This window comes from Okeania sp. SIO2C2, assembly GCF_010692625.1.
GTDB lineage: Bacteria > Cyanobacteriota > Cyanobacteriia > Cyanobacteriales > Microcoleaceae > Okeania > Okeania hirsuta.
In genome coordinates this window covers 1-42,886 of the sequence record NZ_JAAHGM010000059.1, presented here as the reverse complement: position 1 = coordinate 42,886, position 42,886 = coordinate 1, and the positions used below count along the sequence as shown (strand labels likewise).

Annotated in this window: 28 protein-coding genes and 4 pseudogenes; 18 read left to right on the top strand and 14 right to left on the bottom strand. The window is 39.0% G+C overall.

Features of this window, described 5'->3' with window-relative positions:
- From F6K18_RS36965 to F6K18_RS29275, 4 genes and pseudogenes are all read left to right on the top strand, one after another.
- Positions 1–104 (top strand): zinc ribbon domain-containing protein (locus F6K18_RS36965; RefSeq protein ID WP_353735207.1); only part of this gene is annotated, 104 nt, incomplete at its 5' end.
- A gap of 195 nt (positions 105–299) precedes the next feature.
- Positions 300–647, top strand: a complete 348-nt coding sequence (locus tag F6K18_RS29285) for a hypothetical protein (RefSeq protein ID WP_287526107.1) — start codon at positions 300–302, stop codon at positions 645–647.
- Positions 635–925: pseudogene (locus F6K18_RS29280) on the top strand (type II toxin-antitoxin system RelE/ParE family toxin). The gene F6K18_RS29285 and the pseudogene F6K18_RS29280 overlap by 13 nt, the downstream one beginning before the upstream one ends.
- A 9-nt stretch (positions 926–934) precedes the next feature.
- Positions 935–1,234 carry a hypothetical protein gene (locus tag F6K18_RS29275; RefSeq protein WP_287526105.1) on the top strand — a complete coding sequence of 100 codons (300 nt, stop codon included), beginning with the start codon at positions 935–937 and terminating at the stop codon, positions 1,232–1,234.
- A 786-nt stretch (positions 1,235–2,020) separates the two neighbouring features.
- On the opposite strand, the gene F6K18_RS29270 is transcribed toward F6K18_RS29275, so the two are convergent.
- The 3 genes from F6K18_RS29270 to F6K18_RS29260 are packed head-to-tail and all read right to left on the bottom strand — an operon-like array spanning position 2,021 to position 4,369.
- Positions 2,021–3,079 carry an FG-GAP repeat protein gene (locus F6K18_RS29270; protein WP_287526103.1) on the bottom strand — a complete coding sequence of 353 codons (1,059 nt, stop codon included), beginning with the start codon at positions 3,077–3,079 and terminating at the stop codon, positions 2,021–2,023.
- Entirely contained in the window at positions 3,076–3,930 is an 855-nt protein-coding gene (locus tag F6K18_RS29265; RefSeq protein ID WP_287526100.1) for a TIGR02921 family PEP-CTERM protein, read from the bottom strand. The genes F6K18_RS29270 and F6K18_RS29265 overlap by 4 nt, the downstream gene beginning before the upstream one ends.
- A 55-nt stretch (positions 3,931–3,985) precedes the next feature.
- Positions 3,986–4,369 carry a hypothetical protein gene (locus F6K18_RS29260; RefSeq protein ID WP_287526097.1) on the bottom strand — a complete coding sequence of 128 codons (384 nt, stop codon included), beginning with the start codon at positions 4,367–4,369 and terminating at the stop codon, positions 3,986–3,988.
- 606 nt (positions 4,370–4,975) lie between these two features.
- On the opposite strand from F6K18_RS29260, the gene F6K18_RS29255 reads away from it, so the two are divergent.
- From F6K18_RS29255 to F6K18_RS29215, 9 genes and pseudogenes are all read left to right on the top strand, one after another.
- Positions 4,976–5,311, top strand: coding sequence for a hypothetical protein (locus tag F6K18_RS29255; protein WP_287526095.1), 336 nt, complete (start codon positions 4,976–4,978; stop codon positions 5,309–5,311).
- A 62-nt stretch (positions 5,312–5,373) separates the two neighbouring features.
- Positions 5,374–6,150: a hypothetical protein gene (locus tag F6K18_RS29250; protein ID WP_287526093.1), complete on the top strand. Its 777-nt coding sequence runs from the start codon at positions 5,374–5,376 to the stop codon at positions 6,148–6,150.
- A 212-nt stretch (positions 6,151–6,362) separates the two neighbouring features.
- On the top strand, positions 6,363–6,635 hold the full coding sequence (locus F6K18_RS29245; RefSeq protein WP_287526090.1) for a hypothetical protein: 273 nt from the start codon (positions 6,363–6,365) through the stop codon (positions 6,633–6,635).
- A 110-nt stretch (positions 6,636–6,745) separates the two neighbouring features.
- Positions 6,746–7,279, top strand: coding sequence for an N-acetyltransferase (locus F6K18_RS29240; protein WP_287526089.1), 534 nt, complete (start codon positions 6,746–6,748; stop codon positions 7,277–7,279).
- Between the two features lie 150 nt (positions 7,280–7,429).
- Positions 7,430–8,285 (top strand): annotated as a pseudogene (locus F6K18_RS29235) (Uma2 family endonuclease).
- 281 nt (positions 8,286–8,566) lie between these two features.
- A complete protein-coding gene (locus tag F6K18_RS29230) occupies positions 8,567–8,890 on the top strand; it encodes a CU044_2847 family protein (RefSeq protein ID WP_287526086.1) in 324 nt (107 codons plus the stop codon).
- Positions 8,883–9,899 carry an SUMF1/EgtB/PvdO family nonheme iron enzyme gene (locus F6K18_RS29225; protein ID WP_287526083.1) on the top strand — a complete coding sequence of 339 codons (1,017 nt, stop codon included), beginning with the start codon at positions 8,883–8,885 and terminating at the stop codon, positions 9,897–9,899. The genes F6K18_RS29230 and F6K18_RS29225 overlap by 8 nt, the downstream gene beginning before the upstream one ends.
- Positions 9,900–9,950: 51 nt before the next feature.
- Positions 9,951–10,460, top strand: a pseudogene (locus tag F6K18_RS29220) (formylglycine-generating enzyme family protein); the annotation flags it as partial.
- Between the two features lie 296 nt (positions 10,461–10,756).
- A complete protein-coding gene (locus F6K18_RS29215; protein ID WP_287526080.1) occupies positions 10,757–10,882 on the top strand; it encodes a hypothetical protein in 126 nt (41 codons plus the stop codon).
- Between the two features lie 592 nt (positions 10,883–11,474).
- On the opposite strand, the gene F6K18_RS29210 is transcribed toward F6K18_RS29215, so the two are convergent.
- The 3 genes from F6K18_RS29210 to F6K18_RS29200 form a co-directional block, all read right to left on the bottom strand.
- On the bottom strand, positions 11,475–13,079 hold the full coding sequence (locus F6K18_RS29210) for a nickel-dependent hydrogenase large subunit (protein ID WP_287526078.1): 1,605 nt from the start codon (positions 13,077–13,079) through the stop codon (positions 11,475–11,477).
- A 259-nt stretch (positions 13,080–13,338) separates the two neighbouring features.
- A complete protein-coding gene (locus F6K18_RS29205) occupies positions 13,339–14,301 on the bottom strand; it encodes a hydrogenase small subunit (protein WP_287526076.1) in 963 nt (320 codons plus the stop codon).
- Between the two features lie 1,604 nt (positions 14,302–15,905).
- On the bottom strand, positions 15,906–16,082 hold the full coding sequence (locus F6K18_RS29200; RefSeq protein ID WP_375341366.1) for a hypothetical protein: 177 nt from the start codon (positions 16,080–16,082) through the stop codon (positions 15,906–15,908).
- A 200-nt stretch (positions 16,083–16,282) separates the two neighbouring features.
- Here F6K18_RS29200 and F6K18_RS29195 point away from each other — a divergent pair, with 200 nt between their 5' ends.
- On the top strand, positions 16,283–19,312 hold the full coding sequence (locus tag F6K18_RS29195; protein ID WP_287526074.1) for a plasmid replication protein, CyRepA1 family: 3,030 nt from the start codon (positions 16,283–16,285) through the stop codon (positions 19,310–19,312).
- A gap of 827 nt (positions 19,313–20,139) precedes the next feature.
- Here the strand turns inward: F6K18_RS29195 and F6K18_RS29190 are convergent.
- Positions 20,140–22,305: a transglycosylase SLT domain-containing protein gene (locus tag F6K18_RS29190; protein WP_287526073.1), complete on the bottom strand. Its 2,166-nt coding sequence runs from the start codon at positions 22,303–22,305 to the stop codon at positions 20,140–20,142.
- A gap of 1,121 nt (positions 22,306–23,426) precedes the next feature.
- Here F6K18_RS29190 and F6K18_RS29185 point away from each other — a divergent pair.
- From F6K18_RS29185 to F6K18_RS29175, 3 genes are all read left to right on the top strand, one after another.
- Complete coding sequence (locus F6K18_RS29185) at positions 23,427–24,899, top strand: leucyl aminopeptidase (protein ID WP_287526072.1); 1,473 nt, start codon at positions 23,427–23,429, stop codon at positions 24,897–24,899.
- On the top strand, positions 24,884–25,117 hold the full coding sequence (locus tag F6K18_RS29180; RefSeq protein ID WP_287526071.1) for a hypothetical protein: 234 nt from the start codon (positions 24,884–24,886) through the stop codon (positions 25,115–25,117). Before F6K18_RS29185 ends, F6K18_RS29180 begins: the two co-directional genes overlap by 16 nt.
- Before the next feature lie 816 nt (positions 25,118–25,933).
- Complete coding sequence (locus F6K18_RS29175; protein ID WP_287526069.1) at positions 25,934–34,657, top strand: DUF4347 domain-containing protein; 8,724 nt, start codon at positions 25,934–25,936, stop codon at positions 34,655–34,657.
- Positions 34,658–35,709: 1,052 nt separating this feature from the next.
- Here F6K18_RS29175 and F6K18_RS29170 read toward each other — a convergent pair.
- The 7 genes from F6K18_RS29170 to F6K18_RS29140 form a co-directional block, all read right to left on the bottom strand.
- Positions 35,710–35,844 (bottom strand): hypothetical protein, encoded by a 135-nt coding sequence (locus F6K18_RS29170; RefSeq protein WP_287526066.1) that lies wholly within the window; start codon positions 35,842–35,844, stop codon positions 35,710–35,712.
- 40 nt (positions 35,845–35,884) lie between these two features.
- On the bottom strand, positions 35,885–37,117 hold the full coding sequence (locus F6K18_RS29165) for a flotillin family protein (protein WP_287526064.1): 1,233 nt from the start codon (positions 37,115–37,117) through the stop codon (positions 35,885–35,887).
- Positions 37,118–37,530: 413 nt separating this feature from the next.
- Positions 37,531–38,934 carry a flotillin family protein gene (locus F6K18_RS29160; RefSeq protein ID WP_287526062.1) on the bottom strand — a complete coding sequence of 468 codons (1,404 nt, stop codon included), beginning with the start codon at positions 38,932–38,934 and terminating at the stop codon, positions 37,531–37,533.
- A gap of 183 nt (positions 38,935–39,117) precedes the next feature.
- On the bottom strand, positions 39,118–39,462 hold the full coding sequence (locus tag F6K18_RS29155) for an NfeD-like protein (RefSeq protein WP_287526060.1): 345 nt from the start codon (positions 39,460–39,462) through the stop codon (positions 39,118–39,120).
- Between the two features lie 96 nt (positions 39,463–39,558).
- Positions 39,559–40,167, bottom strand: a complete 609-nt coding sequence (locus F6K18_RS29150) for an NfeD-like protein (protein WP_124143883.1) — start codon at positions 40,165–40,167, stop codon at positions 39,559–39,561.
- A gap of 1,114 nt (positions 40,168–41,281) precedes the next feature.
- Positions 41,282–42,280: a phytanoyl-CoA dioxygenase family protein gene (locus F6K18_RS29145; RefSeq protein ID WP_287526057.1), complete on the bottom strand. Its 999-nt coding sequence runs from the start codon at positions 42,278–42,280 to the stop codon at positions 41,282–41,284.
- Positions 42,281–42,299: 19 nt separating this feature from the next.
- Entirely contained in the window at positions 42,300–42,647 is a 348-nt protein-coding gene (locus F6K18_RS29140; protein WP_287526056.1) for an SDR family NAD(P)-dependent oxidoreductase, read from the bottom strand.
- Positions 42,648–42,702: 55 nt separating this feature from the next.
- Here F6K18_RS29140 and F6K18_RS29135 point away from each other — a divergent pair.
- Positions 42,703–42,886: pseudogene (locus F6K18_RS29135) on the top strand (RNA-guided endonuclease TnpB family protein); the annotation flags it as partial.

Here is a 42,886-nt window from a genome sequence, read left to right as displayed (position 1 = left end):
GGACTTATGACTGCCCTGACTGTGGCTTGTCAATAGATAGAGATTTAAACGCCAGTATAAATTTGAGAAATGCGGTCGGCTCGGTCGTGAATGCCTGTGGATGAGTAACCGCCGACGGTCTCAGTAGTTTGCGTAGCATTCCGCAGGAAAGCAGGAAGTAAACATCAAATTGTCACGTTATGTGACTGTTTGTATCGGTTTTATAGAGCAGTATAATGGTAGAACTAGCAAAATAAATCCAACTGTACCTTATTAATTCATGCTATAACAACTAAAAACTGACAACTAAAAAAACGGTTATGACAGCAAATAATCTCAGACAGAAAATATTAGAACGCCTGGAGCTACTATCGGGAGAGCAAGTAAAAAATCTGCTCCGAAAATGGCTAGTAAATTCATCTGGTAATTTAGAATATTTTGAGGAATTACTGATAAATGAATCCGATAAAAAAACAGAAGAATTACTAGATTATGGAGAGATAGATTCAACGTTAAATTTTATCTCTTTGACGGAAGAAGAAATGGTTCAGCAAAGTAAATTAGCTCTTGAGGATTATCGTCGTCAAGGGTTTTCAGTTGCCCATAGTCGGGTGCGCGAATGGGCCGATAGTTTAGGGACTGATGCAGAAAAACCATGCCCGAGATAGTTTGGACAGACAGAGCTGTTGAAGACCTCAACCGTCATTATGAATTTCTGAAGACAAACAATGCTGATGCTGCTACAAAGGCAGTACGAGAAATTGTTTCTGCTGGGGAAAGTTTACAGGAAAATCCCCGCCGTGGTACGCCTATAGGTGAGGTTTGAGGGTTGCGCAAGCTTTTGGTTTCTTTTGGTAAGTACGGTTATGTCATTCATTACACTATTCTTGAAGATGATGTTGTTATTTTGCGCGTTTACCACGGACGAGAAAATAGACCTCGCTAGTTTGGTGGTTTGGGTTGGTTAATGGATAGTTTGGTTGGGGAGCGATCGCTATTTCAGTTATCAGTTATCAGTTATCAGTTGCCATTGATGGTTTGCTTGGGGAGCGATCGCTGTTTGGGAAGTTTTGAACTTGATAAAAGTAGGTTGGGTAGAACGACAGTGTTAGCGGAGCTTCCCGAAGGGAAACCCAACAACACCTTTACGTTTTCCGTTTATGTTGGGTTACCCTTACGGGAAGCAAGCTACGTTACCTCAACCCAACCTACAAATACTGGTATAGTAAGGTCTAGTTGTTTTTGTAGTTGGTAACGTTCTTTTAAGATTTGTCCTGGAGTTAACATAATAAGTTAAAAGTTAAAAGTAATCTCAATATTATCGAGTCATAATACCGTAGTTCATTATTGTAGCGCCATGATACAGGTAAAATAGTGCCAAACTTGTAGTGTGTCGGTCCAGTAGGGTGCGTTAGACAGCTATAACCTAGACTGTACAAGGTATTTAACAATCTGTCGCAGGGGACCATTTTAGATGTGTCAATCTAGTAGTGGTCTGACACGTCTAAACTGAGAATTTACCGGATAATTAAGGTAAAATGCCTCTCCTTTAAAGGAGAAAAAAGCGGTCGAGAGATGGCGAGGTCTCCCGCTCTTGACAAAGCTGCAGAGCAATTCAAGTCGCTGAGCGTTTCGCTGCGCGACATGAAAAACGCGCGTTGTGCGGAACGCTAAACGCCATATCCAATCTCCCCTTGAGAAGAAAAAAATTTTCCTTAAGCGTCAATCCTATTCGTTTTCAAGGAGAGGTAATTGTTAATTATTAATAATTAATAATTAATCGTTGAAAGATAGCGTACTGAGGAAATAATAAAAATTAATGGACATAATGTTATCTCTCTATAATTACTCGGACATAATATTATCTTGATCTCCGGGTCTCCTATTTCCTAGTTCAATGAGAAATATCAGATACATAGATATAGTGTTTTCATCACTAATTATCCGGACATGGTATAACTAGAATTCTCAAAAAAAATCAAGCAAAGAATTCAGCCTCTGGATCTTTGCTTGATAAATTAGCTATGATAAATTTTTATTGTTATTTTTTCTGCTGCTTCTTTCGGGATAAGGCGGCGATCGCTACTGTTCCTGCTATTCCTAAGAGCGATGATGGCTCTGGTGTTGGTTGAGGGTTGATGGTAAATAAGTATGCTGAACCACTTGAGTCTCCGTTGTCATCATCTTCTAATGCACCAATCAGGGCGAGGTTATCCCTTAGAGCTACTGACCCTCCAAAGAAGTCGAATTCAGAACCGTCGGGTGCGGTAAATTTCTGGAGCAAACTGCCAGTAGTAGTGTCAAATAGGTAGGCTGAACCACTGTCTTCTCCGTTGTCATCATCTCCTGATGCACCAATCAGAGCGAGGTTATCCCTTAGAGCTACTGACCCTCCAAAGAAGTCTGATTCAGAACCGTCAGCTGCGGTAATTTTCTGGAGCAAACTGCCAGTAGTAGTGTCAAATAGGTAGGCTGAACCACTGTTGCTTCCGTTGTCATCGTCTCCTAGGGCACCAATCAGGGCAAGGTTATCCCTTAGAGCTACTGAGAATCCAAAGAAGTCAAATTCAGAACCGTCAGCTGCGGTAAATTTCTGGAGCAAACTGCCAGTAGTAGTGTCAAATAGGTAGGCTGAACCACTGCTTCTTCCGTTGTCATCGTCTCCTGTGGCACCAATCAGGGCAAGGTTATCCCTTAGAGCTACTGACCTTCCAAACAAGTCAAATGGAGAACCGTCTGGTGCGGTAAATTTCTGGAGCAAACTGCCAGTAGTAGTGTCAAATAGGTAGGCTGAACCAGTATTGATTCCGTTGTCATCGTCTGCTAGGGCACCAATCAGGGCGAGGTGATCGCTTAGAGCTACTGAGTCTCCAAACAAGTCTGATTCAGAACCGTCTGGTGCGGTAAATTTCTGGAGCAAACTGCCAGTAGTAGTGTCAAATAGGTAGGCTGAACCACTGTCTGCTCCGTTGTCATCATCTCTCAAGGCACCAATCAGGGCAAGGTGATCGCTTAGAGCTACTGAGTCTCCAAAGAAGTCAAATGGAGAACCGTCTGGTGCGGTAAGTTTCAGTTCAAAAGCGTTAGCAGGAGCTGTCAAAGCAAATCGCTTTCATTTCTGACTGGTAAATCTAACATCTGAAAAGCTACAACTTGCGGTTGTTTCTGAAATGAAACAAACAGAATCATCCAGGCAGTTATTACCCCAATAATTCCCTGAAATGTACGTTGATGACCATATTGATTAGCAAATATTCTGAGTATTCTTTGTCCAGAATGAACGTATAAACTTGCTAATACTGAGGGCATAAACACAAATAAACTTGTTGTTAAAGCCAACACAAATAAAGATAAAAGTAATGTAAATACATAGCCAGGAGCGTAAGTTAACTCAGAAATAATTCCTTGAAGCCAGTAAAATGAGAAAAATTCTCGTACTAACATTACAGATACTGGCACGGCATAAAATAGTAGTAATACTCCCACATATAAACCAGTTAATAACATCAGGCTGTGGGCAAACATTTGTAGCCACGATACTAACTTATTTCGATTAGCATAACCATATAACATTTCCAGAGCAAAAGCGATAATGCTAATGAAGATTGTGGCTAAAATTAAAGTACTAGCTTGAGTAAGTTCTCGCAGTACAAAAAAACGTAATAAACAGAGTAAAAATAAAGGAGCTTCAACTCCATAAAATAAACGGAATAATTGCAGAGGTTGTTTCCGAAAAAGCCATCCACCAATGATAGTAAAAATAGTAGGAATTGCCACTATTCCAATGAAAGTAATTAAAAATTGACCGGGAATTAAACCAGAGAAAGTATCTTCAATTAAAGACCATCCAATAGTTGGCAAAATCCAGAAATATACAGCTCCCAAAAATGTCACATTCCAGACCAAAAAGATACTGTAAAAAGTCAGATTCAGAAATTTTTTAATTTTCATAAAATTTACTCCTACAAATTATTTAGCGATCGCCTATTTTCTCTAAAAATTCAATCTATCCATTGCTTTCAGGATCTATCCCCGCTTCTCGCAATAATTGTTCTAAGCGTTTGGCGCGCTCTTGAGCAATTTCCTTCTCTTGACGCTCTTGTTGAAGTTCTTGTTCAGCAACAGTGGCGCGATGTTCTGCAACCTCTAGTTGTTGTTGAACTTCAATATAATCTGTAAACGGTTGGTCATCAGGATGGTACAAAATTAGTGTTTCTGTTGTTAACTCAAACCTAATTCCTAACCTAGGCGAAACAAAGCCATTTATTTGATCAATTCTTTCTAGGAAAAGTTCTGAACGTAACCATCCCGTTAAACTATTTTTTTGTGGGTCATATAAATAATATTCTTCTACTCCATAGCGGTCATAAAATAATAATTTACGCTCCATGACGATCTTTTTCCGATAATGAGTTATACAGTTTTTTCATTTGTTGCTCTACTTTTTCAGAATAAGGATTCATAGAATTAATATAATTAGAAGTTAAAATTGTATGACAATCAGCCTATCATTACTGAGTCTATTTTTGGATCTTATTTAATTCTCATTCCTTAAGTCTCCAAACAAAATTCGGATTAGAAATGCTCACTTTACTACTGCTTACAACGCTCTAATGAATCAAAAACAGTCTCATAATTTTAATTCTGATTCTAGCAAGTAGAATAATGTAGGTTGGGTTGAACGAGTGAAACCCAACAAATTCTTATACCATTTTAATAAAGTTTTGAGCCGATAAAATCTTACTTTTAACTTTTGACTTCCGTGAAACGGTACTACTTGTGTTGGGTTGAGGGGCACCCTCAACCCAACCTACGAGCAAAAAAAACTCACTGCCATAACACCAAGCATCTAAAATGTCATTTTATGTCTACGCTTTCGTTAATTTACCCAAATCATCCCTAGCATTGCCAAATAGCATTTATTACTATAATCATCAATTTTTTAAAACTTCTCTTTTTCAACCCTTTATCCCTACTTACTAATCCATTACAAAGTTTGAAATCTCTTGGTAATAGTGGAGGAGAAATAGTAGACAATTTATCTGGAGGACTAGGAGAAATAGTAGACAATTTATCTGGAGGACTAGGAGAAATAGTAGACAATTTATCTGGAGGACTAGGAGAAATAGTAGACAATTTATCTGGAGGAATAGGAGAAGTTACAGATAATTTATCTGAAGGACTAGGAGAAGTTACAGGTAATTTACTTGGTAGTAAGCAAAACAAAAAGACAAAAAATCAGAAGACAAAACCCCTGGGAAAGTCAAAAAAAAACCAGAATCAGATCCACCACCGTTACAACCAGACTCCTCGGAATTACCAACCAATATAGTAGAACAATTCCAACTGCCAGACGAAGCATCCCCATCAGGTCTCCCATTACCCCCAGAGTCCTTGGAACCCCCCACCGATATAGAAAAAGAAGACCCAGACGAAGTTTCCCCCTCAGAACTTCCAGACACATTAGACGTAGTCTATAAAAATACTAAAGGATTAATCTATATTCAAGATTTGTACTCTAAAGGCAAAGCAAGTAATCTCTATACCCTAGATATAGAATCAGGAAAAACAGTCTTAATTGGTTCTATGGGTATGCATATAGTTGATATTGCTTTTTGTGGAAATATACTCTATGGTATTCGGTGGCGCCACCAAAAAACAACAGATTTAGTCAGAATAAATCCCACTACTGCCAAAACTACAATTATTGGTAAATTAGGTAATAGTAAAGTAGCTAGTTTAGCTTTTTCTCAACATAGAAAAACTCTTTATGCCATGGGTCCTCAAACATTATTAAGAGTAAATGTAAAGACTGGTGCAGGAAGAGTTATTAGGTCTTATAAATCTTATTATCCTTTTTATTGTGGTGGTTTAGCTTTTGATAGTAAAGGCAGAGCATATTCAGATTTTGGTAATAATAATAATCGGCAAAGATACCTGATGCGACTTAATCATAATGGTACTCCTATTGCTGTTGGTGGTGCTAGTGGAATTAAAAATTCTGGTAGTCTAGATTTTTACGGCGATCGATTATTTGCAATATTTAATGGTCAATTTGTTAAGTACGATTTAATTACTGGTAAAGCAAGGTTGGTAACTTATACAGAACATAATGTTCCTTGGGCTGGAATGAGTGTTAAATTGCATCCTAGTATAAATAAAATGTCTTGAATTTGAGTTAGAGAATGAAAGAAAGTCATCAATTTCTGCCTAAAATAAGTTTTTAAAATTGTATAAGCTACCTATCTCTATCATTATTTACCTTTTTTGATTCAATATTTATTTCTTCTTCTTTATTCCTGATTCCTTTGTGATATATTAAATTAAATAACTAAAATGTTAAAATTTTAGGATTTAGATGTTTATTTGAGAGGTATTGAGTGATGAGGGATCTTAGTAATGTTCCGATACATTTGCTGAATCACGAACATTATCATCAAATGTTAGTTCGTGATGGTCAACGTCGTTTTAAAGAGTGGCGTACAGAATATCTCAGATATCGGCAAGAGTTTCTCAAGGATCAACGACGTCGAATTCGGGAACTAGAAAATTTGCGTGAGTCTATTGATCAATATCATAAACGTCGTTTCCGGGAGTCTCGGAGAGAATTTTTGCGTTATCAGAATAAGTTTCTGAATGAGATGCGTCGTTATTAGGTTGATATTGTTCCACTCCAAATTAATCTTGTGGGGTGGAAATTTCTTTTCCTCTGCGTTTCAATTGGTGTAGTTGTTACATATAGATTGAACATAGTATTAATAAATTAATGATTATACGAGAAGCTTTAGATTCAGATTTAGATGATGTACTATCTGTCGAACGTGCTGCGTTTGGTTCAGACGAATGTGTTGAAATTGTGCAAAAGCTTCTTGGGGACGATAGCGCTCAACCTATTGTTTCTCTGATTGCTTTCCAAGAAGATAGAGCAGTAGGACATATTTTTTTTAGTAAAGCTACTCTGGAACCAAATGCTCCTTTATCAATTTCAATTCTAGGTCCTCTTGCTGTTGTGCCGAATGCTCAAAGACAAGGTATTGGTGGTAAACTTATTAAAAAGGGATTAGATATTTTATCGGAATCTGGAGTAGACCTGGTTTTTGTTCTTGGTCATCCCACATATTATCCCCGTTTCGGATTTAAACCAGCAGGTAATCTTGGGTTTGAACCTCAATATCCCATACCCGAAAAAAATGCCGATGCTTGGATGGTTCAAGAATTGCGTCCGGGAATGATTGGAAATTTCAGTGGAAAAATTATCTGTGCAGATAGTTTGGATGACCCAAAATACTGGCGGGAATAAGATTAACGAAGTCAGAAGTCAGTAGGGGCGAATGGCATTTGCGCTCCGCAAAGCTCCGAATGGCGCCCTCACTAGATTTAGTGTCCGTGCGTAAGTCCAGATCAAATCTGGTAGCATTGGTATTAAGAACAACTAAAGGTAGGATTAGTTATGAGTGAAACAAAAGTAAAAGTAGAACTGCCGCCACCTTTTCCAGACCATACTCAATTACCAGATGAAGACTGAACCTTTGTGAAAAATTTCCAGGAGCATCCCCAAAGTATTCTGTTAACTGATTCCATAGGACCAATTTTACAACAGCGACACCCGGATGGAAATTATGCTATTGGGCAAGACTGTGGCATCTATATGGCGGGAAACGGAACCTCCAGAAAAAGGAGCAGAAGCACCATATTGGTTTTATATTCCTGATGTACCACCATTACTAAATGGTGAGTTTCGTCGTTCCTATTGTTTGTGGCGAGAATATATTGCCCCTCTTATTGCTCTGGAACTTTCCAGTGGTGATGGTTCAGAAGAATTAGACAAAACTCCTTTATCGGTTTCTGCTGAAGGAGAAATCACAAAACCAGGTAAATTTTGGGTTTACGAACGCATCATTAGAATTTCCTACTACGGAGTATATATTATCAAAAACAATCAATTACAAATGTATTGTTTTGGTAATGGTGGTTATAAAAAAATGTCTCCTAACGAACGGGGGCACTATTTCATTGAACCTCTGGGAGTAGAATTAGGGATATGGCACGGTTCCTATCAAAATCAAACTCTATCTTGGTTACGTTGGTGGGACAAAGATGGCAATTTGTTGTTAACAGGAGCAGAAAGGGCAGAAATAGAAAAAGCTCGTGCAGAAAAGGCCGAACAAGCACGGATCAATGCTGTTTCTCAACTCTTAGCAACAGGAATGGACGTGGCACAAGTAGCACAAATTCTTAGTTTCACTGTTGAGGAAGTGAGACAAATTGCGGAAGTCAGAAGTCATGAGTCAGAAGTCAGAAGTTAAGTTCTTTAGGTTAATAATTAAAGTTTGGGCGATCGCTCTATTTTGAGGGTGAGTTGCCACCAAGTTAAATTTTCCTGTTCCTAGAAATTATCCTGAAAATTAGAGTAATGTAGAATCCTGCTGAAAAGTTGTCATTGTGATGATAGGAAGCAATCTCGCACAACCCCTGAGATTGCTTCCTTCCACGGAGTAACCGTCGCAATGACTTGGAATAACAAATCATCCGGATTTAATATGATGTCCTGGAATGGAATAGCAGTTAAATTTACCAATAATTATATATGGCCACCAGATTAATTGAATTAGAAGATGGTATTTTAGTTGAGGCAGAAGTCCCAGAGAATGAAGCCAAACCTATTTCTACTAATGTTATTAAAGAAGTTAAATCTAGTTTTGCTAAGGTTAAACCTATATTAATTAGTATTAGTCGTCCTATTGCTGAAGCTTGGCAAGAAATAAATAAGGATATGGAAATTGAACAAGCTGAGGTGGAAGTGGGTTTTAATTTTGAGGGGGAGGGTAATCTTTATATTACTAAAGCAAAGGCTGGTACGAATTTAAAGGTTAAGTTGGTTCTGAAACCTAAAAAGTCAGAGAATGAGTAACTTAGAAGAATCTATTGTTTTAATTACCAGTGCTAGTGACAACTCTTTCAAAGCGGATGTTATTGGCACTGGATTTGCTTTTTATCGAGAAGATAATTATACTTATTTGCTAACCTGCGCTCATGTTGTTGAGGATGTGGGTGGTGAGGAAAATGTTTTGGTAAATAGTATTCGGGCAAAAGTTTTAGCAACGGGAGATGTTAAGGGTTTTGATTTAGCCGTGTTGGGAGTTGAAAAGCTGAATGTGCCACTTTTCCAGCTCATAAGTTTATCTGAAACAAAAAATCGAAAGTTTCAGACAGCAGGTCATTTTCTCTATGGTGAAGAGAAAAAAATCTTGCTGGAAACTGTTGGTGGAACTTTTGGGAAAAAGCGCCTTGCTCGTCAAAATGATGAGAGGGTGGCAGTTTGGAATTTGTTGGTTGATGAAGGCGAGCGGCTCCGTAAAGGTTATAGTGGCTCACCTGTTGTTGACTGTGAAACTGGTTATGTGTTGGGCGTAGCTACCAATATGGAGAAAGATGGAGCGGAGGGGTTAGCTATTTCGGTAGAAGCTTTGCAGAAAATTTGGCCTCAAATTCCTCTTGCTATTTCTTGTTTTTACCGAGAAAAATTTGATGTGATAACGGTAAACAACAAAGGTGAAGAAATTGAGCGTCGTTCCTATGAAGCAGCATTTTTTACTGAAGATTTGGGTAATGGTGTGATGTTAGAAATGGTGTCTATTCCTGGGGGTACTTTTCTTATGGGTTCGCCGGAAAATGAAGCCAGATGGAATGATAGAGAAAGTCCTCAACATCAAGTTAATCTCCTACCTTTTTATATGAGCAAATACCCTATTACTCAAAATCAGTATCAAGCCATTATGGGAAAAAACCCTTCTTACTTTAAAGGAGGAAACCGCCCAGTAGAAAAGGTGTCATATCAAATCCGTTTAATTCGGTATAAAAACATTCTTGATCTTCACCATTACCAAATCTTCATAAATTTTTTCCCTCCTAACTCCTGACTCCTGACTCCTACTTCAAAAGATTTTATACCGATGCTACCGGATTTGATATCATGGTACGATGCTGTAGAATTTTGTCAAAAGCTATCCCAGAAAACTGGAAAAAACTACAGACTGCCTAGTGAGAGTCAGTGGGAATATGCTTGTCGCGCTGGTACAACTACACCGTTTCATTTTGGAGAAACAATAACGTCTGAGTTAGTTAACTATGACGGTAATTATGTTTATAGCAATGCTCCCAAAGGAAAATATCGCAAAGAAACAACAGACGTAAGAAGTTTTCCTAGTAATCCTTTTGGTTTACATGATATGCACGGGAATGTCTGGGAGTGGTGTCAGGATGTTTGGCATGATAACTACAAAGATGCGCCTACCGATGGTAGTGCTTGGGAAAGTGAGGGAGAGAGTGATATAAGATTGCTCCGTGGCGGTAGCTGGAACGATGATTCTACGAATTGCAGGTGTGCCAAGCGTTTGAATCTCAATGCCGACTACCACAGCCAACGTTGGGGTTTTCGGATTGTCTCGTCTGTCTCGGTCGTTTCTGTTTCTCGTTCCTAGGATTCTTCCCCTCTGCTCTTTTCCCCTTTTTCCCTTGGCTCTTTTTTTCTCTTTCCTTTGAGTGAGTGGCGCGTTAGCGCGTCGAAATTTTTTTTAGATTCCCTTACTGTCATTTGGTTAAAGAAACTAAGAGACATTTTCAGAAAAGAGAGAGGTAGAGAGTAAGGGGAAATAATTGAGTCAGGACTTAGGCAGAACCACCATATCTAGTAGGGGCTTTCTGGCATTCGCCCTTGCTATATGTAGAGTCTCTGCGTAAGTCCTGATCAAATCTGGTTTATTGGTAAAATTGAATATTGTCAGGGTTTGGAGACCAAACCCCTACCAAACTAATCAATAAAAGACAAATGAGCGATCGCCAACTTCTAGAAAGAATTACTATCAACCCTACTGCGGAAACTGCTGTAACTATTGTCCAATAGATTAGATAAATAGACATCTCCAGAAAAGAGGGAACAGGGAACAGGGAAGAATAATTGATGATTTATGGATAATAATTGATTTTAATGAGTGATTTTTGGAGATGTCTAATAGAACATCAATATAGGATATAAACAGGCTTAAACCTTTGCCTGTCAAGGCTTTCAGCTAATTAACTATTGGCCAACAAATGAATAGAATATCAACTAAAGGCTTTCAGCTAATTAACTGTTGGCCAACAAATGAATAGAATATCAACCTATAGTTACACTTCGTTAATGCACCGCAAATCTAGGATGTTTCGGTCGGTTACGCTGACGCTTTTCATGTCGGCGACAGCCGAAACCAACCCTACTGGACCATTTCAACTAAAATAGTGCATTAGGGAGTAGGGGAGTAGGGGAACCCACCCCCTAACCCCTCCCAGGAGGGGAAGATTGTTGTTGGGTTTCGTCCCTCAACCCAACCTACATCTATTGCAACATTTAAGATGAAACAGTTCACTACTACTGTAAAAAAGCTAGGGACGCTCGCATTTTTGTTATGCAACGTCCCTTTTTAGCTGACTGCTGATAGCTGACTGCTGACTGCTAATTACGAAGTCCGAAACCTTGCTAACTCTTCCCCAGTCTTCGCATCGTGAGCGTGAACAGTACACACCAAACAAGAATCAAAAGACCGAGCAACATGACCGACTTCCACAGGGTCATTCACATCAGCAATAGGAATACCTACCAACGCCTCCTCAATAGGTCCGCGCACCCCTTGACCATCACGGGGTCCCACATTCCAAGTAGTAGGCGCAATAACCTGATAATTCTTAATCTTGCCGCCTTCTATTTCTACCCAATGACAGAGGGAACCACGACTAGCGTTAGTGGCACCCCAACCACGACCATCCTTTTCTTCAGGCTTAATATACCAAGGATCACGCAACTTAAACTCCCGCAAACAACGTTCTGTTTCACGGTACAACTTAGTTAATTCATGCATTCTGGCAAACACGCGCAAATGTACGCTCGGTCCGCCCATTTTCTTGAACATATCCAAAACTAAACCGTCTTTCTGCTGCCAACTTTCCCCATGGTCGCCACCTGAGATCAATTCCCGCGCTAAAGCACCAACTTCCATCCGACCTAAGTCTTGGTGAGATACAGCAGTTGACCAAGAATAAGCACCGTCAAAGTCAATATCATTATTAGGAACAGGTACGGTAGTCCGGTCAAAAGGATGTACATCTCCATCACCCTCGTTATACCAAGCGTGAGCAGTATTCTCCCGCGTCAAAGTATGCTCCATCAATTGATGAATATCTGTAGTGCTATCGTAGACACCACTTTTCATAATCATAGCAGCGTTCCGACCTTCAATAGTCGGACGTTGATATTTGTCTTCGTGAGGCAAATATCCCCAACTCATATATTTACCAACACCCGCACCAATTTTATCTAAACCAATATTCAGACCCATGCGCCAATAGAAACCCAGGTCTGAACTAGCGTGAGCGGGATTTTCATCCAACCATTCCATGAAATCATCATAAGTTTGAATCTGTTCAAACCTGTCAATGGAACAACCTAACCATATTGGTTCTAACCAGTTAGTGCGGAAATATTCCAACATTGCCCAGGCGCGGGTAACATCGGTGAGAGTGGGAGCGCACATGACGCCACCGGGAACCATGAAACTAGAGTGAGGCCATTGACCGCCGAATAGAGCGTATATTTCTACAGGTTTTGCTGCAACGGTAATACCTGGTTCGTAGGATGTACCTGTAAATGCTGCGAAACGTTTGCAAGCTTCCTCGTAGAATGGGCTATTTTGATATTTTTTGTTTGTTAGGTCGATCGCGTATAACCCATAAAAGTAACGTGGATGACTTTGGAGAGTTTCTACAAGTTGACCGAGGTTACGAGCAAGGATAGCGTTACGAGGTACTTCTGTTTGCCAAGCTGTATCTAATGCCCAGGAAGCACAGGTGAGGTGAGAAGCACCGCAAATTCCACAAATTCTGGGGGTGACAATGAGACCAGCTTTAGGGTCTTTACCTTTGAGGATGACTTCAAAACCCCGGAACATTTGTGCTTGAGTCCAAGCGTTGGTTACATATCCGTCTTGAATGTCAACTCTTACATCTAGGTCGCCTTCAACACGCCCCACGGGGGAAATGTCTAATGTTTGTACTTTAGTTTGAACCATTTTTTTAGTTATCAGTTATCAGTAGCTATAGCTTGTGTAGGTTGGGTTAAGCGACAGCGCAACCCAACAACAATATCTAAGTAGCTAGGTATAATTAAATGTCTGAAGCGAAGAGAATGTATGTTTGCACACAATGACCTAGAAAAGCTATTCTAGTTATTGTAATTACTTTGTTCTTCGCAATGACAGAGGGTTTTATTATGTTGGGTTGATCCTAACGGATAAGCTGGCGCTAACGTTTCCTCAACCCAACCTACTTTTAAACTGTAAAGAAATCTTCTTCTGCCCAAGCGGGAGTTGAATCTTTAGCAACGATACTTAGCAGAGCATAGTCTTTACGGTTTACTCCCGTAGGTAATTCTTTGGGAACTCCCATGACTGTTTGAGTATTGAATACTGTTCCCGGTGCGAGGTCATGGAATGGAAATTCTGGTTCTGTACAACCTAAACATGGCATTCCTGCACGAGTCTTAGACGAAACTCGGTTCCACAAAATACGGTTACAGGAAGAGTGAGTCATCGGTCCGCGACAACCTAAGTCATAGAATAGACATCCTTGACGCTGCCCGAAATCTGAAGTTGAAGCTTTATAAGCAAAGTGAACGTTGCGAGTACAACCTGTTTGAGTAAAGCTTTTGAAAAATGTTTCGGGGCGGTGAAATTCGTCTAAGGTAATGTCATCAAGTCTGCCAGTAGCAACCGCTACTAATATTTGGGAAATCCAATCTGGGTGCGCGGGGCAACCGGGAATATTGATAACAGGATATCCAGCTTTACTTTTGAAGTCTTCTCCTAAAAATCCGCCTTTTTTCCGTTTGAGAAATTGCAAACCTTCTGATTCACTGGGGTTTGGTGACATTGCAGGAATACCGCCATAAGTAGCGCAGTCTCCCACTGCTACGACGAAACCTGCAACTTCGGATAATTCTTTAACCCAATCTTTCATCGGGCGATCGGCAAAACGGTTCCATTCTCCCGTACCATTGGGTGCGTTAATTATACTTCCTTCGTATACTAATATATCTAAATGTATTTTTCCCGAAATACAATCTTTTAATAATTGTTGGACGTTTGTACCAAGTTCAAATCCTAAAGAAGGATGCCAAAGTACATTAATGCCAAAGTCTGTGATTAGGTCACAAATATTTGGTTCTTCAGCATTGAGAAATGATATGGTATTGCCAGAACAGGCTCCACCTTGAAGCCACAGTAGATTGATCATTCTCCCCGATTCTCCTCTCTTTTGTCTGAGGTTGAAATGGGATTTACGATTAGGACTTGTCGCACCCTAATTCAACCTTTATGGAATTATAAAGGGGATATAATGACAATTTTCCATTTCTTTACGAAATTCTTTATTATTGATTAATTGTTAGTTTAACTAATTTTTATTTGGTTGCTTTTGATACTTTATTTTCAAAGTTTTATTGCTATGGAAGAAGGCAGAAATAAGAAGAAAGAAGGAAAAATCTTGCGTTGTCTGAGTTTTAAATTTTTGATATGTCAAATACAATCATGGCGACTGCTATAAGAAAATCGGCATTGCTGAATTAAGGTATGAAAGTAAGTTTATCGGTAATAGGGAATAGGGAACAGGGAACAGGGAACAGTTAATATTAACAAGTAGTTCAAACAATCCCAAATTATCAAATCATACCTAGAATCAGCAACGCCAGAAAATCTTGAGAAAAACTAAAATTAAGTTGTCCTAGATTTTCTGAAATTTTCTACATATCAGGAATATTTAGCATCCCAGACTTTAACTCCGTTCTTAGAAATATATCTTCTTTCAATATTCGACCCCTAAATTCGATTACTAAATGCTAAACTTCTTGAAAGTTATACCAAATTTAAAAAAGGTAGTTACATCTTAATTTGTGATTTATTGCTACAATTAAAAATTGTATATATCCATAAAATGTCAAAATAAAGCATTTTTTCCTCTTTTTTATCCAGTTTTTCTTTCTCTGTTGCCTTCCGGAGCTGTTGCCTGTTGCCCGTGTTGAGACTGTAGTAATTTTCTATGAAATTGGTATGATCTAACGCTTAGAAATATCTTTGTGTTACATTGTCATAAGCATCACACATTATTTTGTAATGCTCAAGTATACTCATGCCCAATATATCTACCCATTAGTCCTGGAAAATATCAGGAAATGCTTAGTTGAAATAAATAGACATCTGGTAAAAATCCAAAATAAAATCAATTATCATACATAAATTATCAATTCTTTCTCCCTACTGCCTACTGCCTACTGCCTACTGCCTCTTTTCTGGAGATGTCTAATAGGCGATCGCTATGAATTGACAGTGCTGAGAAAAAATCGGGGAGTTATATCAAATCCGCTAGGGTTCGGTATAAAAAAATGTTTCATCTTCGCTAACGTCGCAAATATTTCTAAATTCTCTTTCCTCCTGACTCCTGAGGACTGATATCAAATCCGGTTGAACACTTATTAGAGTTGTTGGGGGGAGTAGGGGAGTAGGGGAGATTGAATGCTTGAAGTATAGTTATAAACATATACTATATAACCGGATTCTATATGACTCCTAATTAACTATCTAATTAGGGTTTGCTGATTAAATATCGCGCTTATTGACTGATATTGGTTTGAGCAATTTTAGATCTGGAAAAAGTGCGAGGTTTTAAGTGGTAATGGTTCAAAAATTCAGGATTTTGGTCAAGAGTTGGGCAGAACCATCTTGGGAAAATTCTTACTCCTACCTCCTCCAAATTCCCCGTTCCTCCTGTCTCCTGTCTTCCCCTCCTGGGAGGGGTTGGGGGTGGGTTGTCTCCTGTCTCCTACCTTCACCCATAAGACTTTTTCAGCAAGCCCTAATTATACCAATGCTACCGGATTTGATATTATTCTCTTCGGGAGTTTCAAACACAGGATAAAGATTTTGCAGTTTGACTCTAGTATCGTCAGTAGAGAAATGCCAAATGACCTTACTAGCAGTTTGATTACGCTCTTGACTCCATACTTCTAACTTTTTGTGCAACTGCTCAATAGATTGCTACTGCCAAAAATTTTTACCTCCAGAGAGTTCTAAATTGCTGTATCAATTATTAAGATTTATAGCTATTCAAAAATTATTTGTTGAGGCCATTAGTCCCGGAGTCTTAAGAAAATTTTATATGTATATAGTGTGTTTTTCCAATATAATAAAAATCCTTGACTGTATATAGAGTGCATTATTAAATGACCCAAAAGACCGAACCACAAATTAATTATTTCCGAGAATGGACTAATAGTTGTGTCGATGACCAATTAATACACCTTAATGTTATCCCTTTAGAAGGACAACGGCCTTATGAATTTTTGTTTTATTCTGATGCCATTCCTAGACGAAATGATGGCCGAGTAACTAGCCAAATATTAAAGCAATACCAACACATTGAAGAAGGTGGATGGTGGTGTTCGGGAATTGATTTACTTACAGGAGAAGAAGACCTTTGGGGTTGTTTTAAACCTAGTCAACCACGTCACAGTTATGACCAAAAAAAGTTAATTAAATACGAACATCCTCCGAAAACTCCCACCAGTTTATTTGCCCTAAAAATACCCCTACATTTGTGGCATCAAATTGCTAGTCGTTATCAAATAGAAATTCTGCCAGAAGATATTGATAATAATCAACCAGACCTTGGTTTTTGGCAGTGGTTTATCGCCCATCCTCAAATACCTTTATGTATTACTGAAGGGGCAAAAAAAACTGGTGCTTTATTAACAGGTGGTTATGCAGCGATCGCTTTACCAGGAATCTTTGGTGGATATCGAGTTATGAGGGATGAATATGGCAACCGTATTGGTAGATCGAATTTAATTCCTCAGTTAGAAAAACTGGTAAATAATCATCGAGAAATTTATATTGCATTTGACCAAGATACTAAACCTAAGACTATTAAAAATGTTAATACTGCTATTAGACAAACTGGATATTTACTCACAAGAAAAGGATGTAATGTTAAAGTTATTTCCTGGAATCCAGAATTAGGTAAAGGAGTTGATGATTTAATTGCAAATCATGGAAAAAGTGCGTTTGATGAAGCTTATAAAAACGCATTACCTTTAGAACTTTGGAAGGCTAAATCATTTAGCAAACTCACATATCCTGTAAGTCTTAGAGTTAATAGTCGTTATCTTTCTGAACAACATATTTTAGGTTCTATCAGTAGTAATAATTTACAAAAATTAGATAATCTTGACATAGCCTATAGTACTGATTTTCCGGCAAAATTAGTAGGAATTAAATCTGCTAAGGGCACTGGAAAAACTAAGTTATTAGAGAAAATTGTCAGTGAAGCTGTAGCTCGCAATCAAAAGGTTTTAGTTATTGGTCATAGAGTACAGTTAGTACAAGAGTTATGTCAACGTTTTGGACTAAAGTACATTACAGAAGTAGATAAAAAATCGGATAATAAATTATTAGGTATTGGTTTATGTATTGATTCCCTACATCCTAATTCTCAGGCTAGTTTTAATCCGGAAAATTGGTCGGATGGAGTAGTAATTATTGATGAAATAGAACAGGTAATTTGGCATGGTTTAAATTCTAATACTTGTCGGCAAAATCGAGTAGAAATTCTCATGTCTTTCAAAACATTAATGCAAAATGTTTTAGGAGGTGTCGGTCAGGTATTTATAGCTGATGCTGATTTAAGTGATATTTCAATAGATTATCTACAAGCTTTAGCCGGATTAAAATTAGAACCTTTTATTATTCAAAATGATTGGCTACCAGGGGAAAAAGAAGCTTGGCAAGTTTTTAATTATCCAGAAACTACTCCTAAAAGATTAATCGCAGATTTACATAAACATATCCGTGAAGGTGGCAAACCAATGGTGTGTTTATCAGCACAAAAAATCACAAGTAAATGGGGAACCCGTGCTTTAGAAGCTTATCTAAAAAAACAGTTTCCTGACTTAAAAATTCTCAGAATAGATTCAGAATCTTTAGCTGAACCTAATCATCCTGCTTATGGTTGTATTAAATCATTAAATCAAGTATTGCCACAATACGATATTGTCTTAGCTTCTCCTTCAATTGAAACAGGAATTAGTATTGATATTCAAGGTCATTTTACTTCAGTTTGGGCTATTGCTCAAGGAGTACAAGGAGCAACTTCTGTTTGTCAATCTTTGGGTAGAGTTCGTGAGAATATTCCGAGATATTTATGGGTAGCAAATTCTGGTTTTAATCAAGTTGGTAATGGTTCGACTTCTATTACTTCTTTGCTCAATTCTGAACAACGTCTGACTCAACTCAATATTAGACTATTACAACAATCAGATTTTGATAGTTTGGACGATATAGAAACAGGTTTTCAAGCAGAATCTTTTTTGTGTTGGGCAAAAATAGCCGTTCGTTTCAATGCAGGAATGAATCAATATCGAGAATCTATTTTAGAAGCTTTGCGAGTCGAAGGACATCATATTTTTGAAGCTTCCCCAGAAGTTTTAGCTAATAATTTAGAAGCCAAAAAATCATCAGAAACACTTACAGAAATTAATGATTTACAAGAAGCTATCGCTACTGTAATTAAACAAAATTATCAGACAGAATGTGAGGCGATCGCTACTGCCAGAAATATTAGTTTAGCTGAGTATCAAAAACTCAAAAAACGATTATCCAAAACCAGCAAACAACAACGCGAACAACGAAGATTTGAATTAATGTTGCGCTACAGTATCCCGATAACTTCTGAGTTGGTAGAAAAAGATGATGCTGGATGGTATCAACAGTTGCAACTACATTATTTTATGACCGTAGGACGACAATACTTAGTAGCACGAGATGCTGAGGTAGCGAAAACAATTTTGGAGTTGGGCAAGGGAAATATTTTCATACCTGATTTTAACGATCGCTTATTGGGTGCAACCATCGGGGTGATGGAATTATTGAAAATACCGCTATTGTTGAAAGATAAGCAACGGGAGTTGAAAAATATTGATGAAGATTTGCAATTGTTGGCCAAGATTGCTTTAGCAAACCGAACAGCAATTAAAACTATAGTCGGGATAGGGTTGGCGGTAAATTCTAGTCCGATTACAATAGTGCGGCGTTTTTTGGATAAAATTGGTTATAGTTTGGAGTGTTTGCGTACAGAAACTCACCAGAAAAAGCGATTGCGAATTTATCGTATTGTTAATCCTGATGATGGCAGGTTTGAGGTATTTCAGCAGTGGTTAAGTGCTAGTCATACTAAATCTTGTAAAGACGGAGTTTAAATAAAATGGTAATCCTGCTCGCGTAATGGTATACAGCAAAAAGTAATACCAGGCACGGGAGCAAGATGTTCCCACTGTTCTCATAATAAACATTGCCGGACAATGTACGACTACCAATAAAACTTTTATTGTGCGAGCATCTTGCTCGCCACGGGTGTACCTCATCCTTGATGAAATTTCTAATATAGCAGAAGGAAGAAGGCTTTAATTATCTAGCCCACATTCCGCACCACAAAATGTAGTATATAACAAGAGTCAGGAGACAGCTATACTGGAGACAGAATTTTGGGGTTGCACATTATGGAATGATATTGCCAAAAATTAGTTTAGACTTTGACTAAAAATAACCATTAATTAATCATTCTAGCAATTGATTAATCCACAATCCAATTCAATCAAAAATCTCAAATCATTCGTCGCTGTGCAACGTCAGAATTTTAGAAGAAAATTATAGCTGCCGTGATTGAGTCATCATCAGAGCAAGTATTTATGCGTAAATTTTTTACTAGGAAGATCGATGAACGAAAAAAGTATTGAGATGATTTGCATAGTATAAATACCTACCAAGCTACAGATTCATATACTACTTTTAATGATACGCTCTTGAAGTTCCGAATGTGGGATCTAGGATAGACGGAAGTAAGGAAGAAAGAAAAATCTGCCTTGTCTGAGTTTTAAGCTTCGGAATGGTCAATTATATCATGTCCGGATAATTAGCGATCAAAAAACTTTCTCCTTCTCCTCCTCTTTTTTCATTCTTTATTCCCTCCTGACTCCTGAGTCCTTATTTATTCCCTCCTGACTCCTGACTCCTGACTCCTGACTCCTTATTTTTTATGTTTAGCGTAATGCTTCTCCATTAACTGAGCAACTTCAGGATTATAAATTTGCAAATAATTCCAATAATTTTCAAAGACAGACTCCACATAACCCCTGGTTTCAGGATAAGGAATTTTCTCCACAAAAGCATCAGCATCATTAAATCCAAAGCGCTTTAACCAACTACTCACAGCATTGGGTCCAGCATTATAACTCGCCACTGCTAACATCGAATTATCCTTGTACTCTTGATGAGTAAAATCTAAGTAATAAGTACCTAGATTAACGTTATCATTCACATTTTCTAAATCATAGCTCACAAGATTAATATTCTTAGCTGCCTCCTTTCCCGTTTCTGGCATAACTTGCATTAACCCCGTAGCACCAACTACCGATTTTATCTTCGGCATAAAACGAGATTCTTGACGAATCAAAGCAGTAACCAACACAGTATTTAACTCTCGTTTGTTAGACCATTTCACAATAGTTTCCAAATAAGGAAAAGGATACAAAGTTTGCCAATAAGTAGGCTTTTCCTTTAAAGCTTTATACTCAGCTATCTCCTCTGGTTTTTCCCGTTTGCTCAAGCTAGTAAGCATCCAAATACCATCTAAATTATCTCCTATACCAATCCTTAACACACCATCAGTATACTGTTGAGCAACAGTTGGACTCATCCGGTCTTCAAATTCTACCTGCCATTGTTTCCAAGCATCCCGGTCTTGACCGATCTGATATAGTTCTCGCAATGTGTCAGAACCAAAAGGCAGCGGATCTCGCTTTTTAGTATGTACAACCTTTGGAGATAGAGAACGAACAGTAATAAAATCACCCACAGGCCAACCCAACATCACCGCCGATCGCCAAGCATAGTAAGAGTGGGGGTAGCGTAAAATCATATACTCGAAAGCCTTTTTAGCATCTTCTGTCTGCCCAAGTTGCTGTGCCCACTTACCTACCCAGAATCCTGCTTGTGGTGCTAACTCACTATCAGGATTATTCGCAGTCAACTCTTGTGCCCACTTCCAAGCCACTTGTAAATTGCCCCCCGCAGCAGCTTTTTCGGCCAACTCCCACCGTAATTTAGCAGCCGCATCAGAATTCTTATACTCACTCAACAACTGTTGACGTACCTGTGAAGCTGACTTAGCAGACTCCAGTTGATCGAGTAACTTAGACTTATCAAGCATAGCTTCGGCAGCATGGCTAGGAAAATTAGCAATTACCCTGTCGAGATAAACTATTGCTTCTTTTGGATCGACCAGTCTCGACAAACGAATCAAACCCAAAGCTGTATCTTCTCCCCCATCGGGAAACTGATTAATTAATGTTTTGTAAGCTTCGCGGGACTCCTTAGTTTTTCTCCCTAACCATAAACCCCTAGCATAACGATATAGATTTTTGGGTGTTTTGGGTGCTTTCTGATATGCCAGGCCACCTGTAGGATAATCCTGCTTTTCCCAATATCCAAAAGCAATCATTTCCCAATCTTCAGGAGTTAACTGGGAGGCATATTTTGTTCTCAGTTGTTCCAATACTGTTCCATATTCCGGCACATGAAAACCATATTTAGCAATGAGCAATAACAATTGAGGTTGATTAGGATTTTGCTTCAGTTTTTCTTGAGCAATTTTTACTGTAGTGGGGTGAGCGGGAAATTTAGCGATCGCCTCATCCCAATATTCCGGCGTTTGTTTTCCTAGGACATACAAAGCTTCTGCTACCACTGGTTCTTCTGGATAGGTTGCTAATAATTCTGACCAAGCTTTTTGTGCTTTCTCAACATCCCCAGTTAATTCATAAGCTTGCGCCCGTTTTAAGAACGCATATGGTGCTAGAACTGTATATTCTAGGTCTAAATTCTTAAGTTGAGCGATCGCCGACTCTACTTCTCCCTGTTGCATTAAATCATTAGCTAGCATATAACGTGCCCTACTGCTATTTAGAGATTTTCCTGTCTCAATAGCATCTTCCAGTTTACTCCTTCGTTGCTGGGGTGGAAGTGATACAAAATTTGTTACATCTAGCTCCGGGTTGAGCTTCTGATTTTGGATTGCGTTTTGAGAGATACTTTTGTTATTGTTTGTCAGTTCTGGTAGAAAAATTCCTAGTAACAAAGCACTGATAGAAACGCCGATCAGTATAGAAACTTTTGTTATATTTTGCTTTAGCATTTACTTATCGTCAGTTAATTAATTTTAAATTAGTTTTAGGTTTATACGAATTTGATAAATTTTTGCTACAAATGACTAGCCTTTTTATTAGGAGTCAGGAGTCAGAATAAATGGCTTCAACACCAGTTTTTAGGTCCTAAATTCTCTTTTTTTATCAAAGGTATATCTCCTGTCAAGTCTTTTAATCACACTTATTATTCGTAACATTCTTTTTTCAAAATGGTATATGATGGATGTCCAGTAAATCAAGTTATACCATTTTTATAAATGTTTGCTACAAATATTTAAGGTGTTTGGCATGGTATAAATTTTTTTTTTATATCATGTCCGTTTAATTAGTTATAAAAAACTTTCTTCTCCTGTTCCTTCTTCCTCCCTCCTGACTTGGTCGTCCTGACAGGGTTGAGCAATGGACTTTCATCAAAATTTTGACTTAGCCCCTATTAGTAATCATATCTTGGATTATTTTCTTTAGTGACCTACACATTTTCTTATTAGTTTCCGGATTGAATCTATTTTTATGCTTAATATAAGGCGTTGCTGATTTGTCCCTCGGTAACTCTTTGTTTATCTATCGATATGTTCTATTTTACATAGAGAAAAATTTATATATACTTCTGCCTAACAAGCATAGTATATCTAAAATTAATAATAGATAACTTATTGTTGGAAACTAAAAATATTCTTACATATAAAAAAATATTTACTAGGAGAAAATAAACTTAATATGAATTAAGAATAATATAACTACAGTTTAAAACTATGAATATTACATTTTCAAGTATTACGTAAAAAAAATATTAATCTTTCGATATGATGTTGCATTTTTATCTAAAAGATATAAACTTTGAGCATTATGTATGAGTAAAATGATACCTATTTAAAAGGAATTAGTATTTAGGAACTAGCTGATACCTAAAAAACCATTCCCAGTTTCAACGATCTCTTTTCTGATTATTGAAATCTATTCCCAAAATTAAGGTATATTAAGGTAAGTATTCAGGAGGAAATGCTCACATATTAACTTAATCAAAAAAATAATTAAAAAAGTAATTATCCGAGTTTGAACTCAAAAAAACGATTAAGATCATTTACCAATTACCAGTTAAAAGGAAATCAAGATGGAAATTAGAGCAATCAATATACCTCTGTTAGAATGGACCGGAGATGCCTTAGCCATTGGTTTATTTGAAGATACCAATAGCATATTAACCGGGGATATGGCCTATTTGAATGAAAAGCTGACTGGCACTTTATCTGAACTAATCGAAGAAACAGAATTTAAGGGTAAAGTCAACAGCAGTGCCTCAACTCGTGTGGGCAGCAAAAAATCCATCCGCAAAATTATTATAGTGGGCCTGGGTAAATCGGAAGAGTTAAAATTAGAAACTCTGCGCCAAGCAGCAGCAACCTGTGGACGCTTGGCAAAAAAGGAGAGGTGCAAAACTCTAGGCATTAGCTTGCCAATATGTGACAATGCTGAAGCAACAACTACAGCCATCACAGAAGGCATTGAGTTAGTCCTCCATCAAGATAATCGCTTTAAATCTCAAGTGGAAGATCAAGGGCCAGATGTAGAAAAAGTAGAGTTAATCGGTTTAGCTGGCTCTGATGAGGCGATCGCCCGTGCCCAGAAAATCTGTTCTGGGGTTATCCTAGCCAGGGAACTTGTAGCAGCACCTGCTAATTCCTGCACCCCAATAACTATGGCTGAAACGGCTGAAGCTTTGGCTCAAGAATTTGGGCTAACTATAGAAATTTTAGAACGAGAAGATTGTGAAAAACTAGGCATGGGAGCTTTCCTGGGAGTTGCTCAAGCTTCCGATATTCCACCAAAATTTATTCATATCACCTACAAACCAGAAGGTACTCCTCGTAAAAAGTTAGCAATAGTAGGGAAAGGCTTAACTTTTGACTCTGGTGGCTTAAACTTAAAGCCTTCTGGTAGTGGGATTGAAATGATGAAAACCGACATGGGTGGAGCTGGTACAACTTTTGGTACTGTGAAGGCGATCGCTCAGTTAAAACCAGATGTGGAAGTTCATTTTATTAGCGCTGTCACCGAAAATATGGTTAGTGGCCACGCCATGCACCCTGGAGACTTTCTCACTGCTTCTAATGGCAAAACTATTGAGGTTAACAATACGGATGCGGAAGGGCGTTTGACCTTGGCAGATGCTTTAGTCTTTGCCGATAAATTAGGAGTAGATGCGATCGTTGATTTAGCTACTCTCACAGGTGCTTGTGTGGTGGCATTGGGTAATGATATTGCTGGTTTATGGAGTCCTAATGATGATTTAGCGGGGCAACTGGTGGCAGCAGCAGAAAGTGCTGGTGAGAAACTATGGCGGATGCCTTTGGAGGAGAAATACTTTGAGGGGTTGAAAGCTATGCACGCTGATATGAAAAATACTGGACCTCGCCCTGGTGGTGCTATTACTGCTGCTTTATTTTTGAAGCAGTTTGTTAAAGATACACCTTGGGCGCATTTGGATGTTGCCGGACCTGTATGGATAGATGCAGAGAATGGTTACAATAATGCTGGTGCCACAGGATATGGTGTTCGGACTCTGGTAAATTGGGTTTTGAGTTAGAAATTAGACATCTCCAGAAAAGAGGGAACAGGGAACAGGGAACAGGGAACCCACCCCTCGCCCCTCCCCCTCCCAGGAGGGGAGTAATTGATAATTTCTGGATAAGAATTGATTTTATTTTTGATTTTTGGAGATGTCTATTAGCATCTGTGGCGAGTTCCACATCTGAAAACGAAGTGTGGGTGTGGGACGGGGTGTTTAACGAAGTCAGAAGTTAGAAGTCAGAAGTCAGATAGGGAAGCCGTCGGATTGGCGACGTACAGAAGTCATTTTTGTAACGGGGATTTGAGCTTCGCTCCAAAAATATTTCGCCTTAAAAGGCGGGGTTTTAGACCCGTATTATTTTGATAAACTGCGCGGGAAATCCATGCATATAGCCCCTTATGAATCCCCGACGGGGTTGACAAATTCCTAGTGCAGGATGGGGGACATAACTGACCAGTTACAAAATCCGGTGTTGCTGAATCAAGGTATGAAAATAAAAATTGAACAATCTCAAATATTTGTTATTCAATAGTTTAGCAACTACCAAAAAATACAAATCATACCCACGCATCAGCAACGCCCAAAATCCTAAAACAATTACAAATCAAAAATGATTGACTTTTGACTTTTAACTTTTAATATCATGTCCGGATAATTAGTATAAAAAAACTTCCTCCTTTTCCTCCTCTTATTTCTTGCTTCTTTATTCCCTCCTGACTCCTGACTCCTGATATCAAATCCGGTTGAATACTGATTATATACTTGGCAGTAGGGGAGTAGGGGAGTGGGGGAGTAGGGGAGTAGGGTCTGATTAAATATTGAAGTAATTTACAGCGCTTTTCAAATGGATGAACCACATCTTCACGCATCAAACCTTGTAGGGACGTTCCATGGAACGTCCTTACTAAAGCAGCATATTTGGTTAAGCCATGCTACAATTTAACCAAGCAAAAACCAAAATTAAAAATAACGTATTATAGAGGTACAGCAATTCTAAAACTCTAACTAACCCTCTTATACCGATTCTTGAAAATAGGACTACAGATAGGATGATAATTAATGCTTCCTCTTCCGTCATTTTTGTTGAGAGCAATATTGCTGACTACCAATCTCTAGTTAACAGCGTCGAACCAGGGACAGAAGTAGTTGTCTTGGATACCAACCGCAATGGTGTCGAGCAAATTACTGAAGTATTAGCTAACTACGACAATTTAGATAGCGTACAAATTCTTTCTCACGGAGATTCAGCCGTTTTACAGTTGGGAAATAGCAGCCTAAATCACGGTAATATTGAGAGCTATGAAAACCAACTGCAACAGTGGGGACAAGCCCTAAGTGAAAATGGCAATATTCTTTTATATGCTTGTAATGTCGCAGCAGGCCAACAAGGACAAGCTTTTATTAATCGCTTCGCAGAGATTACCCAAGCTGATATTGCTGCTTCTGAAGATTTAACGGGTAGTAGCGCTCTTGGGGGAAACTGGGTATTAGAAGCGACTACGGGATTTATCGAATCACCTCTAGCATTTCAAGTAGAGGCCATGTCTGCGTTTAATTCTGTATTGCAGACTTTTACAGTTACTAACGCTAATAATGCTGGTGCGGGTTCTTTGCGAAAAGCCATTCTGGATGCGGAAAACAATAATAATGGCGGGACAAGAGACATTATCCAAGTAGATGAAGGTTTAACTATCAATTTAACTAATAGTTTGCCAACTATTAGTGAGGATGTTGAGATTCGAGGTAACGGTGTTGTCATTGATGGATCTAACCAACATCAGATTTTGACAATTAATGGAGAAACCGACGATACCCAAATAATCTTATCCGATATCTCTTTGAGAGACGGTAATATAAAAGGTAGTAATGGCTCTACTGGCGGTGGCGGAGGCTTAGGTGCTGGTGGTGCTTTATTTATTAACAACGGTACGGTAATTACTAATAACGTTCAGTTTAATAACAATAGTGCCATTGGTGGAAATGGTGCCAACGGAGCCAGGGGTGGCGCGGCTGAGAGAACGGGTGAAAATGGAGGTCGTGGGGGAATTGCCAATGAAAATGGTACTGCTTTTGCTGACCAAACTGCTGCTAATGGTGGAACAGCAGGTAGAGGTGAAAGAAGAAATGGTCGTAGTGGCGGTAGTGGTAGTAGTGGTAGCAATGGTAGCTTCGGCAATGGCGGAGGTGCTGGCGGAGGCGGAGGCGGAGGCGAATCTGGTGGACTGCTAGAAGGCAGAGGTGGTTTTGGTGGTGATGGTGGTGATGGTGGTTTCGGTGCTGGAGGTGGTGCTGGAGGCGGTGCTGGGTCGAATCCCAATAGACGAAGAAGAAGAAGAACCGCATTAGGAGGTGACGGCGGTAATGGCGGAGCATTTGGCGGTGATGGCGGTGATGGTGGTGATGTCGCACCAGATAGAAGTGCTGCCAATGGAGGCCGTGGCGGAGGTGGTGCTGGACTCGGTGGTGCTATATTCGTCCAAAATGAAGCTGAGTTAATCTTGCTCAACAGCAATTTTTCTGGTAACTCAACTGCGGGAGGTGCAGGTGGGAATAACGGTCAGGCAAAAGGTAGTGACATTTTTGTCAGGGATAATGCTACGGTTTCTCAGGCTAATACCAATGTTGCCACGGGAAATAACCTAGATAATGGTCGCGTCTTTGGTAATATCAGCAATTTTATTCTCCCCACAATTAATCTAGCTCCAGGAGATAATTTATCAGAAATTACCCAGGGCGGTTCTTTTAATCTTTCCCTAAATAGAAGCTTACCCATAGATTTAATAGTTAGCTACACCGTTACGGGAACAGCTACCAATGGCGAAGATTTTGAAATTCCCAGTAGCGTTACAATTCCTGTGGGAGCAACACAAGGTTCTATCGATATTGAAGTAATTGACGATCGCTTTTTCGATCCTGATGAAAATATCATCGTCACCTTAGAAGATTCCCCACTTTACAATCTCGGTGATGCTATTGCTGCTGAATTGACTATTGTGGACGACGAGCCAGATATTAGACTTGATGGGACAAATGCAGTAGAAGGGGAGAGTAACGGTCAGTTGATTTTTAATTTAGACCCCAATGCTCCTGAAGGTCGTCAGTTAAGCTTTAGTATTACTGGGGGAACAGCAGAACTAGATACAGATTACAGGTTTCTCGATGCTGACGATGAACCTATTGTAAGAGATGAAGAGGATAATTTTTTCTTAGATATTTCTGGTGAAGAACGAGTTGTGGTTCGAGTAGATGCCACAGGAATTTCGGGGGGAATTCCCGATTTTGACGATTCTGCTGCTGAAGGAAATGAGACAATAGAAATTACTCTTAATCCTAGTGAAGAGTATGGTGGTGGCGGAAATACCATAACTGCAAATATTGTTGATAATGACAGTCCCCCGACAATCGACGTTGTTGCGGAAGATAATGCTACTGAAGAGAACTCCGAACCTGGTGTTTTCCAGCTTAATTTCTCCAATCCGTTACTCAGTAATGGCAATGAAAATGATGAAGAGGATGCCATCTTTAACTTCACTATCGGTGGAGATGCTACGCGAGGAGAGGACTACAACTTGGTCTTGGTTGCTAACGATACGGAGCGAGATGTTATCGGCAACAGTTTTTTCTTACCAGAAGGTACGAATACTGCCAGGATTGAGGTCAGACCAATTGATGAGAATGAAGAAGAAGTCAATGAAAACGTTACTTTTACCCTAAATGAAGGAGAAGGATACGAACTAGGAGAAACTTCAGCAGAACTAATCATTGAAGACAGTGGTAGAGATGATGCGAGTAATGTAGTAGGGGTGCAAATTATAGAATCTCAAGGTTCGACTAATCTCATAGAAGGACAAACTACAGATAACTATACGATCGAGTTAACCAGTCAACCTACTAGCGATGTCACTATTAATTTTGCTACCGATACCACTCAGATAGAGAGTATTGCTCCCATTACTTTTACTCCCGAAAACTTCAACATCAGGGAAAATGTTACGGTGGTTTCTGTTGATGACGATATAACTACAGAAGACCGCACTTCGGTTATTTCCCATACTGCAACCAGTGATGATGATGCTTATCAGGGAATTACCATTAATGATGTTACCGTCAAGATTACCGAAAATGATGTTCCTGGGATTGTTATTGCCAACGGAAATAATTTCAGCATCGCCGAAGGTGCAGCGGGGGAAATCTACACCATTGCTCTAGCAACCCAACCCACAGCAGATGTCAATATTAGTTTTGACATTAGCGACGATATCGAAGCCATTGCACCCATAACTTTTACTCCAGATAACTTTGCTACTCTTCAAGAAGTTACAGTTACTGCTGCAATCGATGATGAAGTAGAAGAAACGGAATTTCAAAACATCGCTCACATTATTGAGAGTGACGATCCCGTTTATGATGGTTTGTTAGTACAACCTCTTCCCATTGCTATTAACGAACTCAGTTTCGATAATATCGAGACAGCAGGGGGTTTAAATAACGCCCTCAATTCGATTCAAGATTCCCTTGACGCTCAGTTTCGAGCCATTGAATTACCCTTTGTTGGTTCTCTAGAAACTCTCGCACCAGATCTAATCGGTAGTTTCCAAAATACCTTAATTAATCGGGTGCAGACTGGAGGGGTATTAGACGTAGAGAAACTTGGTGGGTTAGTTGAAGAAACTATTGAGGAGATTCTAGAAGTTGATGTGGAAGCGAGCGCAACTCTCTCGGAAGAAGAAGCCACTTTCGATATTACAGTTGCCAAAGAATTTAACCTGGCCAATATCGATCTGGATGCGGATTTAGGTTTGCCAGGATTGGGAATTGATGTTGATGGTAGTGTCGATCTCACTTTTGATTACCAATTCGATCTGGGATTTGGCATTAACCAAGAATTCGGTTTCTTTATCGATACAGAAAAAACCAACTTTACCGCAGGAATCGATCTTGGTTTGAGTGATGATTTCCAAGCAACGGGTAATCTAGGCTTTTTGCAACTCGATCTGGTCAATGATGAAGAAAACCCCACTGCTGTCAGTGCTGATTTTACTCTAGGACTTAACGATCTAGATAATGGTGAAGATTCAGATGATGAAGAAGATTTAGATAATGGCGAAAATTTAGATGACGGTGAAGATTTAGATAATGGTGAAGATTCAGATGATGATGAAGATGTAGATGGCGATCGCCTGACTAGCACAGAACTAAGGAATGCTTCTTTCGATGACATATCCGACCTCTTCAATCCCAGTGCTTCGGCAAGTGCAAATCTTGGTTTAAAAGCCGTTACGAGTGTGGAAGCAGATACTGCTTTTCCCAGTATTAATTTCGATTTGGCAGGGGAGTTTGGCTCGTTTACGTTTGAAGAGGGAGAAGCAGTTGGCGATTTTTCACCTACGATCGCCTTTAACAACGTGCAACTAGATTTAGGCAGTTTTCTCTCCGACTTTGCTCGCCCCGTAATTGGTAATATTAACAGCATCATCGATCCTTTTCGTCCTGTAGTTGATTTTCTCAACACCGATACGGAAATCCTCAACGATCTGAGCATTGCGGATGGTTTAGATGGCAATGGTGATGGTGAAATTAGCGTCATCGAACTCGCGATTGGTATTGCGGAATTGGCGGGCAATCCTCCAAACGCTAGATTTCAGGATACTTTCGACCAAATCACAGAACTGGTCGTTCTGGCAGATGCTCTCAATGAATCGATCGCGGGGGATGAAGGCATTCTCATTGATGTTGGTTCTTTCGAGTTGGGCAATTTTGACCCTAGCGATCCCGATGCCGATCCGACTGAAGTTGAAGCAGAGCAAACCGAGTCCGCACCAGATTTAGAGCAACAACTCGATGATGCTCCCGATGATGGTAGCGGAGATATCCAAAAAGCAAATACCAATAGAATACTTAATAACGATAATTTCGATATTCCTCTAATTAACGATCCCTTCAGCGCCATCGACTTGCTCTTGGGTAAAGATGTCGCCCTCTTTACTTACGATCTTCCTGCTTTAGAAGTTGGATTCGACGTGGAACAAAGATTTCCCATTTTTGGCCCGATTAGCGGTTTGTTAGAAGGGGATTTTAATGTCGGTTTGGATCTCGCTTTTGGCTTCGATACCTTTGGTTTCAATCAATGGTCTGCTAATAATTTCGACCCCTTAGAATCCTTTAGAGTCCTCGATGGTTTCTTTGTTAGCGATCGCGAAAAACCAGACGGTACAGGGGAAGATATCGATGAGTTGGTTGCTACCGCCACTATTGCAGCAGGATTGGGTGTAGATATTTTAGTTGTTTCGGGCTTTCTCAAAGGAGGTTTAGAAGGAATTATCGGTCTGGATCTGATTGATGGTGGTGAAATCAACGGCACCGATGATGGTAGACTGCGTGCTTCGGAGATTGCAGACCGCATTTCCACACCCTTTGAACTTTTCCAATTAAACGGTATCGTTAACGCATTTTTGGGTGCAAAAGTTGACTTGTTTCGTAGGACGGTATTCGAGCAACGAATTGCCACTTTCCCCCTAGCTGAGTTTAGTGTCGGGGGTAAAGGTAATAGTTCTAGTAGCGTTATAGATGGGGTGATTGCTGGCGGTACGGTCTTCTTTGATGCCAACTTTAATGGCATTCAAGACCCCAACGAACCCGTTACCATTAGTAATGCCGATGGTAGTTACGATCTCGATATTCCCTTCTCTCCCTTCGATCTTAATAGTAATGGTGTTATCGATTCCGAAGAAGGTAGAGTGGTTATTGTTAACGGCATTGATATCTCCACTTCCTTACCTCAAACCGCACCGATTATTACTACTCCCAATGCGACTGTTGCCACACCTTTAACTAGCTTGGTTGCGGAAATTGCTGAACCCGATCTCGAAGCAGCACAAGCAGAAGTAATTAATGTTTTCGGTTTACCAGAAAATAGCGATTTATATAATGATGATCCCCAAACTTCCGAAGTATCGGTCTTGGGTTTACAATCTCAACTGCAAAATCTGATTATTTTAGCTACCCAAACTATCGGTGCGACTCCTTTAACAGGGCGAACCATTAATGGTAGCGACATTCTGAGTCAAGATGGTCTGATTTATCTTGATAACAACAATAACCAACAGTTTGACGATGGCGATTTAGAAGTAGTTCAAGCTGATGATGGTTCTCGTTTCTTCGATGTTAACGACAACGGAGAATTAGATAATAACGAGGTTTCTTCTACGGTAAATGAAGCACAAATTGCCAGTGCTATTCTGCAAGCGATTGTCGCTCGCGCTAACAATAGAGAAGCCCCCGATCTTGCAGATACTGATACCGTAACTGCTATTATTGACGAGGTTTTAACCGTCGCGATCACCGAAGACTCCAATACCAATCTTAATGAAAATGCCATTTCTCAACTGACCGCAACCATTGTAGATAAAAACCTCAATATTGATGGCATCTTAGATAAAGCTTTCCTTTTTGAAGCCGAACAAAGACAACAAATTAGCGGTCGCTATGTCTTTATTGATGTTAACGATAATGGGAGACAAGATACCGAAGAACCTTCTTCTTTAGTAGATGAAACAGGGGCAGACGAGCTAGATATTACTCCTTTTGATACCAATGAAAACGGTCTGTTAGATGTGCGCGTTGTCGTCGAAGGAGAATCCCCAGATTTTGTCTTTGTAGATAGTAATGCCAACGGCGAATTCGATCCAGATGAACCTTTCTCAGTTGTCAATCCTAGCGGTGACAACAACTTGACAATTGATTTTATTGATAATAATGGCAACGGTGTACAAGATGAGAACGAACCCTTCTCGATTGCCTCTCCTCTCAATCCCGATGGTACTGAAGTTGTAATTTATCCTTTCGACCTTAATGAGAATGGAGTTTTAGAAGTAGGAGAAGACGATAACAATAACGGTATCTTAGATCCAGGAGAAGATACTAATGAAAATGCTTTCTTAGAATTAGACGAACTAGGAAAAGTAGTGCTTGAAAGTACGCCTGTAGATCGATGGTCGTTTGTAGATAGTAATAGTAATGGAGAATTCGATCGCGGAGAACTTTTCTCTCCTGTCTTTGATGATGGCACAGATCTCCTCGATCCTTTTGTCGAACCTGGTAAAGTATTTGTCGATGCTACAGAATCTCCCGAATTAGCTGGCGGATTCCAACATCTAGTCACCAATCCTTTAGCAACCATCTCCCGTCTGCTTGCCGAAGCTACCGATACCGCAGTAGCTCAAGACCAAGTTAAAACCGCATTCGGACTACCAGAAGATGTGGATCTGCTCAACTACGATGCTTTACAAGCAGCCTCCGACGACGACCCCAACTGGCTAGAAGTCTATGCAGCACAGGTTCAGGTGCAAAATACCCTCGTCCAAATAGAGGCGGTAACGGGAGTTTCCGAAACCGAAATTGTTGAAGCACTATCAAATGAAATCGCTAATTCTGAAAATCTCGATTTGAGCGACTCAACTCAAGTAGAAGGAATTATCAACGAACTTGCTCCCGAATTAGCAGACAATACTGTTGATGGTGCAGCAGCAATCATTACTGAAAGTAACGAACGCATTGATGACATCGCTGACGATGGCACGATGGGCGATCGCGAAAAATCGATAGAAATCGTCCAAGTACAGCAAGTGGCCCAAAGCGATGACCGAGAAGGTCTAGTAGAAGATTTACTAGAATTAGGAACAGAAGAGGAAAATATTGAAGAAATTGTTGATAATAATACAGGAGAACAACTTACCGAACAAATTGAAAATACAGAAGAAATAGACCCTACTACTCGTCCTGACTTTAGCAATAGTCGCCCCATAGCTGAACCAGATTTTGCAAATACTGATATTGCTACATCAGTCACGATAAATGTTTTAGACAACGATAGCGATCCAGACAACGATGCAATTGAAATTGTAGATATTTTTGCCTCTGATAATGCGGAAGTAGTTATTAACTCAGATAATACCCTTACCTACACTCCCAATAATGGTTTTGCAGGAGAAGACATTATCTTCTATGCTATTCAAGATAGTAACGGCAATGTTGATAATAATATTGTCACTGTGACAGTTACAACTGATGGAATTTTCCTTGAAGGTACTGGTGATAATGATATTCTTAATGGTGGTGAAGGTAACGATATATCTATTGGCCAAGCAGGTGACGACATCATCAGGGGTCGTCAAGGTGACGATAGCCTGAATGGCGGTCCTGGTGAGGATCGTTTGGACGGTGGTGAAGATGATGATACTATCAATGGAGGCAGTGGAAACGATCGTATGTTTGGTGTATCTGGCGACGATCTATTGATAGGTCGCCCCGGTAACGATATCTTGTTAGGAGGTGAAGGTGAAGATACTCTAGAAGGAGGTATTGGTCGCGATCGACTCAACGGTGGACCAGGAAACGACCAAATCAAAGGAGGAGGTAGTATTGACCGCTTTATCTTTAACACTAATCAGGAATTTCAGACTGAGGATGTAGGTATAGACACAATTACTGATTTTTCCCAAACACAAAGAGATATTATTCTCCTAGACCTGACAACTTTTACTGCTATCAACAGCGAACCAGGAACAGGTTTCAGTATCGCCAGTGAGTTTGCAACAGTTACTGATGATGAATCAGCAGAAAATTCTAATGCAGTTATTGTCTATAACAGTGAAAATGGTAATTTATTCTATAACCCCAATGGTAGTGAAGCAGGTTTCAGCGATGGAGGTCAATTTGCCACTTTGACAAATACCCCAGAGTTAGAAGCAGAAGATTTATTTTTGAGAGGTTAGCGATCGCTATTTATTACAGCGGTTTTCATTTGGGTAGACCACAATAGCAGGGAATAGGCAACAGGCAACAGGCAACAGGCAACAGTGGGAAAAACATTTCCCTGTCTTACGGTTGACAGCGGTTTTCATTTGGGTAGATCACAGTAGTGACTTTCCATGGAACGTCCCTACAAAGTTTTGCTTGTGAAGATGTGGATCATCAATTTGAAAAGCGCTTTCATTAATTGATAATGGATATAGCAATGAGCGCTGGTATATTTACAGATTGTAGTAGGGGCAAAAGAGCTAGAAGTCTTATATGATTCCTACGGAATGCTTGCGCAAACGGCAATTTATTCCCCCTGTTCCCTGTTGCCTGTTGCCTGTTCCCTGCGCACAGCGCTATAATTGATAATTACCTCGGGTTTTAACCGCTCTTGATTGAATATAAAGAAACGATATTTCTTTTCTTGGTCGATTGGATATGGCGAGGAGACCCGTTCTTACAGACCCGCTCCGCTGTTAGCGTTTGCGGTAGCATTCCGGAACGGAAAGCTTTGCGGTAGCAAACGCCATCCCACCCTTCGGGAAGCTCCGCTAACGACCGCTGTCTTGGTTGATTGGATATGGCGAGGGGACTAGCTCTTGACAGAGCCGCTCCGCTAACGCCATCCCTCAACCGCTTTTTTCCCCTTAAAAGGGGAGGCTTTAAACCAGAATTCTTTAATTATTAATTATTAATTATTCGGTCAAGAAAATTTACCTGTAATACCAATTTGAAAAAAGAATGTGTTCGAATAATAAGTGCGATAAAAATATTTTACAGGAAATGTCCCATTGACAAAAAAGATAATTTACACCCTAAAAAATGGCATTAAAGCCATTCATTATGACTCCTGACTCCTGACTCCTGACTCCTAAGAAATAGCCTAACTATTTGTAGCAAACATTTATCAAATTGGTATAATATCATGTTCGGTTGAATAGTTATGATTAGGGTATAGATGGAAGAGACATCTCAAACCCCTGAGATTGCTTCCTTCCACGGAGTGACCGTCGCAATGACTTTATAGTTAGTGTTTATCCGAACATGATATGACTCCTATCTCCTCGCTCGTTCCCATTTCTCCTGTCTCCTGTCTCCTACCCTCACCCATAAGACTTTTGAGCGCAAACCCTAAGTAGGAGGTACTGTTAACTGTTAACACAGTACCTCCGTAGGAGGCTAACTGATAGCTGAAAATGACCTTACTTTTTGCTTAAATTATTGACCGTAGCAGCTACATCAATACCAGTAGTTTGCTTTAACTCTTCAAAAAAAGCAGCCATTTTTGTCGCATTGCTTCCACCTTGAGCATTAATTACGGTAACATTATCCACGTCAACTTCTGGCACAGTAGATACCATAATCTTCAGCAACTCTTCCAACTTCTGATATAGAAAAACTTCTCGTGCATTTGCACCAGCAGCTTTCCAAGATTCTGCCAACTTCTTAATACCCTCTGCTTGTGCCTTTCCTGGTTCGACAATAGCAGCAGCATCTCCCTTGGCAGTAGCGATCGCTCGTTTACATTCAGCTTCTGCGGGAGCAACTACATCTGCTTGTAACTGTTGTTCAACTTGCTTAATACGTTCTTGTTGCACTGCTACTTCAGCCTGAGTCCGCGCTACCTCTGACCCAATATCAGCCTCCGCTTCGGCCACCACTGCTTGCCGTTTCGTTACCGCATCTTGAATGCGCCTTTCAGCTTCTGCACGAGCTACAGCAATTTTCGTTTCAATCTGTTTGAAAGAAGTATTTTTTTGGTTTTCTGCTTCTCGAATAATTGATTCTGCCTGGGTTTGTGCTTCAGCAATACGAGAATCTCGTAACAATTCAGCTTGTTGTTTTCGACCAATAGAATCAAGATATCCTACATCATCAGCAATATTCTGAATTTGTAGAGTATCCAAAACTAAACCTAATTTTTCTAAGTCGTCTTCTGCTTCCTCCAGCAAGCTTTTGGCAAAAGCAATCTTGTCTTCATTGACTTGTTCTGGTGTCAGAGAAGCTAAAACACCACGCAAATTTCCTTCTAGAGTTTCCTGGGCTAATTTTTCAATTTCCTGGCGAGTTTTGCCTAGCAGGCGCTCGATCGCATTGTGAATCGTAGGTTCTTCACCAGCAATTTTGATATTTGCCACACTCTCGACGGTGAGAGGAATACCACCTTTAGAGTAAGAATTATTAACCTTAAGTTCAATAATCATATTACTCAAGTCCATGCGGAAAGCTTGTTCTAATAGGGGGACGCGAATGCTACTACCTCCCTTGACAAGACGATATCCAACTTTTTTATCGCTGTCTCCAACACGGTGACGACTTCCAGAAAAAATTAGGACTTCACTTGGTTGACAAATATAATAAAGGTTGCGAATGACAAAGACACCTGCACCAGTACCAAGACCGAAAACTGCCAGTAACGCTAATACTATTTCCATGATTTTTTTGACTCCATAATTTTAGTTATTTAAGAAGGAAGAGGAGGAAAAGGAGGACAAGGAGACAAAGGAGAAAAAAGCCTAGATATTATGAGTTTGAATGTTCCTTGTTTCTGCTTCCAAGTCCACTTTCCCCCTTTGTCTACTTTGTCTGACCCACCTTATCTCTTGATTGTCGAAAACATACTCTTGTAAGGTAGGGAGTAGGGCAAAAAAATATACTTGTGTGCTTGATATAGAATCCGGTTATATAGTATATGTTTATATTATATGTTTATAACTATACTTCAAGCCTTCAATATCCCCTACTCCCCCTACTACGGGAGCAAGATGCTCCCACTGCCATGCTTCGTAACAAAAATAATTACAATACACAGCTATTACAATGCACCACCAGGGAAATGTTTTCCACCCTATTCCCTGTTCCCTATTCCCTGTTCCCTGTTCCCTGCTATAACTTCTTTCCCATTCTTATTGCTGAAGTTTCCTGTCACATCAACGCCAAGGGTTTGATTGACATTTTTGAGGAACTGGCGGAAGATTTCAGGATAAGCATTCACCAAACTAGCGATCGACTTGCCATCTCCACTATCGATAACTTTGATATTTTCCAATTTAACTTGTTCGGTTACCTTAGCAGACTCACGCAAAATCATACTAATTTGTTGTAAGTAGAACAATTCCGCAGCATCTTTACCAGTCTCTTGCCAAACCTGGGAAAGCATATCGTTAACTAAAGCTTCAGCTTGAGCATTTTCTGAAAGAGAAGCAGCATTTCCTTTTGCTATGAGTTCTTTTGCTTGCCGTTGTGCTTCTGCTGGCAATACTTCATCCGCTTCTAAACGCAATCTCTCTAACTCAGCGCGGACTGTTTGCAATAATTGTTCTGCTCTTGCCCTTGCTTCTTTAGCTGCTGCTTTGGTTCGTTCTTCTTCCGAACGAGCTTTTTGATCCCATTCTGCTCTGATTTTGCGGAGTTCGTTTTCTTTCTGGACGATAAATGTTTCTGACTGAGTTTTGGCAATTTCTGACTGTCGTTGGCAGTCAGCTTCTATTTGCTCTGCTTCTGCTTTGGCGTTAGACTCAGCTATTTCAGCATCTCGGCGAATCATGGCAATTTGTTTGCGACCAATGGAGTTTAGGTAGTCTACGTCATCGGAAACGCTTTGAATTTTCAGGATGTCGAGTTGTAGACCCAATTTTGCTAAGTCGCGACTCACGTCTTCGGCAATGCGTTCGGCAAATTGAAGACGGTCTTCGTTGAGTTGCTCTGGGGTGAGGGTCGCGACCACACCCCGCAGGTTTCCTTCTAGAGTTTCTCTTGCTACACGGGTAATTTCTGAGCGGTCGCGGTCGAGAAATCTTTCTATGGCATTGCCTACTATTTTGGGGTCATTGGAAACTTTGATATTGGCGATCGCTTGAATATTTAGTGGAGTACCGCCTTTGGAGTAAGCATTCCGCACTTCCACAGGTACTGGCATGGTGCGTAGGTCCATTGTTTTGGTGGTTTCCAGAATTGGAATGGGAATTGCTCTGCCACCGAAGATTACACGATAACCAACTGTTTCCCCTTCTTTTGTCCTCCGTTTTCGACCGGATAAAATTAGAATTTCATTGGGTTTACAAATTTGTATGAATGTGTTGATAAACCAGATTAATACTATCACTCCAAATATAGATAGAGCGATGGGTAAACTTGTAGAAATTTTTCCTGTAAAATTCTGAATTGGCTCCCTTTGTATTACAGGAGGAACTTGTGTTATTTCTAAAGTGGTTGATTCGACTTGATTCGATTCTAAAATTTTACTTTTCATTAGTTAAATTTCCTCAATAATTTTTGTGAAATATAGTATGTTTCATCTAGTAGTATGAAAGTTTTATATAATATCATGTCCATTTAAAGAATGATAAAAACTTTCTTCTCTTCTTCCTTCTTCTTCCCTCCTGACTCCTGACTCCTGACTCCTGACTCCTCCGTCATTATTAATTATTTCTGATTATTCCTGGTGTTGAAAAGATGATTTGGAAATTACCCACACCTGATTATTTTCTGTGCCGATAATAAATACTTGTTCTCCCTTAGTAAATTCTTTAGATTCTTCTGTTGTACGGGCAATTAATTCTATGCTAGAACCTTTAACATTTAAACTAACTTTACCTCTACTATGAGTATCAAATGGAATTTCCACAGTGCAGGGTAGACCTAAAAAATCTTGAGGTCTGACAAGACTATTTATTACTTGGTTTTGTCGAAAAATCGACAACAATAATACTATTAACATCCCACCAAATATTCCTACTCCCACTGAAATATAGGCTAATATTAAAAGTTGATTTTTCATGCCGATTTATTCATATCGTAACTATATTTAAGTTGTGCAGAAAATTTCTTGAAATTGGGGAATTGGAAAATCGCGTTCGAGGATAGCTGAAAAAAATTAAGATTCATCCTCTGATGTTTTATCTAGATAATTTTCTGATACTACCCATACTCTATTATTTTCTATTCCCACGATAAATGCTTTTTCTCCTCTAGTAAATTCCCTAGATTCTTCAGTAAAAGCCATCAATTCTATAACAGAATTTTTCACATTTAATCTAATTTTTCCTCTACTATTTTTATCAAAAGGAATCTCCACAATTCCAGAAAGACCTACGAGGTCGCCACTACGCACCAAGCTATCAGCTTGACGGTTTTTTAAGGTATGTAATACCCATGCCATAATTGTGCCACATAAAATACCAACAATTATAGAAATAATGGCAATTATTGTTGGTGAAAGAGTGGGCGAAATATACGATAATAAAATTCCAGTTAGCCCAAAGAAACAACTGCCAAAAGTCCAAAATTTTAGGCTGAATAATGGTAGCCATAATCTTCGGCGACGTTGATATATTGAAGTATTAACTTGTGTACTTGATTGGTCTGTAATTTCTAAGTCTGGGTCAAAGTCTTGGTCAAAATCTACACCATCTAGACCGGCAAAGGCGGAGAGTGCCACAAATGCTCCACCAATAATTAGACAGAAAACATAAGCTGATTCCATAAGTTGTCCTTGATAATTTTTAACAACCTCTTGGTCTATTTATATTCTGGCAAATTAGTTTCCTATTCAGGCTATTTGTAAAAAAAATTTGTGTTTTACTAGAAAACTACTTTTTATTTCATCAGTAGAATTTTTAATTACTATGAAAACTTTCTTCGTTAGATACAGAAAATTTTGATATAGAGATATTATACCCAAAGTTAGTAGTTTATGAGGGGGCGGATATCTAGATTGCCAATTGTATAATACCAAGTGTGATAAATGTTTTCTACAAATAGTTAGACTTTTTATAGGAGTAAATTCAGTTATCAGTTAACCTCTTCCGGAGGAATTGCGTTTTTTATATGGCGTAGCGAAACAGTTATCACTACCTCCTGCAATAGGAATGCGAGAACTTGAAACATTATTTTTTTGTCAAAATAAATAACTTCTATATAGCAATTCCCATATTGGTAAGGTACAAAATTCGTTTGTTTTAGGGAACAGGGAACAGGGAACAGGGAACAGAGAATAGGGAATAGAATAGAATAGAATCGAAATAAATATAGGTGTACCTCACTAATTTGATAAACGCTATATCATTTATGAGTGTGAGTATCCTTTTTTAATCCAGGAGATATCTGAACGATAATCTTTTCAGTCCCGTTATTATTCTAAATATTCTTTTTTCGCCCTTGGCATAGTACTATAGCGGTTTTCATTAACATAGAATACAGAGATTTTGGCTTAAAGGCAGAAGGCAGAAGGCAGAAGGCAGAAGCTTTGTAGTCTACCTTTGTGAAAACCGCTATAGTTATTAATCATAAATATGGCAGGCAATAGACAAAAGTGGGAAAAATATTTCTTCGTATTCGATTCATTATCACTCTATATCCTAAGCAACTCAAGACAAGATTTGCTATGCAGAAATAAAATTATAGTTTTTCACTTAGAAGGAGCTAGTCTAATTCTAGAAAATACTGATCTAGACTGCTGTTTATCTTAATTTATTATTTCTGATTTTTTGATTCTTTCCTTCTTGATTTTTCTTTCTTCCTTCTTTCTTTTTGATTAATTTATTATTTCTGATTTTTGTCTTCTTTTCTTCCCTCTTCCCTCTTCCTTCTTCCTTCTTCTACAACAATACTGACTGTTGATAATTAGGATTATAATTAGGTAAAACTTCTACACTAGGTTGAGTAACTCGTAAAGTTAATGATAGTCTAATCTTACCGCTAGTATTACATACAGAGCGATGGATAAGTTCATCTGTAAACATCACAAACTGACCTGGTTTGAGAATTACTGGTACTGAATTTTCTGCCAATTTTTTTGTAACTTCAAAGAAATCATTGCCACTAAAAGGGTCTGTCATTTTTACAGATAAATTGCGCTCTTTTTTAGTATTTGCTATAAATTCAAACCCATTAAATTTATTGACTTCAGTCAGAGCAATATAAACATTAATTGTTTTACCTACACCAGAAAGCAATTTTGGATAAGAATCTCTGTGCCACAAGGGGATTAATTGTTTTGCGGGATAATTAACCCAAAGTTCAGAACGCCATAATACTAATTTTTCTCCTAGATATTCTTGCAATTTGGCCAATAATTTTTCATCCTGACATATTTTCCAAATCCCAGGGGAATCAAGATGTCTTTCCATGTGAAATTCTTGTTTCCAAATTTGGACTAATAATAGAAAGGCTGAACCAAATTTCAATTTCCATAAAAATTTTAAAAGGCGTAAAAATAATAATTTTCCTGGAGGTTTTGGTAAGATTTCTGCAAAAATTGTTTTGGTAATTTGACCAATTTCTTGACTGTCTAGTTTGAGGGTGTAAGGACCGGATATTCCAGAAAAGTTATCATAATTAATTGTTTCGTTAGTTTTTGTATTCTGGCATCCACTCCAGAGTAAACTTCTTTCCCAAAGTTGTTTTGCTAGGTGAATATCTGTTGCTATTTTTGGCAAAGTAATTTCCTGATTTTGGGAATCAAAAAATTTACCACTGATATTTTTTAGTTGACTAGACTGGGCACAAAATAATGTACTATTTGCACCCTTTTCTGGAGAAATTCCTAAACCTAAATATTTACTCAGACTATGCCAAATTGTAATATTAGATTGCACAAATCCTGGGTGAACGGCATTAACGGTTACATTTTGTATTTTCTAACTGTCTGGCAAGTTCAGTTGTCAAAAGTAACAAACATAATTTAGAGACAGAATAAAGTTCTAAAAAGTTGAGAGGTGTTTTTTTTACTAATAAATTCCAAGGAATAGTTTTTGGTTTTAATGCCAAATCGGAAGCCACCATAATAATTATACTAAATGCAGAACTCTTGAGTTTTTCTAATAAAAGATATGTCAGTAAAAAATGACCTAGATAGTTTATTCCCCAAATTAATTCAAATCCCTCTTGAGTAGTACCTCTTTGATTAAAAATTCCGGCATTGTTAACTAAAATATGTAGAGGAAGTTGCCTGGCAACGAACAAATCAACAAATTGACGAGCTGAATCTAAAGAAGCTAGATTTAAAGGTAAAAATTCGATGAAAAACCTGTCATCTAAGGTTTACCAGTATGCTTTGCTCAACTTAGGTGAAGCGTTCACTCATGTTCTTTAAAGGATTAGGAAAATACCCAAAGTTTAAGAAGAAAGGTAGGTCTGATTCATTTACAATTGATAATTCTGGAAAACCAATAGAATTAAATGGATGGAATCATAAATTACCT

Bases quoted from the DNA above. Each gene is read 5' to 3' on its own strand.
- F6K18_RS29155 (WP_287526060.1), bottom strand. From the start codon at position 39,462: ATGAAAAATCAACTTTTAATATTAGCCTATATTTCAGTGGGAGTAGGA.
- F6K18_RS29285 (WP_287526107.1), top strand. From the start codon at position 300: ATGACAGCAAATAATCTCAGACAGAAAATATTAGAACGCCTGGAGCTA.
- F6K18_RS29185 (WP_287526072.1), top strand. From the start codon at position 23,427: ATGGAAATTAGAGCAATCAATATACCTCTGTTAGAATGGACCGGAGAT.
- F6K18_RS29165 (WP_287526064.1), bottom strand. From the start codon at position 37,117: ATGGAAATAGTATTAGCGTTACTGGCAGTTTTCGGTCTTGGTACTGGT.
- F6K18_RS29260 (WP_287526097.1), bottom strand. From the start codon at position 4,369: ATGGAGCGTAAATTATTATTTTATGACCGCTATGGAGTAGAAGAATAT.
- F6K18_RS29160 (WP_287526062.1), bottom strand. From the start codon at position 38,934: ATGAAAAGTAAAATTTTAGAATCGAATCAAGTCGAATCAACCACTTTA.
- F6K18_RS29245 (WP_287526090.1), top strand. From the start codon at position 6,363: ATGAGGGATCTTAGTAATGTTCCGATACATTTGCTGAATCACGAACAT.
- F6K18_RS29150 (WP_124143883.1), bottom strand. From the start codon at position 40,167: ATGGAATCAGCTTATGTTTTCTGTCTAATTATTGGTGGAGCATTTGTG.
- F6K18_RS29265 (WP_287526100.1), bottom strand. From the start codon at position 3,930: ATGAAAATTAAAAAATTTCTGAATCTGACTTTTTACAGTATCTTTTTG.
- F6K18_RS29175 (WP_287526069.1), top strand. From the start codon at position 25,934: ATGATAATTAATGCTTCCTCTTCCGTCATTTTTGTTGAGAGCAATATT.
- F6K18_RS29230 (WP_287526086.1), top strand. From the start codon at position 8,567: ATGGCCACCAGATTAATTGAATTAGAAGATGGTATTTTAGTTGAGGCA.
- F6K18_RS29225 (WP_287526083.1), top strand. From the start codon at position 8,883: ATGAGTAACTTAGAAGAATCTATTGTTTTAATTACCAGTGCTAGTGAC.
- F6K18_RS29190 (WP_287526073.1), bottom strand. From the start codon at position 22,305: ATGCTAAAGCAAAATATAACAAAAGTTTCTATACTGATCGGCGTTTCT.
- F6K18_RS29205 (WP_287526076.1), bottom strand. From the start codon at position 14,301: ATGATCAATCTACTGTGGCTTCAAGGTGGAGCCTGTTCTGGCAATACC.
- F6K18_RS29240 (WP_287526089.1), top strand. From the start codon at position 6,746: ATGATTATACGAGAAGCTTTAGATTCAGATTTAGATGATGTACTATCT.
- F6K18_RS29195 (WP_287526074.1), top strand. From the start codon at position 16,283: ATGACCCAAAAGACCGAACCACAAATTAATTATTTCCGAGAATGGACT.
- F6K18_RS29210 (WP_287526078.1), bottom strand. From the start codon at position 13,079: ATGGTTCAAACTAAAGTACAAACATTAGACATTTCCCCCGTGGGGCGT.